A 42,620-nucleotide genomic window follows, 5' to 3' on the forward strand; every position below is an offset into this window, starting at 1 on the left:
CGTGCCGCCCGTCTCGCGATTGCGCGACGTCTCCACGCGCCGGAACGGTTCGAACACCGCATCGAGCTGATCGTCCGGAATGCCCGGCCCGCGGTCGAGCACCGCAATGACCGCGCCGCCGCCCGGCGCCGCCTGCACGTCGATCTCGGCCGCGCCCGCGAACTTCAGCGCGTTGTCGACGAGGTTGCCGACGATCCGGCGCAGCGCCTTCGGCCGCGTGACGAGCGCGAGCGGGCCGCCGCCATGCAGCGCGACGTCCTGCCCCGCATCCGTGTAGTCGCACACGATGCTGTCGAGCAGCGCATCGAGATCGATCCGGCGCGCGGCCTCTTCCGTGCCGTGCAGCGTGCGCGCATACGCGACGCCTTCCTTCACCAGATGCTCCATCTCGAGCAGGTCCTGGCGCAGCTTCGCGCCCTGCGCGTCGTCGTCCATCACGTCGACGCGCAGCCGCATCCGCGTGATCGGCGTCTGCAGGTCGTGCGAGATCGACGCGAGGATCTGCATGCGCTCGGCCATGTATTGCGCGATGCGGTCCTGCATCGCGTTGAACGCCCGCGCGGCACGCGCGACTTCGGACGGCCCGTCCTCGTTCAGGCGTTCGCCTTTCAGGTCGGGGCCGAGCGCGTCGGCCGCCTGCGCGAGCTGCTTCAGCGGCCGCGTCGCGAGCCGCACCGCGAGCCAGCAGCACCCGGCCAGCACCGCGAGCTGCAGCGCGAGCACGACGGGCAGCCAGCCCGACAGCGGCACCGTCGACATCGGGTGGATGTCGATCGTCAGCGGCGAGCCGTCGGTCAGGCGCAGATGCACCTGCAGATGTTCGCGATCGCCGGGGATCGCGTTCGCCGTCAGCGGATAGTCGCCGCCGATGCCGTCCGAGATCGAGCGCTCGACGCGCGCCGAGAGCCGCGCCTCCGGCGGCGTGCCCGTCTCGCCGGGCCCGAGGATGAACGCGTAGCTGCGCCGTGCGAGACGCGGCAGCCACGCGGCACGCTGGTCGGGCGGCAGGTGATCGAGCAGCGCGACCGAACTCGCGACCTCGCGTTCGATGTAGCCCATCATCAGGTTGGTGGTCGCCTGGTCGCGCTCGGTGACGGTGAGCCAGAACGACAGCGTCTGCGCGAGCGCGAGGCCCACGCACAGGATCAGCGCGAGCCGCGCGAACAGCGAGCGCGGCCAGTGCCACGGGGTGCGCGCGCTCATGCGTCGCCTTCGACCGCGGTCACCGCCGACGAGAACACGTAGCCCTCGTTGCGCAGCGTCTTGATGTAGCGCGGCTCGCGCGCGCCGTCGCGCAGGCGCTGGCGCAGCCGGCTCACGAGCAGGTCGATCGACCGGTCGAACGGATCGGACTGCCGGCCCTGCGTGAGGTTGAGCAGCTGGTCGCGCGTCAGCACGCGCTGCGGATTGTCGAGGAACACGTGCAACAGCCGGTATTCGGCGCCGCTCAACGCGACCAGCGTGCCTTCGGCGTCGAGCAGGTGACGCCCCGTCGTGTCGAGCCGCCATTCGCCGAACGCGAGCATCGCGGCCGACTCCGTCACCTGCATGCCGGGCGGCAGCATGCGCGCGCGGCGCAGCACCGAGCGGATCCGCGCGAGTAGCTCGCGCACCGCGAACGGCTTCGCGAGATAGTCGTCGGCGCCCATCTCCAGACCGATGATGCGGTCGGTTTCCTCGCCACGCGCGGTCAGCATCAGCACCGGCACCGTCCGGAACTTGCCCGCGCGCAGATCGCGGCACAGCGTGAGGCCGTCCTCGCCGGGCATCATCAGGTCGAGCACGATCAGGTCGGGCGCGCCGTCGTCGAGCGCGTTGCGCATCTCGCGGCCGTTCGCGGCGAGCGACACGCGCATGCCGTTCTTCTCCAGGTAGTCCGCGATCAGTTCGCGGATCGCGCGATCGTCGTCGACGATCAGTACGTGGTCGATCTTGTCCATGGGCGGTGTCGTTGGCGTGATGTTCCGGCTGGCGATGTCCGCTTTTATACCCCACCGCGGGCACCCGTTTGTATCCCAATGTATCGCGCCGCCGTGACGACACACAACATTGCACACACGCGGCTTGCCGGACACATCGCAGATACGTCGGCGCGGCCCAATGAGGGCTGTCGAAACCTGTCCGGCCGCCGCCCCCGCGCGGCGGCCGGCCGAACCGGAGAACCGCCATGCCGACCAGACTCAAGACCGCCGCCCTCGTGATCGCCCTCGCCGCCACGGCCGGGCTCGCCGCGTTCGCCGGCACCCGCGACGACGCGGGCATGCCCGCCTCGCTGGCCGGCACGCCGGCGCCCGACTTCACCGGCATCGAGCAATGGCACAACAGCGCGCCGCTCAAGCTCGACCAGCTGCGCGGCAAGGTCGTGCTGGTCGATTTCTGGACGTACTCGTGCATCAACTGCATTCATACGATTCCGTACGTGAACGACTGGTACCGGAAGTATCGCGACCAGGGGCTCGTCGTGGTCGGCGTTCATACGCCCGAGTATCCGTTCGAACGCGATGCGAAGAACGTCGCCGATGCGGTCAAGCGCTTCGGCATCCAGTATCCGGTCGCGCAGGACAACCGTTACGACACGTGGCGCGCGTACGGCAACCAGTACTGGCCCGCGCTGTACCTGATCGACGCGAACGGCAAGGTCGTCTATACGCGGTATGGCGAGGGCGGGTATGACAAGACGGAAGCGGCGATTCGGGGGGCGCTGGCGCAGGCGGCAGAAGGGACAATGGGAACGAAGGGCGCGACGCGTACGCAGTAGCGTGCGCCGGCGGGGGTGCCACATGCGCCCCCGTGCGATTCACCGTGACTCACCCGCGCTTCGCGTCGGCTTCCGCCAGCATCGCCTCCCCGATCGCGAGATTCCCGTCCGCGATCAGCGCGTCGCCCGCGCCGCGAATGTCGTCGACCGCCTTGTTCTGCCCGAGCTTGCGCTTGCCGACGAGCCGCGTGATCTCGATCTGCAGCCCGACGATCGACTGCAGCATCGTGTCGAGATAGTCCTTCGGCGCGTCGGCCATCTTCCACGGCGCCGGCTGCGACGCCTCGTGCGTGCGCGTCAGCCGCGCGACCACGCCGCGCACGAACTTCTCGTCGTCGCGCACGGTGATGCGGCCGTGCGCATGCACGACCACGTAGTTCCACGTCGGCACCTGCCGATGCGCGACGTGCTTGCTCGGGTACCAGTTCGGCGAGATGTACGCGTCGCCGGCGCGGAAGATCACGAGCACCTCGTCGCCATCCGCGACGTCCTGCCAGACCGGATTCGCGCGCGCGACGTGCGCATGCAGTTCGCCGAGGCCGCCGTCGCCCGGCAGCAGTTCGAACGGAAGGTGGTTCGCGTCGAGCCCGCTGTTCCCGCGCGTGACCAGGGTGCCGAACGGATGCTGGACGATCAGTTCGCGCAGCACGTCGGGACGGGATTCGGCGAAATCGGCGGGGACATACATGGCGGCTCCACGGTCAGACAGGGTTGGGAGGGAACGGGTCGGAACCGGCCCGTCATGCCCCGATTGTGATCGCTAACTGGTTTATGCTGTAGAGCCGGTTTAGAACATTTTCAGCAGACCAGAATCATGGCCAGGACCGCCCGGATCGTCGAAATCCCGTCGCTCGGCGCGCTCGACCGCGCGGCCGGCGACCTGAGCCGCCAGCTCGCGCAGGCGTTGCGGGACGCAGTGCGCCGCGGCGACGTGCGGCCCGGCGACACGCTGCCGTCCACGCGGCTGCTCGCGGCATCGCTGCAGGTCGCGCGCGGCACCGTCGTCGACGCGTATGCGCAACTCGTCGCCGAAGGCTTCCTGGAGTCGCGCGGCGGCGCCGGCACGCGGGTCGCGAACGCGCTGGCCGAGCCGTCGCCGCCGGCTGGCGCACGGCCCGGCGCCCGCGAGCGTGCCACCCACGCCGGCCTGCCCGAACCGGCCGCGACGTTTGCGCGGATCGCCCGCGAATTCCGCCCGCTGCCGGCCGTGCCGTTCGCGATCTCGGTGCCGGTCGGGCTCACCGCGCCCGACGACATCTGGCGCCGGCTCGGCAACCGCCTGCGCGCCCGCGGCGCCGGCGCGCCGTCCGGTTATGCGGATCCGCAAGGCGCGCTGCCGCTGCGCGAAGCGATCGCCGATTACGTGCGCCGCTCGCGCTCGGTGCGCTGCAGCGCCGAGCAGGTCGTCATCACGAGCGGCACGCAACAGGGGCTGCACCTCGCGAGCCAGATCCTGCTCGGCCCGAACGATCGCGCGTGGGTCGAGAATCCCGCCTATCGCGGCATCACCGCGCTGCTCGAGAGCACCGGGCGGCGCGACGCGATGGTCCGCGTGCCGGTCGACGCGGACGGCATCGAGGTCGAGGCCGGCATCCGTCTCGCGCCGGACGCGCGCGCGGCGTTCGTCACGCCGTCGCACCAGTATCCGCTCGGGATGCCGATGAGCATGGCACGCCGCAACGCGCTACTCGGCTGGGCGCGCGCGCATCGCGCATGGGTGGTCGAGGACGACTACGACAGCGAGCTGCGCTACGAAGGCTATCCGTTCCCGTCGCTGCAAGGCCTGGATCCGGAACACGTGATCTATCTCGGCACGTTCAGCAAGATCCTGTTCCCGTCGCTGCGGCTCGGCTACGTGGTCGCGCCCGCCGAGCTCGTGCCCGCGTTCTGCGGCGCGCGCGTGCTGATGGATCGCCACGCGCCGACCGCCGATCAGCACGTGCTCGCCGCCTTCATCGCGGAAGGCCATCTCGACCGCCACATCCGCCGCGTGCGCGGCGTCTACGCGGAACAGCGCGCGCTGCTGATCGACACGCTCGGCGCGCGGCTGCCGCGCGAGCGCGCCTGGGTGCAGCCGGGCGATCAGGGGATGCACGTCGTGCTGTGGCTCGCGGACGGGATCGACGATCTCGACGTGGTGGCGCGCGCCGCGCAGGCAGGCGTGGCGGTGCGCGCGGTGTCGCCGATGTTCGCGCCGGGCACCGCGCGTCCGGGCCTCGTGCTCGGCTTCGGCGGGTTCGATCGCGCACGGATGGAAGCGGCCGCGCAGCGGCTCGCGGACGTGGTCGGCGAAGCCGCCGGCGTCGATTCGTCGGAGGAATCGCGGCGACGCATGCGACGAAAAGTTGTCCGCGGGCAACAAACGTAATCGTCTGTAACGCCTGCAGGAAAACCGGCGTTTTGGCCACAGGTGACGCTGCGCGGTTTGCTAGGATCGCGCCTTTTCCGCTCGCGCTCCTGCCGCCGTGAATCGCTTCGTGCCGTATCTTCGAGATCTGTGGCTTCGCTGCCGTACCGGCGCCCGCGCGCTCGGCGCCGGCGCGTGGCATCGCCTGCGCCATCCGACGCGCCGCGGCGTCGCGCTGACGCTCGCCGCGATCCCCGTGCTCGGCCTGCTGGTCCTGCTCGCGTTCGTGCCGTTCACGCCGAGCATCGGCGACATCCGTAAGGCGCGCATCGACCGTCCCGCGCGCGTGCTGTCGGCCGACGGCCAGCTGATCGCCGAGTTCCGGCCCGTGAACCGCGAATGGGTGCCGCTCAAGCAGATCTCGCCGCACATGGTCGACGCACTGATCGCGACCGAGGACCATCGTTTCTACGCGCATCACGGCATCGACTGGCGCCGCACGCTCGCGGCGGGGCTGCATACATTCTCGGGCAGCCGCCAGGGCGGCTCGACGATCACGCAGCAGCTCGCCCGCAACCTGTATCCGGACGAAGTCGGCCGCGCGCCGACGCTCACGCGCAAGGTGAAGGAGCTGATCACCGCGTTCAAGATCGAGGCGGTGTACAGCAAGGACGAGATTCTCGAGACTTACCTGAACACCGTGCCGTTCCTGTACAACGCGTACGGCGTCGAAATGGCTGCGCGCACCTATTTCGGCAAATCGGCGGACCAGCTCGACATCGTCGAAAGCGCGACGCTCGTCGGGATGCTGAAGGGCAACAGCTACTACAACCCGGTGCTGAATCCGGAGCGCGCGGTCCAGCGCCGCAACATCGTGCTCGCGCGGATGGCCGCGATGGGCATGCTGTCGCCGCGGCAGCTCGCGCAACTGCAGCGCCGCCCGCTGCGCGTCGACTTCGAGCCGCAAACCGCGCAACCCGGCCCCGCCCCGCACTTCGCGGTGCAGCTGCGCAAGTGGCTGATCGCCTGGGCCGACCGCAACAACTACGACCTCTACTCGGACGGCCTCGTCGTGCGCACGACGCTCGATGCGCAATTGCAGGAGATGGCGACGCGAGCGCTGACGCAGCAAACCGATCGCCTGCAGGCGATCGCCGATGACGCGTGGCACAACCCGTCCGGCTGCGGGCTGCGCAACGACCTGTTCCGCGGCTTCATCCGGCAGACGCCCGACTATCGCGACGCGCGCGCCGCCGGGCTCGCCGACGCGGCGGCGCTGAAGCAGCTCGGCGCGAATCGCGCGTTCGTGCGCGCGTTATGCGAGCGCAAGACGCAGGTACAGGCCGGCTTCGTCGCGCTCGATCCGCGCAACGGCGCGATTCGCGCGTGGGTCGGCAGCCCCGATTTCGGCAGCGAGCCGTTCGATCACGTCGTGCAGGCGCGGCGCCAGCCGGGCTCGACATTCAAGCCGTTCGTCTATGGCGCCGCGTTCGCGGACGGCATGCGGCCGGACGATACGTTCGTCGATCGCCCGGTGGCGATCCCGATCGGCGCGCACGCGGTGTGGCGCCCGACCGATGCCGAACCGCCGACGGACGCGCCGATGACGCTGCGCGACGCGCTCGCCCTGTCGCGCAATCGCATCACCGCGCAGGTGATGCAGCGCGAAGGCGCGGCCAGGGTCGCACAGCTCGCACGTGCGATGGGCGTGCGCGAAAGCCCGCTCGACGCGGTGCCGTCGCTCGCGCTCGGTACGAGCCCCGTCACGCTGAAGGAAATGGTGTCCGCGTACGGGACGATCGCGAACCGCGGCGTGTACGTCGCGCCGCAGATGATCACGCGCATCGAGGATCGCGATGGCAAGGTGCTCGCCGCGTTCGGCAGCGCGCCGCCCGAACGCGCGATGCCGGTGGCCGCGGCACAGACGCTGGTCGACGTGATGCGTGGCGTCGTCGATTACGGAACCGGTGCCGACATCCGCTCGCGCTACGGGATTCGCATCGACGTCGCGGGCAAGACCGGCACGACGCAGGACAACACGGACGGCTGGTTCATCCTGATGCATCCGCAACTGGTGGCCGGCGCGTGGGTCGGCTTCGACGACGGCAACGTGACGCTGCGCAGCGACTACTGGGGCGCGGGCGCGCACAGCGCGCTGCCGATCGTCGGCTCGTTCTACGATGCGGCGCTGCGTGCGCGTGCGATCGACCCGCATGTGCAGTTCTCGCCCGACTTCCGGCCGCGCAGCGCGCCAGCGCCGGCACCGAGGCGGCGTCCGCATCCGGGCCTGTTCGACTGGCTGAAGATTTTCCGCTGAGCGCGGCACGACTAAGACGCTTCGTCCACCCGGACGAAGCGATCCCGGCCCGCACCGCGCATCATCGACGCAACCCGTCCATCGATGCCGGAGGCCGCATGACCCACAGCGCCGTCCAAATCGCGAACCTGCTGTACCGGTACGCGGAGCTGCTCGACGCCGGTGACCTGCCGGGGATGGCGGCGCTGTTCCGGCATGCGCAGATCAAGGTCGAGGAAGCGGCGCCGACGATCGGCGCCGATGAATTGCTCGCGCTGTTCGACGCGCGCGTGAAGCGCTACGCGTGCGGCACGCCGCGCACGAAGCATGTAATCACGAATCCGCTCATCGAGATCGACGAAGCCGCGCATCGCGCGACGGCTCGCTCGTACTACACGGTGCTGCAGGCCGTCGACGGCCTTGCGCTGCAGCCGATCGCGGCGGGCCGCTATCACGACGCGTTCGAGCGCGTCGACGGCGCATGGCGTTTCGCGTTCCGCGACTACACGCTGTTCGATTTCGCGGGCGACCTGCGTCGCCACCTGAACGATGCGCCGGCCGCTTGACGCGCCGGCCGGCGAACACGGCCGGCAACGCGCTCAGGCCGCCGCGAGCGTCGCGGCCAGTGCGTCGAACTGCGGCGCCCACGCCGCGCGGCCTTCGTCGCGCCGGCGGACCGGCTGTCGTCAGTCCGCCGTGTCGCCGCTCTTCGGCAGCTTCGACCATGCGTTGCGTCCCGGCGCCGGCGACCATGCCGGACGTGTCTTGCGCGCGCTGTCGATCACGACCAGGTAGCGCCCGGCGATCGGCGTGACGTCGCGATCGCGGCGCAGCACCCACAACGACTTGCCGTCCTCGACGCGCGCCTCGTAGTCGTCGTCGAGGATGCCGTGCTGGTCGATGAACGCGTTCAGCGAAGCAGGAATCCGCACGCAGCCTTTCGAGTGCCGGATGCCGAGCAGCGGCTCGAGGCGATCGGGATCGGTCGCGTGCATCTGGAAGCGCATCGGCGACTTGCCGCCCTTGCCCCAGCCGCGCTCGCCGTCCACCCAGCCGAAGTCGTAGATGCGCATGTCGCGCTTGCCGTAGCCGCGAATACCGTTGTCGTTCGTCGTGCCTTCCGCGCGGAAGTCCATGTTGTCGGGCGAGTGGTGGAACACGCCGAGCGGCGTCAGGAAGTGATCGTATTTGCCGGGCCAGCCGGTGCCGACCGGCGACGCGCCGATCATCAGCCACGCATTGGTCGGCGTCGCGCGGAAGTAGATGAACAGCGCCTGCACGTTCGGCGCGCGGTCGACGATCGCGACGTATTCGCCGGCCAGGTCGCCGAGGTCTGCATCGGCGAGCGCCTGCTGAAGGCGGACGCCATACGCGCGCTGCTCGCTCGCGGGCACGTTCAGGCGTCGCGTGACTTCCTGCGTGAAGCGCTTGCGCATGTCGATCGCACGCGCGGTTGCGCTCTTCGCTTCGTCGGCCGACAGCGGCGGGTGCCGGCGCGGCGGCGTCGGTGCGGGTGCTTCGGCTTCGCTTGCCGGCGTGCCGGATGCTGCCGATGTAGGCGATGCCTCCGATGCTGCCGATGCGGCGGAAGCCGGGGATGCCCCGCTGGCGGGCGACGCATGATGCGCGGCGGATGCCGCGGATGACGGCGCGACTCCGGACGACACATGCGCCGGCGAAGCCGAATGCGCGGCCGAAGCCGCGGATGACGACGCGACGCCCGACGACACATGCGCCGGCGAAGCCGAATGCGCGGCCGAAGCCGTTGATGAGGATGACGTAGCAGTTGCCGACGGCACGTCGGACGCGGCAAAGGCGGGCCGCGCGACAAGCACGGAGATCGGGAGAACGGCCGCGAGCCACACATGGGTGGCGACCGCGAGAGTACGGCAACGCGGCTTGTACAACCGCCGCGTCAGGTCGGAGAGCATCATGCGATCGAAACCATCGGCCGAACCGGCCGCCGCACGTTGCGAACGGCGCATCTCCCGCGCGAGCCATCGACACGCCGGCCGCACGCATGTGCCCGGCGCCGACGCCTCTTCGCGGTGGAGTCGTTCGCAGTACAACGCGTTCGGTCCAATGGCGGCTAATGAGTCGTCAGGTCTTTCATTCTACCCGCGCGGACACGAATCGGCAGGGCCGCTTCCCCGGTTTCGCCGCGGTTTTGCGCTTCGTCACACTTTGTTTCAACTCATTGCCGCTTGATGCGCCGCTGCACGGCAGGTTGCTTCGCCGGGCGTGTCCGGCAAGACAAAACCGAAACGCCCGGAAATTCACGCGCATGCGGCATACGACACGCGAACGCGCAACCCCCGACTACTTCGAAATGGTTTCGAGCGCGATGCCCCTGGTACGCGGCCCCATGAACCCGATCGCGGCCATCACGATCACCATCGCGCCGGCGATGAACGCGAACACGCCGAACGTGCCGAAACCCTTCAGCACGGCCGCGATCACGAACGACGAGAAGATCGCCGAGAAGCGGCTCCACGAGTAGACGAAGCCCACCGCGCGCGCGCGGATCGACGTCGGGAACAGCTCGGCCTGATACGCGTGGAAGCTGTACGACATGATGTTGCTCGCGAGCGTGAGGCCGATGCCGAGCACGATCAGGAACGCGCCCACCGTCGTCTGGCTGAACAGCAGCCCGCAGACGACGATCGCCGCCGCCATCGCGACGATCACCGACTTGCGCTCGAAGCGGTCGGCGATCACGAGGCCGATCAGTGGGCCGAGTGGCGCCGCGAGCGCGATCACGCTCGAATACATGAGACTCGACGTGATCGTGATGCCCTGCTTGATCAGCAGCGTCGGCACCCAGTTCGCGAAGCCATAGAAGCCGACCGTCTGGAACACGTTGAAGATCGTCATCATGATCGTGCGGCTGCGATACGGCGGCACCCACATGTCGCGGAAGCTGCCGCGCGGCGGCACCGGCTCGGAGGGCGCGGGCGGCGGCAGCGGCCGGCCGTATTCGGCTTCGACCTTCGCCTCGAGCGCGCGCATGATGCGGTCGGCTTCGTCGACGCGGCCCTGCTGCGCGAGCCAGCGCGGGCTCTCCGGCAGCGCGCGGCGAATCCACCACACGAACAGCGCGCCGTGCGCGCCGATCAGCACGACCCAGCGCCAGCCGTCGAGGCCGAACGGTGCGTGCGGCACGAGCAGGTACGCGAGGAACGCGACCACCGGCACCGCGACGAAGCCGACCGCCTGCTCGCACGCGAACGCGCGGCCGCGGATCTGCTTCGGCACGAGTTCGGAGATGTACGTGCCGATCGTCACCATCTCGACGCCGAGCCCTAGGCCGACGACGAAACGCCAGAAGTTCAGCCCGCCTGCCGTGTCCTGGAACGCCATCACGACGTTGGCGGCCGTGTACCACAGCAGCGACCACGTGAAGATCGCGCGGCGGCCGAAGCGGTCCGCGAGGAAGCCGCATGCGATCGTGCCGATGAAGAGGCCGGAGAACAGCGCGGCGATGAAGCTCGCAACGCCCGTGGTGCCGAACAGGCCGTGCGTCGTCGCGGACAGGATCCCGCTTTTCACGAGGCCCGGCGCAACGTAGCCGCTGTACAGCAGATCGTAGAGTTCGAAGAAGAAGCCGAGGCTCAGCAGCACGACGAGCTTCCAGACGCTGCGGGTCGGCGGCAGGCGGTCGAGGCGGGCTGAAATCGAGCCGGCGTCGATGGAAGAGGACGAGGTGGCTGCCTGGGGAAAGCTGTCCGTTGAGACCATCTGGGTCGTGTCTCCTGATCGTGTCGTGTGTTGTTGTCCGGCGGCCGATCGGCCCGGCCGCCGTCGGGCGATTCGTCGCATTGTACCGGCACGCCGCGCGCGCCGCGTCGCGTGGCGAACCGGTTCCGACACCCCACTTTCGCGCCGGACCATGTGTAACTTGCGTAACCGTCTGTCGAATCCGTAAGGTTCGAAGGCATCGCGATCGTCTGCCACTCGCGCGCATCCGAAACCGGCACGGCCCCGTCTGCAAGGGGCTGGCGGGCCGTCGCGCGCCCGCGCCGGCACCGCGAGACACGCCAGGCAACGTGCGCAATCGGCAGCGCCGCCGCCGCCACGCCCCGGTAACATGCTACCGGGCCAACTCCCGGCTTCCGGGCGCCTTTCGGCACCCGGCATTGTCGGCAAAACGTAAGCACTCCATGTTCATACAACGACTCTCCACGTACGCACGCCGGATCGCGCTGTTCGCACTGCTGCAGTTCGCGGCGATCGCGACCGCGTCGGCGTTTCCGACGGCTGCGTCCGCACCGGGCGCGAGCGGCGTCGGCGTCCCCGTGCCGACCATTTCGCTGAACGACGCGGTTGCGCGGCTCAAGCAGATGCAGGTGCAACAGGACCGCATCAAGCAGCAGACATCGAACGCGACCAACAGCAAGGAGCTCGACGAGCTCGGCGACGCGACCCAGGAACTGAGCGCCGACGTCGACAAGCTGCAGAGCCAGCTCGCGCCGCAGCGCACGCAAGTCCAGGCGCAGCTCGACGTCCTCGGCCCGCCACCGGCGCCGGGCGCATCGCCCGAAACGCCTGCCGTCGAACAGCAGCGGGAGACGCTGAACGCGCGCAAGGCGCAGATCGACGCGGCGCTGAAACAGGCCGCCGACCAGAAGACCAACCTCGCGAACCTGAACGACCAGTTCGCGAAGCTGCACCGCAGCCTGCTGAAGAACCAGCTCGCGTTCCGTTCGGGCAGCATCTTCGGCGCGCAGTTCTGGCTGCCGCTGTTCCACCTGTCGCCGGACGACGTCCAGCGGCTCGAGGACTTCAACGACGAACTGCGCGACATGCTGCGCTCGTCCTGGACACCCGGCCAGCGCGCCATCACCACGCTGCTGCTGATCGCCGCGCTCGCTGCCTGGCTCGGCGGCCGCCGCGTCGTCGAACGCGGGCTCGCATGGTTCTGCCTGAACCGCCTGCCGCCCACCCGGCTGCGCCGCAGCGCGCTGGCGCTGGCGACGGCGTTCTCGACGCTGCTCGCGACCGCGGTCGCCGTACAGATCCTCTATCTCGCGCTCGCCCGCCACTCCGAACTCACGTCTTCGATGACCGATCTGTGGGACCAGTTCGCGAAGCTCGCCGTGACCTGCGCGCTGATCGCCGGCCTCGGCCGCGCGCTGCTCTGCACGAAGCATCCGTCATGGCGGCTGCCGGCGCTCGCCGATCCCGTCGCGCTCGCGATGAAGCCGTTCCCCGGCGTGCTGGCCGCGCTGCTGCTGATGTCCGGCACGCTCGAGTCGATCAACCGGATCGTCGATACCAGCCTGTCCGTCACGCTGTTCGGCCGCGGCATCGTCTCGCTCGTCGTCGCGCTGACCGTCGGCGCGTCGATCCTGCGCGCGAATCGCGTCCGCACCGCGCTGGCGGCATCCGGCGAGGCGCCCGAGCAACGCTCGACGCTCGCCGGGCTGATTCACGCCGGCGTCACGCTGGCGATCGTCGTGTCGCTGGTCGCGCTGCTGATTGGCTACATCACGGTCGCGCGCTTCATCACGTACGAGCTCGTCTGGTTCGAGATCGTGGTGTGCAGCGTCTACATCCTGACGCAGCTGACGCGCGACGCGAGCGAAAGCCTGTTCTCCGCGAACCTGTCGACCGGCAAGCAGATCAAGCACCTGTTCGCGCTCGACGACCGGCATCTCGACCAGGCCCACACCGTCGTGTCCGGCCTCGGCACGAGCCTGCTGATGCTGATCGCGGCGATCGCGCTGCTGACCGGCGGCTTCGGCACGACGCCGAGCGACCTGCTCGACAGCGCGGTCGCGATGATCGGCGGCCAGCGGCTGCAGAGCCTGAACATCATGCCCGACCGGATCCTCAACGCGGTGATCGGGTTCGCGATCGGCTTCTACCTGCTGCGCTCGGTGCGCCGCTGGCTCGACGGCGAGTTCATGCCGGCGCTCGGCATGGACGCGGGGATGCGCGTGTCGCTGATCACGCTGTTCACCAACGTCGGCTACGTGCTGCTCGTGCTGATGACGCTAGGGCTGCTCGGCGTCAGGTGGAGCAACCTCGCGTGGATCGTCAGCGCGCTGTCGGTCGGTATCGGTTTCGGCCTGCAGGAGATCGTGAAGAACTTCGTGTCGGGGCTGATCCTGCTGACCGAGCGGCCGGTGAAGGTGGGCGACATGGTCAGCATCGCGGGCGTCGAAGGCGACATCCGCCGCATCAACGTGCGCGCGACCGAGATCCAGCTCAGCGACCGCTCGACCGTCATCGTGCCGAACTCGCAACTGATCTCGCAGAACGTGCGCAACGTGACGATGGGCAACAGCACGCAGGGCGTCGCGACGCTGATGCTCACGTTCCCGCTGAACACCGACCCCGAGCAGGTGCGCGACCTGCTGCTCGACGCGTATCGCGAGCACCCGGCGATTCTCGACAAGCCGGCGCCGTCGGTCACGTTCAGCCAGCTCGCGCCGGACGGGATCACGCTGAGCGTCACGGGCTACGTCGCGAGCCCGCGGATCGCCAGCTCGACGAAGAGCGACCTGCTGTTCGAGATCCTCAAGCAGTTGCGGGCGGCGCAGATCACGCTGTCGACGCCGCAGATGCTGGTCGTGCAGAACATGCCGGCAAGCGACGCTTCCGCCCCGCACGAGTAAGCGATCGAGCGGGCATGCGCCGATCGGGCATCGGCGCGCACGCATCGCCGCAAGCGACAAGGGCCGGTTACCGCTTTCGCGGCAACCGGCCCTTGTCATTCGATCGATTCGACCGTCGCGGCGCCCTCCCGGACGCGCTCCGTCAGACGTCGAACTTCACGCCCTGCGCCAGCGGCAACTGACGGCTGTAGTTGATCGTGTTCGTCGCCCGGCGCATATACGCCTTCCACGCATCCGAACCCGACTCGCGGCCACCGCCCGTTTCCTTCTCGCCGCCGAACGCGCCGCCGATCTCCGCGCCGCTCGTGCCGATGTTCACGTTGACGATCCCGCAGTCGCTGCCCGCTGCCGACATGAACTGCTCGGCCTCGCGCATGTCGTTCGTGAAGATCGCCGACGACAGGCCTTGCGGCACCGCGTTGTGCAGTTCGATCGCATCGTCGAAGTTGTCGTAGACCATCACGTACAGGATCGGCGCGAACGTCTCGCGCTCGACCACGGCCGATTGCTTCGGCATCCGTACGATGGCCGGGCGCACGTAGTACGCATCCGCGTGACCGACGTCGACGCGCTCGCCGCCCTTCACCTCGCCGCCCTGCTCGCGTGCGTCGCCCAGCGCCTTCTGCATCGCATCGAACGACGCGCGATCGACCAGCGGGCCGACCAGCGTGCCTTCTTCAAGCGGGTTGCCGACCTTCACCGACGCGTAGGCCTTCTCGATGCGCGGCAGCAATTGCTCGACCAGGCTGCGATGCACGATCAGGCGGCGCAGCGTCGTGCAGCGCTGGCCGGCCGTGCCGACCGCCGCGAACGTCACTGCACGCACGACGAGATCCAGATCCGCGCTCGGCGCGACGATCATCCCGTTGTTGCCGCCGAGTTCGAGGATGCCGCGCGCGAGACGCTGGCTCAGCACCTTCGCGACTTCCTGGCCCATCCGCACGCTGCCCGTCGCGCTGACGACCGGCACCTTCTTCGACGCCGTCAGCACCTCGCCGACATCGCGCATGCCGAGCACCAGCTGGCTCAGCTCCGCCGGCGCGACACCCGGATGCGTCTTGTCGAATTCGCGGATCGCCTTCTGGAGCAGCACGTGGCACGCGATTGCCGTGAGTGGCGTCTTCTCGGACGGCTTCCACACGACCGAATCGCCGCATACGAATGCGAGCGCCGCATTCCACGCCCACACCGCGACCGGGAAGTTGAACGCCGAGATCACGCCGCACACGCCGATCGGGTGCCACGTTTCCATCATCCGGTGGCCCGGGCGCTCGGACGCGATCGTCAGGCCGTAAAGCTGGCGCGACAGGCCGACCGCGAAATCGCAGATGTCGATCATTTCCTGCACTTCGCCAAGGCCTTCCGACGTGATCTTGCCGGCCTCGAGCGTGACGAGGCGGCCGAGCTCGGCCTTGTGCTCGCGCAGCACGTTGCCGAACACGCGCACGAGCTCGCCGCGCACCGGCGCCGGCACCGTGCGCCACTTGAGGAATGCGTCGTGCGCGGCGTCGATCTTGCGCTCGGCGTCGGCGGGCGAGTCGACCGCCAGCGTCGCGAGCGTCGCGCCGTCGAGCGGCGAACGCGCGGTCAGCGCATTGCCTTTCCACTGGGCGAGATCGATGTCGAGCGCAGCAAGAATGTCGTTGAATTGCATCACTTCCTCTTCAGGGACAGATTGATCGGTGCGGCGGCGACGCCGCCCGCGTGATTCGATTGGAGCGCGTTCGCGCGCCCTGTGCAAGCGGATGCGCAGCTCGGCAGGCCCGGTGCGCCGCACGGCGCATCGCGCGGCGCCGCCGCCGGAAACCCGGCCGGGCGGCGCGCCCCCGCCTCGCGAGGCACGATCCATGAGACACATTGTCGATGGCCACAAGTCCGGCCGCTATTGATATTAACTCACGACTTCATTCCCAAAACGCAACAACCCAGCAGGACGAATCCGCCCGTTTCGGCACCGGCATGGGACGTATCCAAGGCCGATGGCCGGGCCGCCGCGGCGGTCCCGATGCGCGGCAAGTTGATGACAAAGTTGCATCACCCTGTGCGGAAATATCGTTTGCGGCGCTTGCGGCCGGCACCCACAATCGGGGCGGCGTCGAGGTGCACCGCACCCGGCGCGCCGACGGCCGCCCAACGGGCGGCCGACGACAGACGAAGGCAACACGCGTCGCGGCCCGGCGGTCCCGGTCGATCCGGACCAGCCCCGCGAAGCAGTGCCGCCGCCCGGCCGGCGGCCGGCAACGCGCCGCCCTTCGTAACCAAAAAACAATCCCGGAGACAGCGCCCAGCACCCGCCATGCATTCAGATGCCCGCCCCGACTCGCCCCGTCCGTCCGGCTCGCCGCCCGCGCAGCCGTCCCTCCACCGCAGCCTGCAGGCGCGCCATCTGCGGATGATCGCGATCGGCGGCTCGATCGGCACCGGCCTGTTCGTCGCGTCCGGCGCTTCGATCTCGCAGGCCGGCCCCGGCGGCGCGCTGGTCGCGTACATGCTGATCGGCCTGATGGTCTATTTCCTGATGACGAGCCTCGGCGAAATGGCCGCGTTCATGCCGGTGTCGGGCTCGTTCGCGACCTACGGCGCGAAATTCGTCGACGAAGGCTTCGGCTTCGCACTCGGCTGGAACTACTGGTACAGCTGGGCCGTGACGCTCGCGGTGGAACTCGTCGCCGCGCAGCTCGTGATGCACTACTGGTTCCCGCACGTGCCGGGCGTCTGGTGGAGCGCGATCTTCCTCACCTTGATCTTCGCGCTCAACGCGCTGTCGGTGCGCGGCTTCGGCGAAGCCGAATACTGGTTCGCGCTGATCAAGGTGCTGACGGTGCTCGCGTTCGTCGGCGTCGGCCTGCTGATGATCTTCGGGATCATGCAGGGCGGCCCGAGCGCGGGCTGGGGCAACTTCACGATCGGCGACGCGCCGTTCGCGGGCGGCTGGGCCACGATGCTCGGCGTCGCGATGATCGCGGGCTTCTCGTTCCAGGGCACCGAAATGATCGGCGTCGCGGCCGGCGAATCGGAGAACCCGCGCACGACGATCCCGCGCGCGGTCAGCCAGATCTTCTGGCGCATCCTGCTCTTCTACGTGTTCGCGATCTTCGTGATCGGCGTGCTGATTCCGTACACCGACCCGAGCCTGCTGAAGAGCGACGTGACCGACGTCGGCGTGAGCCCGTTTACGCTCGTGTTCCGCCACGCGGGCCTCGCGTTCGCGGCCGGCGTGATGAACGCGGTGATCCTGACGGCCGTGCTGTCGGCCGGCAACTCGGGCATGTACGCGTCGACCCGGATGCTCTACAACCTCGCGGTCGAGGGCCGCGCGCCGAAGCTGTTCGCGAAGCTGTCGCCGGGCGGCGTGCCGCGCAACGCGCTGTACGCGACGACCGCCGTCGGCGCGCTGTGCTTCCTCACGTCGCTGTATGGCGATAAGACCGTCTACCTGTGGCTGCTGAACACGTCGGGCATGGCCGGCTTCATCACCTGGCTCGGCATCGCGGTCAGCCACTACCGGTTCCGCAAGGGCTTCCTGAAGCAGGGCTACCGGCTCGACCAGCTGCCGTACCGGTCGAAGTGGTTCCCGTTCGGGCCGCTGTTCGCGTTCGCGCTGTGCGCGATCGTCGCGCTCGGCCAGGACTACCAGGCGTTCCTCGCCGACAGGATCGACTGGGCCGGCATCGCCGCGACCTACATCGGCCTGCCGTTCTTCCTCGCGATCTGGCTCGGCTACGCGCTGGTGCGCAAATGCCGCCTCGTCCGCTACGAGGACATGGAGATCGCGCCGTGGATCGAGCGCAACGCGGCGCCCGACGCCACGGTCAAGACCGACGCCGGCTATCCGGCCTACATCGCCGCTCCGGTCAACCCGACGCCGGGCGCATGATGCCCGGCCGCGCACCGGCCGCCGCCCGACCGCGGCGGCCGGTGCGCTGAACACCCCATTCGACGCGGCGCGCGCGTTCAGGCAAGATCGACGCGCGCCGTCCGTTTTTCCGTCGTCACGAGTCATCGAAAACGCATGCAGAACTTCTACGAAGCCACCGTTACCCGCCAGCCCTACCCGCAACTGACCGGCACGATCGACACGCAGGTCTGTATCGTCGGCGGCGGCCTCGCCGGCCTGTGCACGGCGCTCGGCCTCGTCGAGCGCGGCGTGCGGGATGTCGTCGTGCTCGACGGCGAACGGGTCGGCTTCGGCGCGTCCGGCCGCAACGGCGGCTTCGTGTTCGGCGGCTACAGCCTCGACAACGCGGACCTGCTGCGCACGCTCGGCCGCGACGAAGGCCGCCGCCTGTACCGGCTCACCGTCGATGCGGTCGACCTGATCCGCGCGCGGATTGCCCGCTACGGCATCGACTGCGACATCGTCGACGAGGGCGTGATGCTCGCCAACTGGTTCGACGATCCGTCGCGGCTCGATGGCGTGCGCACGCTGATGAAGCAGGAATTCGACGTCGACTGGGAACCGGTCGCGACCGACGCGCTGCGCGCGCGGCTGAAGACCCAGCGCTATTACGGCGGCCTGTTCGAGCCGAACGCGTTCCACTTCCATCCGCTCAAGTACGTGCTCGGCGTCGCGGCGGCCGCCTCGCGCGGCGGCGCACGCGTGTACGAACGCTCGGCCGCGCTCGGCATCGCGCGCGAGGGCGCCGGCTACGTCGTGCGCACGGCGCAGGGCACGGTGCGCGCGAAGGACGTCGTGTTCGCCGGCGGCGGCTACGCGCGCGGCGTGTCGCCGCGCATCGAGCGCGCGGTGCTGCCGATCGCGACCTACGTGATCGCGACCGAGCCGCTCGGCACGCGGCTGCCGGACGCGATCGACGCGCCGTACGCGATCTACGACACGCGTTTCGCGTTCGACTACTACCGGCCGCTGAAGGACACGCGGATTCTGTGGGGCGGCCGGATCTCGGTGCTCGACCGCGGCCCCGACGCGATCGCGCGGCTGCTGCGGCGCGACCTGCTGCGCGTGTATCCGCAACTCGACGGCGTGAAGGTCGAGTACGCATGGGGCGGGCTGATGAGCTACGCGCGGCACAAGATGCCGCAGATCGGCCGCGATGCGGACGGCGTGTGGCACGCGATCGCATTCGGCGGTCACGGGATGGCGCCCACCACCGTCGCCGGCGAAGCGCTCGCCGCCGCGCTGGCCGGGGAGCAGCCGGTGCCGGAAGGCTTCGCCGCGTTCGGGCTCACGCGCACGTTCGGTCTCGCCGGCCTCGCGGCCGCGCAGCTCACGTACACCGCGTACCAGGCCCGCGACGCGCTCGCGTCGTGCCGGCGCTGAGCGGCGACGGCCGCCGAAACCGCGCGGCCGATTAGAGCAGAAGGTCGGCCGGGCGGCGATTTCCCGCATGCTAGAATGATTTCTTCATGCCGCCGCGAACCCACAACAAAGTCACATGAAAGCTGGAAGCAAGGCCGCCACGTCCGAAAGCCGCGCGCTTGCGACCGATGCGCGGCGCAAATACGATCCCGAGCAAACCAAGCGCAACATCCTCGACGTCGCCACGCAGGAGTTTTCCGCGATGGGCCTCGCCGGCGCGCGCGTCGACGCGATCGCCGAGCGTACCAACACGACGAAGCGGATGCTCTACTACTACTTCGAAAGCAAGGAAGGCCTGTACGAGGCCGTGCTGGAGAAGGTATACGGCGACATCCGCGCGCTCGAGCAGGAACTGCACGTCGGCGACATGGAGCCGCGCGAAGGCATGCGCCGGCTCGTCGAATTCACGTTCGACTATCACGACAAGCATCGCGACTTCGTCCGCCTCGTGTCGATCGAGAACATCCACGGCGCGAAGTATCTCGAACAGCTGAAGTCGTTCAAGAACCGCAACGTCAGCATCATCAAGACGCTCGAGGAACTGCTCGAGCGCGGCGCGGCGAGCGGCGCGTTCCGCAAGGACATCGACGCGTTCGACCTGCATCTGCTGATCAGCTCGTTCTGCTTCCACCGCGTGTCGAACCGCTATACGTTCGGCGCCGCGTTCGGCCGCGATCCGTCGGCGCCGCGGCTGCGCGCGCGGCATCGCGAGACGATCGCCGATTCCGTGCTGCGCTACGTCGCCGCGTAAGCGCATCGCGCGGTTTCATCCGAAGGCCGGCGACGAGCGCTGAACCCGCCGCCCGGCCCTCTCCCGACCGGCACTACGACGCTTGCAACCGGCATGAGCCGGATTCACGCGGCGGGTCCCTTCAAGCCGCTCGCGCCGCTCAGGCCGCCTCAGGCCGAACTTCCGCCTCACGCCAGTCCGTCGGCGCCGACGCCAATGCGATCCGCGCCTTCTCTTCCGGGCTGCCCGCCACGTAATACTTCTTCGCCCAGCTCGAATCCGGTGCGAGCGCGAGGTGCCGTTGCGCACCGGCGCCCTGCCGTTGCGACTCGATCGACAGCGCCCGCGCGCGGTAGTGCTCGTAGAGCCGCAGGAATTCCGCGAGATAGATCGCCGCGATCCGCGCGTCGCGAATCTCCAGCAGGTTCTCGTCGTTGTACTGCTCGGAATTGCGGCTCATGTTCGCCGAACCCGTGTAGACGATCGGGTTCGCGCCTTCCGCATCGATCACGATGAACTTGTGGTGGATCACGACCGGCGGATAGGCCGGCGCCGGCTCGCCCGGAAAGAGGCGCAGTTCCGGCTCGAAACCCTGCGGCACCGTCGCCGGTGAAAAATACGCGGCGTCGATCACGTCGCGATGATCGCGCCGGCGATGGTAAAGCTCGAGATTCGCGAGCGTCGCCGCATCGAGCGGCCGGCCGTCGTGCTGCGCGGCATCGGCCTGCGTCGCGCTGCCGGCGTTGATGCGGTTCACCAGACCGAACATCATCAGGCCGCGGTCGCCGGCGGCAAAGCATGCGTCGCGCAGCGCCGCGTCGGTCGGCATGAACAGGCAGAACGACACCGAATGCTGCGCGGCCGCGATCGCGGCGACGATCGTATCGATCTCGGTGCGCTGCCCCGCCGGCTCCGGCGAAAACGCGACGCGCACCTGCGCGCTGCCGATCGTCAGCGGCTCGGACCAGCCCGGCGACAACTTCGCCGTCTCCGCGATCGTCGGATTCGCGGCCAGCGCCTGCGCACGCGCGTTGTACAGCGCCGCGAGCGCCGGCGAATCGAATGCGTGCAGCACGTTCGCCTGCTCCGTCAGCCCTTCGGTCGTGAAGTTCGCTGAACCGGTCAGCACGCGCGCCGGCGTCGGCGCAGTCGTCCCGTTCGCCGGTGCGTCGGTCACGATGAATTTGTCGTGCATGATGTGCGTCCTGTCGCGCGGCGCGCGCGTCGCGAGGCCCTGAAGCGCGTCGACGGCCGGCTGGTTCGGCGACGGCAGCGGCGGCTTGCCCTTGCGGGCGGTCAGGTGCGCGTCGTAGACGATCGCGAGCGACGCTTCGCCGTGCTGCCGTCCGAACGCCTCGAATGCGGGCAACGCCCACAGCGTGTCCGTCAGGTGATAGACGGCCGAGACCGCGCGCGACGCGGGGTCGAGCATCTCCGCGAACACCTGTTCCATGTCGTTCGCGAGCCACGTGCGCAGCTTCAACGCCTGGTCCGCGCTCGGCGCCGCATGCGGCGCGAGACCCAGCGCCGCGACCTGCTTCGCGAACGCCTGCGAGCTGACCACCGCGCGATTGAACCACGTGCCGACGCCGTCCACGATGTGCGCGGGCAGCACGACATCGCACACGCCGGCCTGCGCATCGAGCACCTTCAGGTTCTCCGGCGTGCCGACGACCGGATAGACGTCATAGCGGAACGACGCATCGCGATCCTGCGGATCGATGCGCGCGTCCCACCACATGAATTTCTGGATCGGTGCCTGGTCGGTCGGCGCGTCGCCCTGCGTGCCGGCGGCCGGGCCGTCGAACGTGAGCCGGTTCGGCAGCCAGCTGTTCGGCGCGCGCGTCTTGCCGTCGGCCGACCAGAAGCCCGGCGTGCGTCGGATCGCGAAGCCGAGGAAGTCGGTGCGCGAGGCCGCGTCGGGCCAGTCGAAAGCGAGGAGAACCAGGGTCGGGGAAAGATAGCTGCGTACGCTGACGGTCATTCTTTGCTCCTGCCGCGGCGGCCGGTCGAAAGGAATGAGTCAGTGTCGAAGGCGCATCTTCCCGTGCGATGACCGTTCGATGAACCTTGTATGTCGAAGCCGCGTCAGTCGCACACGAGCAGCTCGATGCCGCGCGCGGTCAGCGCGCGACGCACGGCCTTGTCCGGCGCGCGTTCGGTGACGAGATAGCGCGCGGCCGAGGCGCCGTTGATCCGCACCGGCGTCACGCGGCCGAACTTCGAATGGTCGGCGACGATGATCGCGGTGCCGGCCGCCGCGATCATCCGGCTGCGCACTTCGGCGGCGAGCCGCGAGTAGTCGGTGCAGTCGCCATCGGCCGTGATGCCGCCCGCGCCGACGAACGCGAAATCGACGTGGTATTGCGCGAGCTGCTGGATCGTATCGAGCCCGAACGTCGCATCCTCGTCGTCGGACAGTTCGCCGCCGAGCAGCGTCACGCGATTGCCGTTGCGCCGCGCGAGCACGAACGCGGTGCGCCAGTCGTTCGTGTAGATCGACAGCCGGTGCCGGTCGGCCAGCGCGAGCGCGACCGCATGCGGCGTGCTGCCCGAGTCGATCAGCACCGAGGCGTCGTCGGGCACGAATTCGGCCGCGCGTCGCCCGATCGTGCGCTTCGCTTCGGCATTCGCCGCCTCACGCTCGGACAGGCTCGGCTCGCGGCGATCCGCCGCCAGCGCGCCGCCGTGCGTCATCACGAGCAGGCCGCGCGCCGCGAGCGCGTTCAGGTCGCGCCGTACCGTCTCGCGCGACACGTCGAGCGAGCGCACGAGTTCGGCGACCGACAGCGCGCCCGATCGTCCGAGCTCCGACAGAATGTATTGATGACGTTGTTCCGCCAGCATCGCAATGCGCCCGAGGCGACTGGTAATGGGTAGGCCGACCATTGTATTACGGCCGTTTGACCGCCATTTGACGGCGGTGCGTCCGGCCGCGGCCACGTTTCACGAAAGCGAAATTCTGTATTGCCCGATGCGCGCGAATCGGCGTGGCAAGCGGTTGCTACACTCTGCGTTTCGCCGAACGACAGACCATCAAGGGGCTTGCGTCATGTACCGCAAAGGCAGTGTGCTCGAAATCCAGTTTTCGCCGGAACGGCTCAACGACGGGGCCGGCGATCCGTACTGGATCGACCTGACGCTCGACGAGGCCCGCCGGCTGTACGAACAGCTCGCCGCACGCTTCGCGACCGATGCGCGCGCGAACCAGCCGCTCGACACGTTCTCGCTCGACTGATCCCCGCTCCTCTGCGCGCGCCACGGCGCGCTTTCATGCCGCGGCGCCTTCGCCCGGACGGCCGCTAACCGGACGGCCGGCGTGCTGCCGTGCTCGTGGCGGATCACGCCCGCGGCCAACGTGCCGCGCACCGCTGCTGCATGCGTTCCGCACGCGCCACGCGCGAATGCAGAATCCGACAAGACGGCCACGCCGCTTCACCCGATACTGGCCGGCTCACGATTCGTCCGGCCGTATCGCGGCCCGCCACGCATGTTTACCTCGCTCGTCGCCGCGGCTTTCGTCGCGCTGTGGTCCACCGGCTTCATCGTCGCCCGGGCAATCAAGCCCTACGCCGACCCGAACCTGTTCCTGCTCGCGCGTTTCGCGGGCACGGCCGTGCTGTTCGGCGCGGTGGCGCTCGCCGCGCGCGCGCCGTGGCCGGCGCGCCGCGAATGGCCGCGCCACCTGATCGCGGGCGCGCTGCTGCAGGGCGTCTATCTCGGCGCCAGCTACTGGGCCGTCGCGCAAGGGCTGAACGCCGGCGTGATGGCGCTGCTCGGCGCATTGCAGCCGCTTGCCACCGCCGTGCTCGCGGTGCCGCTGTTCAACGAGCGGCTGCCCGCGCGCGGCTGGCTCGGGATGGCGCTCGGGCTCGCCGGCGTCGCGCTCGTCCTCGCACCGAAGGTCGCGGGCGGCGTCGCGCCGCCGGCGGGCGCCGCGCCCGCGTGGTTCGTCGTGACCGTGTCGATCCTGTCGGTCGGCTCGATCACCGCGGGCTCGCTGTACCAGAAGGGCAAGCTCGCGCAGAACGACCTGCGTACGGCCGTCGCCGTGCAGAACCTCGGCGCGGCGATCGTCGCGGCCGTCTTCGTCGTGCTGCTGCACGAAACGCGCTGGATCGGCGCACCGGCGCTGTGGATCTCGCTCGTGTGGGGCGTCGTGTTCCTGTCCGGCGGCGCGGTCACGATGCTGATGTGGATGCTGCGGCGAGGCAACGCCGCGCGCGCGACGTCGTTGCTGTTCCTCGCGCCGCCGCTCGCCGCGCTGCAGGGCTACCTGCTGTTCGGCGAAACGCTCGCGACCGTCCAGCTCGCCGGCTTCGCGCTCGCGCTGGCGGGCGTCGTGCTCGCGCGGCGCTGACGCGGGCGAGCGCGCGGGTTCGTCACCGCGCCCCGCCATGCGCGGCGTCGCCCCGCCGCCGGGCGCCGCGCCTCGTGGTTCGTCGTGGCGCGCCCCGCCATGCCTCGAAACGAAGCATCCGCGCGCACGCCGGGGGACGCCGCCCCGCGCGCCGCACCATGACGATGCATCGCGTCTCGCCGATGCAACGCGCGGCCGCCGGATCGCATGCCCGGCGCGGCGCCGGGCCGCGATTGCGCTTATGATGGGCGCCTTGCATTTCGTTCCGGAACCACCTTCATGACATCCGCCGATTACGCCAGCCGCCAACGCGCGATCATTGCCGAACTGAACGTCACGCCGCACTTCGACGCCGACGCCGAAATCGCCCGCCGCGTCGATTTCCTCGCGCAGTACCTTCGTTCGACCGGCCTGCGGACCTACGTGCTCGGCATCAGCGGCGGCGTCGATTCGTCGACGGCCGGACGGCTCGCGCAGCTGGCGGTCGAACAGCTGCGCGCCGGCGGCTACGACGCCCGCTTCATCGCGATGCGCTTGCCGAACGGCGTGCAGAACGACGAAGCCGACGCGCAACGCGCGCTCGCGTTCGTGCGCGCGGACGAAACGTTCACGGTCGACGTCAAGCCCGCCGCCGACGCGATGCTCGCATCGCTCGTCGCGTCCGGCCACGCATTCGAAAACCCGGCCCAGCAGGACTTCGTGCACGGCAACATCAAGGCGCGCGAGCGCATGATCGCGCAATACGCGGTGGCCGGCGCGCGGCGCGGCATCGTGATCGGCACCGACCACGCGGCCGAATCGCTGATGGGCTTCTTCACGAAATTCGGCGACGGCGGCGCGGACGTGCTGCCGCTCGCCGGCCTGAGCAAGCGCCGCGTGCGTGCGGTCGCCCGCGCGCTCGGCGGCGACGAACTGATCGTGATGAAGGTGCCGACGGCCGACCTCGAGGAACTGCGTCCGCTGCGCCCCGACGAGCACGCCTACGGCGTCACCTACGACGAAATCGACGATTTCCTCGAAGGCAAACCCGTCGCCGACAACGTGTACGAAACGGTGCTGCGCTTCTACGACGGTTCGCGCCACAAGCGCGCGCTGCCGTACACGCCGTTCGACTGGCCGGCCGCGTAAGCCGGCTCGTTCAGCCGCAACACCGCGCCGCGCGAACCCTGGCGGTTACGCGCGGCGCCTGCGCGACGGGCAGCGCTACGCGTGCCCGCCCGCCTTCTTCGCCTGCAGCGCGCGAATCCGCAGCCGCGCGCCCGTATCGCTGACCGTCGCGTCGTACATCGTCGCGAGATCGCGCTTGAGCGCGGTGCGCGAACCGCCGTCGAGATACACCATGTGCCCGGACGGATAGAAACGCGCGGACAGGTTCTGCCGCACCTTCGGATCCTCGAGCGGCATCTGCTGCAGGTCGATCACGGTCTGGTAGAACGGCGTGACGAAGTCGTAGAGGCCGTTCGCCGACAGCACCTTCAGGTCGACGTTCAGCGCCATCACCGCGGCGAGATCGCCCGCCGTGTAGAGGATCAGGTTCCCCTTCGCATCGATGCCCTGCTGCGCGCCGGTCGGGTCGATGTGGCTGAAGTCCCAGTTCCGGAACGCCTGGTCGTTCAGGTCCGTGAACGCGGAATTCGACGTGAACTTCAGCTGCTCGTTCAGGTAGCTGTTCCACATCGCCGTGTAGACGCCCGTCACGGCCGTCATCGTCGGATCGTTGCCGCCCGAGTTCGGGTCGATCTTGCCGGCGATGCCCGACGAGATCCCGGTCACGCGGCCGTCGTACGACCCGAGCGCGAGCCCCTGCGCGTGCAGCAGCGTCGTCAGGAACAGCGAATTGCCGCGCGTGTCGTAGCCCGCGATGTCGAGGCTCCACGACTGCAGCGTCGCCGTATCGATACCCGTGTATCGCGACAGCTTCTGCACGGCGGCCGGGTCCGCATGCGGAACCGTGCGCAGCGCCTTCAGGTAGTCGGTGCGCGCGAATTGCGCGACTTCCTCGACGAACGCGCCGAGATCGGTCGGCGCGGGCGTGACGCCGAGCTTCTTGTGATACCACGCGTCGGCCGCCGCGGTCGGCAGCGCGCCGACCGGGTTGCCGGCCTGCCGGTAGTCGAGGATCGACGACTGCAGCGTGACGCCGTTCAGGTCGACGCCGTCCTCGTGCAGCTTGTACGCGAGCACGCAGCTGCGCGCGGTGCCGTACGACTCGCCGAACAGGTACTTCGGCGAATTCCAGCGGTTGTTCTTCGTCAGGTAGCGCTTGATGAACTGCTTCAGCGAATCCGCATCCTGGTCGACGCCCCAGAAATCGCGGTTCTTGTTCGGCGCGACGGCCGCCGAATAACCGGTGCCGACCGGGTTGATGAACACCAGGTCGCTGTGGTCGATCATGCTGTCCGGATTGTCTTCCATCTGATACGGCGCGGGCGGCGTGAACCCCGGCATCGACGTCCTGATGCGCTTCGGCGCGAACGAGCCGAGCAGCACGAACACCGACGACGACCCGGGTCCGCCGTTGTAGAAGAACGTGACGGGCCGCGTTTCCTCCTTCGCGCCGTCGGCCGTGAACGCGACGTAGAAGAGCTTCGCGGCCGGCAGCGAGCTGCTCGGGTCGACCGTCACGAGGTGGCCGGCCGTCGCCGTGTACGCGATGCGCTTGCCATCGATCAGGATCGTGTGATGCGTGATCGCGGCCGCTTCGGTCGTGTCGGTCACCGAGTCGTCGGGACCGTTGCCGTACGCGACCGGATCGAAGAACGGCTGGTCGCGGCCGTGGCTCAGCGCGACCGGACTGATGGTCGGCGGCACGCCATGCGAATTGTGGTCGCCGTGATGCAGCGGATACACGCCGCCGGAAGATGCGGAATCGATGCCCATCGTGCTGCTCCTCGAGGTGAAAAAAGACGCGGGCAGGAAACCCGCGTCGCTTGGAAAGGCCGGTGCCGGCGCGTCAGCTCGACGGCTTGCGCGCGAGGATCGCCGCGAGTTTCGCGCCGTCGGGGCTGCCGAGGCCCGTGCACGCATCCCAGCCGGACGCGGCGGCATACGTGCCGTTCGAGCCTTTCGTGATGTCACGCAACGCGCCAGGATTCTTGTACAGCGCCGGGTTGATCCAGCCGGCCGATGCACTCGCCGCCGCACCGGCCGCCGCACTCGCCGCCGCATTGATCCGTGCGATCAGCGCGGCCCACAACGGCGCGACCGCGCTCGTGCCGCCCATCACCGCGACCGTGCCGGCGACCGACACCTCGTAGCCCGTCTGCGGCGATGCATCGGCGGCGACGTCCGGCACGCCGCGCTTCGTGAGCGGCGTGGTGCTGCCGTCGGCGAGCGTGACGGTCAATCCCTGCTGCCACGCCGGCAGGTCGAACAGCGTGCTGACACCGCCGCCGCCCGCGCCGCCGCCGGCCGCCTCGTCGTTCCACGCGACTTCGCTGCGAATGCCCTGCCCCGGCAGCGCATCGAGCTGCGTGCCGCCGCAGCCGAGCACGTACGGACTCGACGCCGGGAAGTCGACATGATCCGTGCCGTCCTGCAGCCCGTCGCCCGAGCCGCTGTCGCCCGACGCCGCGCATACCGTGATCCCCTGCGCGGCGGCCGCCTGCAGCACGCGGTTGAACGCATGCGCCGACTGCGCCTGCCAGATCGCTTCCGGGCCGCCCCAGCTGATCGAGATCACCGACGGCCGGTTGGTCTTGTCGGTGACGGCCGCGTTGACGGCCTGGATGAAGCCCGCGTCGCTGTTCGGCGCGAAATAGACGGCGAGCTTCGCGGCGGGCGCGATCGCACCGGCTATCTCGATGTCGAGCGCGACTTCGCCGTCCGGGCCGTTCGCCTCGCCGGTCGGCGCATTGCGGCCGGTGCCGACGTTCACGTCGACGAGCGTCGGCGGCGTCTTGATGCCGAGCCCGCGGAAATACTGCTGGATATCGGCCGCGCGATAGCCGCCGCCGAGTTCGACGATCGCGATGCATTGCCCTGCACCGTCGCCGGCCGGAAAGCCGTACAGCGACGCGAGCTGGATCGGCGTGAACGTGACGGCGGGCGCGCCGCGCGCGGGCTGGAACGGCGGACGCAGCCGGAAATGCGGCCGCGCCTGCGGACGGCTGTCGAGGCCGAGCACGGCCGTGACGGCATCGCCGAGTTCGTCCGGCAGCGCGATCGGGCCCGAGCGGCCGCGGTACTGGCCGATCGAACGATGCTCGAAACGCTCGAGCTTCACGCTGAATGCCGCTTCGAACTGCTGGATCGAGCCGGACAGCACGACGACGCTTTCGACCGGATCGACGCGATCGACCGTGAGCTGGTGACGGCGCGCGAAGTCCTCGGTCTTGCGAATGTCGTCGGGATTGGCGGAGAAACGCTGCGCGAACGCTTCGCGCGACAGCGGTTTCGCCTGTGCGTCGCCGGTGGCGAGCTGCTGGACCAACGTGTCGAGTTGCCCTTCTTCCTGCCGCCGCAACATGATCGTGACGTGGATACGTTCTGCCGGATCGCAGGGGCCGAGACACTTCGACTCGGCGACGATTCGGGGTTCACGGTCGGCGTGAAGATGCCTTGCCATGTTCAGACCCTCCTTGGTACCGCGTTGCACGGAACAGCCAGGAAATCGGACATAGCCGGCGGAAGTCGGTTCCGTTCGGTCAGTCGGTTCGCGAAAGCGCGAAGCTGAAGGGAGTTTAGATCAGTCAGACGATTTACGCGCACGCCCTTCCACCCCAACGCATGCGCGCGAAGCCCGGCATGGCGCGCGGCCCGCGTTCGGCAGCGCATCGCGGCCGCGCGGCAAGTCGAGCCGCGCGGCCGTGATGCAATGCAGCAGCTCAATCCATCGACAGGCGCAACGCGAACCCGATCAGCGCCGCGGAAAACGTCCAGCGCTGGACCGTCTGCGCGAGCGGATGCGCGCGCATCCACGCCGCGATGCGCGACGCGCCGAACACGCATGCGAGGTCGAAACACACGCCGGCGGCGACGAGCAGCGCGCCGAGCTCGAACATCTGCCACACGACGGGCCCTGCCTCGGGGCGCACGAACTGCGGCAGCAGCACCGAGCAGAACAGCAGTGCCTTCGGATTCAGCAGGTTCGTCAGCAGCCCCTTGAAGAACGACTGCCGCAGTTCGCCCGGCGCCGCCGCATCGCCGTCGCCGAGCGCGAACACCGGCGAGCGGAACACCTGGATCGCGACGTAAGCGAGATAAAGCGCGCCGCCGTAGCGGATCACTTCATACAGCCACGGTGCGCTGCGGATCAGCGCCGCGACGCCGCAGGCGGACAGCGTCACGTGCGCGGTGCGCGACAGCGACAGGCCGGCCGCCGCCGCCATGCCCGGGCGCACGCCGCGGCCGATGCTGGTCTGCAGCACGAGCGCCATGTCGGGCCCGGGCACCGCGTAGATGGCCGCCAGCGCGGCGAGATAAATCAACAGCAAATGCGTGGAAATCATGGTCTGCCCCCGTTCTTCAGTGACGATATGTTGCCGCTGAAGGGAGAGCGATTATTGGCCATCTTTGGCTCGAAATTGGCGCTACATAGCGGAATCCGCCACAATCACGGAATTCAGACAAGGATTCCGCCAACATGACCGAACTCGACAAAACCGATCGCGCGATCCTCGCCGCGGTGCAGCGCGACGGCCGCCTGCCGATCGCGCGTCTCGCCGATTCCGTCGGCCTGTCCGAGACGCCCTGCGCACGGCGCCTGAAGCGTCTCGAAAACGACGGCTACATCGAGCGCTACCGCGCGCAGCTGTCGCGCCAGGCGCTCGGCTTCGGCGTCGTCGCATTCGTGCTCGTGCGGTTCGCGACGCACGACCGCAAGGTCGCCGACCGGTTCGAACGGGAAGTGCTCGGCATCGAGCGGATCCTCGCGTGCCACAACGTCGCGGGCACGGCCGACTACCTGCTGCAGGTGGTCGCGCGCGATCTCGACGACTACGGTACGTTCCTGCGCGACTCGCTGCGGATGCTGCCGGGCGTCACGTCGATCGAATCGGCGTTGTCGTTGCGGGAGGTGAAGCACGATGCGGGGTTGCCGGTGCCGTGATGCGGGCAGTGGATCGCTCCGGCGTGACATTCGTTCACGTTGCCGCCCTCAGGCGACCTCACGCGACCTCACACGACATCGGGCTTTTGATGCGCGCGCTCGAGATCCTCGAGAAACGCTTCGACGAGCGGATCGCCGCGCCCGTCGCGCGCCACGACCATGTGGAACGTGACGTCGTAGTGCAGTTGGTCCGGATTGAGCGGCGCAAGCAGCCCCTGCGCGACATACGGCGCCGCAAAGTGCTGCGGCAGGTAGCCGAGGTGATGGCCTGACAGGATCAGCAGCGCGACGGCCTCCATGTTGTCGGCGGTTGCCGTCACGCGATCGGGCGTCGTCGACATCTGCGCCTCCGGCAGCGGATACGAGCGCCACGCCCATTCGAATCCCGCGACGTCGGCCGGCGTCAGCGCGCCGGCGCGTTCGAACAGCGGATGGCCGCGCCCGCAGTACGCCACCTGCCGCTCGATGAACAGCGGCGTGTAGTGCAGCGACGGCACGCGGTGCCAGAAATAGCCGACCGCGATCTGGATCTCGTTGCTCAGCAGCTTTTCCTCGAGATCGCCCGGCGCGCGCACCGAGATCGAGAAGCGCACGGCCTCGTCGCGCGTGCGGAACGCGGCGATCGCCTCGGCGATCCGTGCGTTCTGGCTGACCGGCGTATGGCCGATCAGGCCGATGTGCAACGTGCCGACCAGCTGGCGGTCCATGTGCCGCGCCGCGATCCCGAATTCGTCGAGCGCGGCGAGCAGCTTGCGGCTCATCGCGTGGAACCGCTCGCCTTTCGGCGTGAGCCGGAAGCCGCTGCGGCCGCGCTCGCAGAGCCGGTAGCCGAGCCGTGTCTCGAGCGACGACAGCTGCGCGCTGATCGTCGACTGGCCGACGTTCAGGATCGCTTGCGCGGCCGACACGCCGCCCGCGTCCGTGACCGCGAGAAACACGCGGATCAACCGCAGATCGAGGGTCGACAGATTCCCCAGCACGCTATTCCCCTTTTGTTCCCCTTCCATACATCGATGAAAATCGATGTTTACGTCGATATCTTCGCATTCTTCTTTCCGGCCGGACGCGTAAAACTATGTGCCAGGCCGCGTCGAATGATACGGCAACCCCACATCGGAAGAGACAAGCCCATGAACGACCACACCCATTTCCAGCCGCTCGGCGGCAATGAAATGCCGCGCAGCGGCGGCATCGCGACGATGATGCGCCTGCCGCACGTGGCGAGCGCAGCCGGCCTCGACGCCTGTTTCGTTGGCGTGCCGTTCGACCTCGGCACCTCCAACCGCACCGGCGCGCGCTTCGGCCCGCGCCAGATCCGCACGGAATCCGTGCTGCTGCGCCCGTACAACATGGCCACGCGCGCCGCGCCCTTCGATTCGCTGCAGGTTGCCGATATCGGCGACGTCGCGATCAACCCGTACAACCTGCACGATTCGATCGCGCGCATCGAGGCTGCATACGACGCGATTCTCGAGCACGACTGCAAGCCGGTCACACTCGGCGGCGACCATACGATCGCGCTGCCGATCCTGCGCGCGATCCACCGCAAGCACGGCAAGGTCGCATTGATCCACGTCGATGCACACGCCGACGTGAACGACACGATGATGGGCGAAAAGATCGCGCACGGCACGCCGTTCCGCCGCGCGGTCGAGGAAGGCCTGCTGCACGGCGACAAGGTCACTCAAATCGGCCTGCGCGGCACCGGCTACGCGGCCGAGGATTTCGACTGGTGCCGCGAGCAGGGCTTCCGCGTGGTCCAGGCCGAGGAATGCTGGAACAAGTCGCTCGCGCCGCTGATGGAGGAAGTGCGCGCGCGCATCGGCGACACGCCCGTCTACATCAGCTTCGACATCGACGGCATCGACCCGGCCTACGCACCGGGCACCGGCACGCCGGAAATCGCGGGCCTCACGGTGCCGCAGGCGCTCGAGATCATCCGCGGCGCGAAGGGGCTGAACATCGTCGGCTGCGATCTCGTCGAAGTGGCGCCGCCGTACGACCCGTTCGGCACCACGGCCCTGCTCGGCGCGAACCTCGCGTACGAGCTGCTGTGCGTGCTGCCCGGCGTCGCCTATCGCGACTGATCCCGGCACGCGACCCATTCCAAATCAGAGAATTCCAGAGGAGCACATAACAGATGGGGACCGCCATCAAGCAACCGAAGCGGGCGGCGCTCGCTTCGTTCGTCGGCACCACGATCGAGTGGTACGACTTCTATAGCTACGCGACCGCCGCCGCCATCGTGTTCGGGCCGCTGTTCTTCCCCGGTGAAAGCCGTTTCGTCAGCCTGCTCGCGTCGTTCGGCTCGTTCGCGGTCGGCTTCTTCGCGCGGCCGCTCGGCGGCGTGATGTTCGGCTATCTCGGCGACCGCTTCGGCCGCAAGCGCTCGCTGCTCGCGACGCTGATGCTGATGGCCGTGTCGACGGTCGCGATCGGCCTGCTGCCGACCCATGCGCAGGCCGGTGTGATCGCGCCGATCCTGCTGGTGCTGATGCGCGTGCTGCAAGGCATCGCCGTCGGCGGCGAATGGGGCGGCGCGGTGCTGCTCGCCGGCGAGCATGCGCCCGAAGGCAAGCGCACGTTCTTCGCGTCGTTCGCGCAGCTCGGCAGCGCGAGCGGCCTGATCCTGTCGATGCTCGCGTTCGGCGCGATCAGCACGCTGTCGAAGGACGACATGATGAGCTGGGGTTGGCGCGTGCCGTTCCTTGCGAGCGCCGTGCTGCTGGCGGTCGGCTTCGTGATCCGCGCGAGCGTGTCCGAGTCGCCCGAGTTCGAGGAAGTCAGGAAGAGCGGCAACATCGCGCAAAAGCCGCTGCGTGAAGCGCTCAAGTACTGGCCGCTGCTGCTGCTCGCGATCGGCGCGAACGTGTACGGCATCGCCGGCGTGTATTTCAGCAACATCTTCATGATCAGCTATGCAACGCAATTCCTGTCGCTCGACCGGTCGATGGTGCTGCATTGCATGACGATCGTCGCGGTGCTGCAGTTCGTCGTGCAGCTCGCCGCCGCGTTCCTCGCGCAGCGCTTCGGCACGACGCGCGTGCTGCTGATCACCGGCGCATGGGCCGCAATCGTGCCGTTCGTGATGCTGCCGCTCGTGCACCTGGGCACGCCGCTGTCGATCACGGTCGGCGTCGGCCTCGCGACGCTCGCGGAATCGGGCTACTACTCGGTGGTCGCGGGTTTCGTCAGCGGGATCTTCATCGCGCGCATCCGCTACACGGCGATTTCGATCGCGTACCAGGTGTGCGGCGCGCTCGCCGGCGGTCTCACGCCACTCGTCGCCACGCTGATCGCGCAGAACACCGCGCCGCAATGGTGGCCGCTCGCGATCCAGTACACGAGCGCCGCCGTGCTGTCGTCGGTGTGCGTGTGGCTGATCTCGCGCCGCGTCAGCATCGACGATGCCGGCGCGCCCGGCAGGGCGGACGAAGCGCTGCCGCGCGGTGCGCGTACCGCGTAACCTCACGCAAACGAGGCAGGCAACATCGCCTGCCCGTTTGCATCGGGCGTCGGGCGATACGCCGCTACCCCCGCCTCGCCCCGAACATTCATTGCGACAAACGGCCCGCACATGCGGGCCGCTTGTTTGCTGCCCGATCGTCGATCGGGACGGCCGGCGCGCAGCGTTCGCGCGTCATTGCACCTTGCTGCGCAGCGTCTTCGCCGCGGCGACCATGTTCGTCAGCGCCGGAAGCACTTCCGCCCACTGACGCGTCTTCAGCCCGCAGTCCGGGTTCACCCACAGGCGCTCCGCCGGAATCCGCTCCGCCGCCTTCTTCATCAGGCCGACGATGTGATCCTGCGTCGGGATGTTCGGCGAATGGATGTCGTACACGCCCGGCCCGATCTCGTTCGGATACCTGAAGCTGTCGAACGCGTCGAGCAGCTCCATGTCCGAGCGCGACGTCTCGATCGTGATCACGTCCGCATCCATGTCGGCGATCGACGCGATGATGTCGTTGAACTCCGAATAGCACATGTGCGTATGAATCTGCGTATCGTCCCGCACACCGTTCGCGGCGATGCGGAACGACTCGACCGCCCACTTCAGGTACGCGCCCCATTGCGCGCGACGCAGCGGCAGCCCTTCGCGCAGCGCGGCCTCGTCGATCTGGATCACGCGCACGCCGGCCTGCTCGAGATCCAGCACTTCGTCCCGGATCGCGAGCGCGAGCTGATGGCACGACACCGAACGCGGCTGGTCGTCGCGCACGAACGACCAGTTCAGGATCGTCACCGGGCCGGTCAGCATGCCCTTCATCGGCTTGTTCGTCAGCGACTGCGCGTACGTGATCCATTCGACCGTCATCGCCTTCGGGCGGCTGATGTCGCCGAACAGGATCGGCGGCTTCACGCAGCGCGAACCGTACGACTGCACCCAGCCGAACTGGCTGAATGCGTAGCCGTCGAGCTGCTCGCCGAAGTATTCGACCATGTCGTTGCGTTCGGCTTCGCCGTGCACGAGCACGTCGAGCTCGAGCGATTCCTGTTCGCGTACGCTGCGCGCGATTTCCGCCTGCATCGCCGCGCGGTAGCCGGCTTCATCCAGCGCGCCGGCCTTGAACCGGCTGCGCGCCTGGCGGATCTCGGCAGTCTGCGGGAACGAGCCGATCGTCGTCGTCGGGAAGGCCGGCAGGTTCAGGCGCGCCGACTGCTTCGGCGCACGCTGCGGGTACGGGCTCGCACGGTTGCCGAGCTGCGCGTCGATGCGCGCGATCGCGGCCTTCACCGCCGGGTTGTTCACGCGCGGCGAGCGACGGCGCGAGCCGATCGCGGCCGCGTTCGCGGCGAGCGCGTCGGCCACCTCGTCGCGGCCTTCGTTCAGCGCGGTCGCGAGCAGCTTCAGTTCGTCGAGCTTCTGCAGCGCGAATGCGAGCCACGAGCGGATCTCCTCGTCGAGCGTCTGCTCGCTCGCGAGATCGACCGGCACGTGCAGCAGCGAGCACGATGGTGCGAGCCACAGGCGCTCGCCCAGTTGCTTCGCGAGCGGCTCGAGCCAGTCGAGCGCCGCGTTCAGGTCCGTCTTCCAGATGTTGCGTCCGTTGATCGCGCCGACCGACAGCACGCGCCCGGCCGGCAGTTCGCGCACGAGTGCGTCGATTTCGTCGCGGGCGTGGATCGCGTCGACATGCAGGCCGTCGACCGGCAGCGAGGCCGCGAGCGCCAGGTTGTCCTGCAGCTGGCCGAAATACGTCGCGAGCAGCAGCTTGATGCGGCGCGTCTCGAGCGCGTCGTATGCCGTGCGCAGCGCCTGGCGCCAGGCGGCGTCGAGCTCGGTCACGAGGATCGGCTCGTCGATCTGCACCCATTCGACGCCTTGCGCGGTCAGCGTGTCGAGCAGCGCGCCATATACCGGCAGCAGCTTCGGCAGCAGCGCGAGACGATCGGAATCGTCCTTCGCCTTGCCGAGCCACAGATACGTGACGGGGCCTAGGATCACCGGCTTCGCGGCGACGCCCTGCGCCTGCGCTTCCGCCAGTTGCTGGAGCAGGCGCGACGGATCGAGCGAGAAGTTCGTATCCGCATGGAATTCCGGGACGATGTAGTGATAGTTCGTGTCGAACCACTTCGTCATTTCACCGGCCGCGACTCCGCCGCAGCATGCCGCGTGTTCTTCCGCCGACTGCGCCGAGCGGCCGCGCGCGACGCGGAAATAGTTGTCGAGCGCATCGCCATGGAAGTCCTGCACGCGTTTCGGCAGGTTGCCGAGCGTGAAGCTCATGTCGAGCACCTGGTCGTAGAACGCGAAATCGCCGATCGGCACGAGATCGAGGTCGCGCTGGTCGTTCCAGTGGCGCTGGCGAAGTTCGGCGCCGAGTGCCTTCAGCGCGTCGCGCGACGACTCGCCCTTCCAGTAGCGTTCGAGACCGAATTTGAGTTCGCGCTTCGCGCCGATGCGCGGAAAACCGAGGTTGTGGGTCGTAACCATGAAGCTGCCGTCCTGAAGAAATAGTCGATCCGGCAGCCATCATAGGGATTTCATCCCATGAAATAAAATGGCATTATTTCATTCATCCATTAAATCTGTTCATGTATCTGTCGGGCAAGCGATACCCATGCTGGAACGATTCCATCTCGTCGTGATCCGCGAAGTCGAGCGCCAGGGCTCGTTGACCGCGGCCGCCAACGCGCTGCATCTCACGCAATCGGCGCTCAGCCATACCGTCCGGAAAATCGAGCAGCAACTCGGCACGCCGATCTGGGACCGCGAAGGCCGCGGCCTGCGGCTCACGCAGGGCGGGCAGTATCTGCTGAGGCTGGCGAACCGGCTGCTGCCGCAGTTCGAGCTCGCCGAGGAGCGCATGAAGCAGTACGCGAAGGGCGAGCGCGGCACGCTGCGCATCGGGATGGAGTGCCATCCGTGCTACCAGTGGCTGCTGAAGGTCGTGTCGCCGTACCTGTCGCGCTGGCCGGACGTCGACGTCGACGTGAAGCAGCGCTTCCAGTTCGGCGGCATCGGAGCGCTGTTCGGCCATGACATCGACGTGCTCGTGACGCCCGACCCGCTGAACAAGCCGGGCCTGCGCTTCGATCCCGTGTTCGATTACGAACAGGTGCTGGTGGTCGCGGACGCGCACCGTTTCGCGAACGCCGACTACGTGACGCCCGAGCAGCTGACCGACGAGATCCTGATCACCTACCCGGTCGAGACCGACCGGCTCGACATCTACAACCAGTTCCTGACGCCGGCCGGCATCGTGCCGCGGCGTCACAAGTCGATCGAAACGACCGACATCATGCTGCAGATGGTGGCGAGCGGGCGCGGCGTGGCCGCGCTGCCAAGATGGCTTGCAGATGAATACGCGGACCGGATGCCGGTCGTGCCGGTCAAGCTCGGCAAGAAAGGGATCGCGAAACAGATCTTCCTCGGCATCCGCGAGGCGGATGCGTCGATCGACTATCTGGCCGCATTCGTCGCGCTGGCGCGTGAATCGACATGGAGCGCGCCGCGCATGCTGCGCTAGCGGCGCTCGCGCCGTGCGCGCTTCCCGCGGCCCGCATGCCGGTGCGCGGGCCTGTTCACGATATGGATGACGACGCGAGCCGGCACGACATGTCGCAATTCGACGTCACGGCACCCTCCCCTTACACATCCGTAAGACGATGATTCGACATCCCGACTGTCATCAAACTGACTGGTAGCGAAAGCTAGGATCGGACGCGGTTCCCTTACGAGATACCGTCATGAATCAACCTGCTTCGTCTGCACCGAACAATTCGGGTTCCGTCGAACGCACCAGGCAGGTCGGCTATGCCGTCTTTCTACTGGTGCTCGCGTTCGGCGCCCTCTATATCGCCACGCACCTGATCGCCGACCTGTCGCCGGTCCGCGAAGGCTCGCTGTTTCCGTACCTGATGCTCGGCGCCGCGCTGCTGATCGCGCTCGGCTTCGAATTCGTCAACGGCTTCCACGACACTGCAAACGCGGTCGCCACCGTGATCTATACGCACTCGCTGACGCCGAACGTCGCGGTGATCTGGTCCGGCATGTGGAACTTCCTCGGCGTGATGGTCTCGAGCGGCGCCGTCGCGTTCGGCATCCTGCAGTTGCTGCCGGTCGAGCTGATCCTGCAGGTCGGCAGCGGCGCAGGCTTCGCGATGGTGTTCGCGCTGCTGATCGCCGCGATCGTGTGGAACCTCGCGACCTGGTATTTCGGATTGCCGTCGTCGAGCTCGCATACGCTGATCGGGTCGATCATCGGTGTCGGTCTGATGAACCAGCTGATGCACGGGCCGTCGGGCACGAGCGGCGTCGACTGGGCCCAGGCGCTCGGCGTCGGCAAGTCGCTGCTGTTCTCGCCGATCGTCGGCTTCCTGTGCGCGGCACTGCTGCTGCTCGTGCTGAAGGCGCTCGTGCGGGTTCCGGAGTTGTACAAGGAGCCGCCGAAGGATCAGCCGCCGCCGTTCTGGATTCGCTGCCTGCTGATCCTGACCTGCACGGGCGTGTCGTTCGCGCACGGGTCGAACGACGGGCAGAAAGGGATGGGCCTCATCATGCTGATACTGATCGGCACGGTGCCGACCGCGTATGCGCTGAACAAGGCCGTCACGCCGGCCGAAACGCAGACCTTCGTCGCCGTCGCGAACCAGGCTGCCGCGACGTTCGGGAAGTACACGAACGGCGTCGCGCCGTCCGCGAACCCGCGTGCCGACGTCGAACACTACGTGCAGCATCGTGAACTGACGCCCACGGTGCTGCCGGCCGTGCAGCAGCTGTCCGCGTCGCTCGCGAACGCGGTCGGCGCGTCGGGGTCGATGGCGGCGGTGCCGCAACGCGACGTCGACAACGTGCGCAACACGATGTATCTGGTGTCCGAAGCCATTCGCCTGATCGAGAAGTCGGGGCAGCCCGCGTTCGCCGCCGACGACAAGCTCGCGATCGACAACTATCGCAAGCAGCTCGACCACGCGACCAAGTTCATTCCGACCTGGGTGAAGGTGGCTGTCGCGATCGCACTGGGCCTCGGCACGATGGTCGGCTGGAAACGGATCGTCGTGACCGTCGGCGAGAAAATCGGCAAGCAGCATTTGACGTATGGGCAGGGCGCGTCGGCCGAACTCGTCGCGATGCTGACGATCGGCGCCGCCGACGTGTACGGGCTGCCCGTGTCGACGACGCACGTGCTGTCGTCGGGTGTCGCGGGCACGATGGCGGCGAACGGATCCGGGTTGCAGTGGAGCACGGTGCGCAGCCTCGTGCTCGCGTGGGTGCTGACGCTGCCCGCGTCGATCGTACTGGCTGGCGGGCTCTACTGGTTGTTCCGGTCGGTGGCTTGATCGGGGAAGCGGCGCGTGGCCGGTGAAAACCGGTCGCCTGCCGTGGAAGGTTCCTCAGTCGCTTCTCCGCTTCTGCGCTTCTGCGCTTCTGCGCTTCTGCGCTCCGACACATCGCGGCAACCGATGTGCCCGTGCCGCATTCCCAACCTTTCCCTCCCCCTTCCGAATTGAAGCGCAAGATCTGGAGCGCGCCAGCACGCGGACGCCGCTAGACTGGGTTCATCGACTTTCATCGTGGCTTCAACCGTGCACGCGACGCTGGCGAGTATTTCGCGCGACCGTACGGCGCCACACTGCTGACGAACCGAGGGATGCCCGTGAATATCGCCGATCTGCAACCTGCCGTCGAATCGCCGGACATCGCGCAACGCGTCGACGCAATCGACTGGTCGACCGTCGATGTCGAGCTCGATCGCTACGGATGTGCGCGGGTACCAGGCCTGATCTCCACAAGCGAGTGCGATGCGCTCGCCTCGCTCTATGCGCGGGATGCACTCTACCGTTCACGCGTCGTGATGGCACGGCACGGGTTCGGGCGCGGCGAATACAAATACTTCGCGTACCCGCTGCCCGCGGTCGTCGCCGAGTTGCGTGCGACGCTCTATCCGCATCTCGCGCCGATCGCGAATCGCTGGAACCAGGCACTCGGGAGCGACGTCCGCTATCCGAAAGAGCACCGGACCTTCCTCGATCGCTGCCACGCGGCGGGGCAGACACGCCCGACGCCGCTGATCCTGCAATACGGGCCGGACGACTACAACTGTCTCCATCAAGACCTGTATGGCGAGCATGTCTTTCCGCTCCAGGTCGCGATCCTGTTGTCGGCACCCGGGCGGGATTTCACGGGCGGCGAGTTCGTGCTGACGGAACAGCGGCCACGCATGCAGTCACGCGCGGAAGTGGTGCCGCTCATGCAAGGCGACGCGGTGATCTTCGCCGTGCACGGCAGGCCCGTGCAGGGAACGCGCGGCGTCTACCGCGTCAACTTGCGCCATGGTGTGAGCAGAATTCGAAGCGGCCACCGCCACACGGTCGGCATCATCTTCCATGACGCACAGTGACGGCCCGCGGAACGAACATGACGCTGTCGCGCCATTCGGCACGCGGACAGGGTCGTGCAACCGGCACCGCACGTCGGTGCTCGAGGCTCGTTGCACCCTGCCGTCGCCGTACGGTCCGCTCATCGCTCGTGGTAACGGATAACGGGTTGTGCCGCCCGTCGGACCATCGTCGCCTCGACCGATCGATGTTTCAGGTGAGCAACGAAAAGCCGCCGCCCTCACCTTTCGCGACGCCAAGGCAACGCGAGATCCGGCCTACCCTCGGGCCACATTTGCCCGCAGGCGGTCGCCAGCATCGGAAGCCAGCCGCGCATAGCCCGGCAGCGTCAGCAGCGCGAGCACGCCCGCCGCAACGAACGCCCAGCGAAAATCGTCGAGTACGTAGTGCATGCCGGCCGCGTCGCCACGTACCAACGCCGCGAGCCGCAGCGACAACGCACCGAATGCGATCCCCATCCCGATCGTCATCTGCTGCGCGGCGCTCCACAGCGTGCTGGCCGCGCTCGTCTGCCGGGCCGGGATATCCGCATACGCCAGCGTCGCGAGCGTCGTGAACTGCATCGACCGCGTGAGCCCGTAGACGAATACGACGAACAGCGTGATCGCCAGCGGCGTCGACGCGGTCAGCCAGCCGCACGCGATCGTGAAGATTCCGACGATCGTCACGTCGACGAGCGCAACGCGCCGGAAACCGAAGCGGTCGAGGATCCACGACGTTCCCGCCTTCATCCCGAGATTGCCGAGCGCGCTCGCGAGCAGCAGCAGGCCGGACTGGAACGGCGACAGCCCGAAACCGATCTGGAACAGCAGCGGCAGCAGATAAGGCACGGCGTTGATCGCCATCCGCGTGATCGAGCCGGTGATCACCGTCACCGAGAACGTCGGCACCTTCAGCGTCGTGAAATCGAGCAGCGGGTGCGCGCAGCGTTGCGCGTGCATCCACGCGGCGATGCCGAACAGCACGCTCGCCCCCACCAGAATGCCCGCGCGCGTGAAGTCGACGTCCTGCTGGCCGGCCGCTTCGGTACCGATCAGCAGACAGGTCAACGCTCCGCCGGCCAGCACGAACCCGACCCAGTCAAGCGGCCGTTGCTCATCGGCCCGTGTATTCCGGACGATCAGCCAGGTACAGACGAGCGCAGCGATGCCGAACGGGACATTCAACAGGAAGATCCATCGCCATGACGCGTAGGTCGTGATGAAGCCACCGATCGGCGGCCCGACGACCGGCGCGACGATGCCCGGCCACGTAATCGTCGCGATCGCACGCATCAGCCTGGCCTTCTCGGTGCTGCGCACGACGATCATCCGTCCGACCGGCACCATCATCGCCCCGCCGACACCCTGCAGCAGTCGCGCGGCCGTGAACGTCACCACGCCCTCGGACAGCCCGCACAGCACCGACGCACCGGTAAAGACGAAGATGGCCGTGGCGAACACCGTACGCGAGCCATAGCGATCCGCGATCCAGCCGCTGATCGGGATGAACACCGCGAGCGCCAGCATGTAGGCTGTCATCCCGAGGCTCAACGCGTTCGGCCCGACGCCGAACGAGCGCGCCATCTGCGGCAACGCGGTCGCGATCACGGTCGTGTCGAGATACTCCATGAAGAACGTTGCGGCGACGAGGTACGGCAGGAAGTCGGTCGTCCGACCACCTTGGGCAGGGCTGTCAGTCATGAACGGTACAGGAGACGGAATGCGAGGATGCCGAGTTCCGGCAGGTGCAGACGAGGCCGGTAATCGGGACGAGTGGCGATATTACCCTGAAGGATTGATTGTCCGCTCTGTCGGGCATGTCGCGCGAATGGACTTTATGCGCATAGATTTTTATGACGATATTGCGCCGCGTTGGCCGAATGGTGCACACGAGCAGGTCGACGTGACACTTCGAGGGACGGATGGATCAAGCCGGGGGATTCCGCTGCAAAGTGGCATTTCCAGACAATTGCGGACCAACGTCACGCATCGTCGGCCATTATGACGTCATCGTCATGCGCCGCAACATTGACCGGTGCTGACAGATGGCGGATTGGTGTGATCTGGAGAAGGATGTACCGGGTAGATCTCGGTGGGCAAAGTGGTGGGTTGTTCGAGCACCGTGGGTACATGAATTAACGCCATCGGCACCCCAGTTCCAGCCACGTTGCACTTCGCCATTGCGCGCGTATTTCTTTGCCGCAAATGCAAAAACCCCCGCCTTTCGGGCGGGGGTTTTTGGCTTAGGGAGCCTGACGATTACCTACTTTCACACGGGAATCCGCACTATCATCGGCGTAGAGTCGTTTCACGGTC

31 protein-coding genes (1 of these 31 only partly in view) are annotated in these 42,620 nt (G+C 68.0%); 17 read left to right on the plus strand and 14 right to left on the minus strand.

The window, feature by feature from the left end; genetic code table 11:
* On the minus strand, positions 1-1,203 hold the 5' portion of the coding sequence (locus DIE16_RS23030) for an ATP-binding protein (RefSeq protein WP_124523299.1). It extends 120 nt beyond the left edge of the window; only the first 1,203 of its 1,323 coding nucleotides appear in the window; its start codon is at positions 1,201-1,203; the stop codon falls past the left edge of the window.
* Positions 1,200-1,940, minus strand: coding sequence for a response regulator (locus DIE16_RS23035; RefSeq protein ID WP_124893475.1), 741 nt, complete (start codon positions 1,938-1,940; stop codon positions 1,200-1,202). Before DIE16_RS23035 ends, DIE16_RS23030 begins: the two co-directional genes overlap by 4 nt.
* 227 nt (positions 1,941-2,167) lie before the next feature.
* Here DIE16_RS23035 and DIE16_RS23045 point away from each other — a divergent pair, with 227 nt between their 5' ends.
* The gene (locus DIE16_RS23045) at positions 2,168-2,758 is read left to right on the plus strand and encodes a thioredoxin family protein (protein WP_124523303.1); all 591 of its coding nucleotides are present in this window, start codon (positions 2,168-2,170) and stop codon (positions 2,756-2,758) included.
* A gap of 49 nt (positions 2,759-2,807) precedes the next feature.
* Here the strand turns inward: DIE16_RS23045 and DIE16_RS23050 are convergent, their stop codons facing one another.
* Positions 2,808-3,446 (minus strand): FMN-binding negative transcriptional regulator, encoded by a 639-nt coding sequence (locus tag DIE16_RS23050; RefSeq protein WP_124523305.1) that lies wholly within the window; start codon positions 3,444-3,446, stop codon positions 2,808-2,810.
* Positions 3,447-3,572: 126 nt separating this feature from the next.
* Between DIE16_RS23050 and DIE16_RS23055 the strand changes: the two genes are divergently transcribed.
* The 3 genes from DIE16_RS23055 (at position 3,573) to DIE16_RS23065 (ending at position 7,967) form a co-directional block, all read left to right on the plus strand.
* The gene (locus DIE16_RS23055; RefSeq protein WP_124523307.1) at positions 3,573-5,126 is read left to right on the plus strand and encodes a PLP-dependent aminotransferase family protein; all 1,554 of its coding nucleotides are present in this window, start codon (positions 3,573-3,575) and stop codon (positions 5,124-5,126) included.
* 97 nt (positions 5,127-5,223) lie between these two features.
* Positions 5,224-7,422: a penicillin-binding protein 1A gene (locus tag DIE16_RS23060; protein ID WP_124523309.1), complete on the plus strand. Its 2,199-nt coding sequence runs from the start codon at positions 5,224-5,226 to the stop codon at positions 7,420-7,422.
* Positions 7,423-7,520: 98 nt separating this feature from the next.
* Positions 7,521-7,967: a nuclear transport factor 2 family protein gene (locus DIE16_RS23065; RefSeq protein ID WP_124523311.1), complete on the plus strand. Its 447-nt coding sequence runs from the start codon at positions 7,521-7,523 to the stop codon at positions 7,965-7,967.
* A gap of 120 nt (positions 7,968-8,087) precedes the next feature.
* Here DIE16_RS23065 and DIE16_RS23070 read toward each other — a convergent pair whose 3' ends face one another.
* Positions 8,088-9,386 (minus strand): hypothetical protein, encoded by a 1,299-nt coding sequence (locus tag DIE16_RS23070; RefSeq protein ID WP_185500323.1) that lies wholly within the window; start codon positions 9,384-9,386, stop codon positions 8,088-8,090.
* 334 nt (positions 9,387-9,720) lie between these two features.
* The gene (locus tag DIE16_RS23075; RefSeq protein WP_124523313.1) at positions 9,721-11,139 is read right to left on the minus strand and encodes an MFS transporter; all 1,419 of its coding nucleotides are present in this window, start codon (positions 11,137-11,139) and stop codon (positions 9,721-9,723) included.
* Between the two features lie 422 nt (positions 11,140-11,561).
* Between DIE16_RS23075 and DIE16_RS23080 the strand changes: the two genes are divergently transcribed.
* Positions 11,562-14,021 (plus strand): DUF3772 domain-containing protein, encoded by a 2,460-nt coding sequence (locus tag DIE16_RS23080; protein WP_124488684.1) that lies wholly within the window; start codon positions 11,562-11,564, stop codon positions 14,019-14,021.
* 142 nt (positions 14,022-14,163) lie between these two features.
* Here DIE16_RS23080 and DIE16_RS23085 read toward each other — a convergent pair whose 3' ends face one another.
* The gene (locus tag DIE16_RS23085) at positions 14,164-15,675 is read right to left on the minus strand and encodes an aldehyde dehydrogenase family protein (RefSeq protein ID WP_044848776.1); all 1,512 of its coding nucleotides are present in this window, start codon (positions 15,673-15,675) and stop codon (positions 14,164-14,166) included.
* 642 nt (positions 15,676-16,317) lie between these two features.
* Between DIE16_RS23085 and DIE16_RS23090 the strand changes: the two genes are divergently transcribed.
* The 3 genes from DIE16_RS23090 to DIE16_RS23100 all read left to right on the plus strand — a co-directional run bounded on the left by DIE16_RS23090 (position 16,318) and on the right by DIE16_RS23100 (position 20,092).
* Complete coding sequence (locus tag DIE16_RS23090; protein ID WP_124488685.1) at positions 16,318-17,898, plus strand: amino acid permease; 1,581 nt, start codon at positions 16,318-16,320, stop codon at positions 17,896-17,898.
* A 135-nt stretch (positions 17,899-18,033) separates the two neighbouring features.
* The gene (locus DIE16_RS23095; RefSeq protein WP_124488686.1) at positions 18,034-19,302 is read left to right on the plus strand and encodes an FAD-binding oxidoreductase; all 1,269 of its coding nucleotides are present in this window, start codon (positions 18,034-18,036) and stop codon (positions 19,300-19,302) included.
* A gap of 115 nt (positions 19,303-19,417) precedes the next feature.
* Complete coding sequence (locus DIE16_RS23100; RefSeq protein ID WP_044848780.1) at positions 19,418-20,092, plus strand: TetR family transcriptional regulator; 675 nt, start codon at positions 19,418-19,420, stop codon at positions 20,090-20,092.
* A 139-nt stretch (positions 20,093-20,231) separates the two neighbouring features.
* Here DIE16_RS23100 and DIE16_RS23105 read toward each other — a convergent pair whose 3' ends face one another.
* Both DIE16_RS23105 and DIE16_RS23110 read right to left on the minus strand, forming a co-directional pair.
* Positions 20,232-22,055: a phospholipase D-like domain-containing protein gene (locus DIE16_RS23105; RefSeq protein WP_124523315.1), complete on the minus strand. Its 1,824-nt coding sequence runs from the start codon at positions 22,053-22,055 to the stop codon at positions 20,232-20,234.
* A gap of 104 nt (positions 22,056-22,159) precedes the next feature.
* Positions 22,160-22,918 (minus strand): DeoR/GlpR family DNA-binding transcription regulator, encoded by a 759-nt coding sequence (locus tag DIE16_RS23110; RefSeq protein ID WP_124523317.1) that lies wholly within the window; start codon positions 22,916-22,918, stop codon positions 22,160-22,162.
* Between the two features lie 205 nt (positions 22,919-23,123).
* On the opposite strand from DIE16_RS23110, the gene DIE16_RS23115 reads away from it, so the two are divergent.
* The 3 genes from DIE16_RS23115 (at position 23,124) to nadE (ending at position 25,559) form a co-directional block, all read left to right on the plus strand.
* Positions 23,124-23,309 carry a hypothetical protein gene (locus tag DIE16_RS23115; protein WP_006752380.1) on the plus strand — a complete coding sequence of 62 codons (186 nt, stop codon included), beginning with the start codon at positions 23,124-23,126 and terminating at the stop codon, positions 23,307-23,309.
* Positions 23,310-23,561: 252 nt separating this feature from the next.
* Positions 23,562-24,431 (plus strand): DMT family transporter, encoded by an 870-nt coding sequence (locus DIE16_RS23120; protein WP_124488688.1) that lies wholly within the window; start codon positions 23,562-23,564, stop codon positions 24,429-24,431.
* A gap of 279 nt (positions 24,432-24,710) precedes the next feature.
* Entirely contained in the window at positions 24,711-25,559 is an 849-nt protein-coding gene (nadE, locus tag DIE16_RS23125) for an ammonia-dependent NAD(+) synthetase (RefSeq protein ID WP_124488689.1), read from the plus strand.
* Between the two features lie 75 nt (positions 25,560-25,634).
* On the opposite strand, the gene DIE16_RS23130 is transcribed toward nadE, so the two are convergent.
* The 3 genes from DIE16_RS23130 to DIE16_RS23140 form a co-directional block, all read right to left on the minus strand.
* A complete protein-coding gene (locus DIE16_RS23130; RefSeq protein ID WP_124488690.1) occupies positions 25,635-27,311 on the minus strand; it encodes a S10 family peptidase in 1,677 nt (558 codons plus the stop codon).
* A 73-nt stretch (positions 27,312-27,384) separates the two neighbouring features.
* On the minus strand, positions 27,385-28,998 hold the full coding sequence (locus DIE16_RS23135; protein ID WP_124523319.1) for a protease pro-enzyme activation domain-containing protein: 1,614 nt from the start codon (positions 28,996-28,998) through the stop codon (positions 27,385-27,387).
* A 259-nt stretch (positions 28,999-29,257) separates the two neighbouring features.
* Positions 29,258-29,881 (minus strand): LysE family translocator, encoded by a 624-nt coding sequence (locus tag DIE16_RS23140; RefSeq protein ID WP_044848787.1) that lies wholly within the window; start codon positions 29,879-29,881, stop codon positions 29,258-29,260.
* 134 nt (positions 29,882-30,015) lie between these two features.
* Between DIE16_RS23140 and DIE16_RS23145 the strand changes: the two genes are divergently transcribed.
* Positions 30,016-30,480 (plus strand): Lrp/AsnC family transcriptional regulator, encoded by a 465-nt coding sequence (locus DIE16_RS23145; RefSeq protein WP_044848788.1) that lies wholly within the window; start codon positions 30,016-30,018, stop codon positions 30,478-30,480.
* A gap of 68 nt (positions 30,481-30,548) precedes the next feature.
* On the opposite strand, the gene DIE16_RS23150 is transcribed toward DIE16_RS23145, so the two are convergent.
* Positions 30,549-31,460 (minus strand): LysR family transcriptional regulator, encoded by a 912-nt coding sequence (locus tag DIE16_RS23150; RefSeq protein WP_124523321.1) that lies wholly within the window; start codon positions 31,458-31,460, stop codon positions 30,549-30,551.
* Positions 31,461-31,610: 150 nt separating this feature from the next.
* On the opposite strand from DIE16_RS23150, the gene speB reads away from it, so the two are divergent.
* Together speB and DIE16_RS23160 are read left to right on the plus strand one after the other, a co-directional pair.
* On the plus strand, positions 31,611-32,567 hold the full coding sequence (gene speB / locus DIE16_RS23155) for an agmatinase (RefSeq protein WP_124488694.1): 957 nt from the start codon (positions 31,611-31,613) through the stop codon (positions 32,565-32,567).
* Between the two features lie 53 nt (positions 32,568-32,620).
* The gene (locus DIE16_RS23160; protein WP_124523335.1) at positions 32,621-33,946 is read left to right on the plus strand and encodes an MFS transporter; all 1,326 of its coding nucleotides are present in this window, start codon (positions 32,621-32,623) and stop codon (positions 33,944-33,946) included.
* A gap of 174 nt (positions 33,947-34,120) precedes the next feature.
* On the opposite strand, the gene metE is transcribed toward DIE16_RS23160, so the two are convergent.
* Positions 34,121-36,415: a 5-methyltetrahydropteroyltriglutamate--homocysteine S-methyltransferase gene (gene metE, locus DIE16_RS23165; protein WP_124523337.1), complete on the minus strand. Its 2,295-nt coding sequence runs from the start codon at positions 36,413-36,415 to the stop codon at positions 34,121-34,123.
* Between the two features lie 127 nt (positions 36,416-36,542).
* Here metE and DIE16_RS23170 point away from each other — a divergent pair, with 127 nt between their 5' ends.
* From DIE16_RS23170 to DIE16_RS23180, 3 genes are all read left to right on the plus strand, one after another.
* The gene (locus DIE16_RS23170; RefSeq protein ID WP_124523339.1) at positions 36,543-37,451 is read left to right on the plus strand and encodes a LysR family transcriptional regulator; all 909 of its coding nucleotides are present in this window, start codon (positions 36,543-36,545) and stop codon (positions 37,449-37,451) included.
* A 220-nt stretch (positions 37,452-37,671) separates the two neighbouring features.
* Positions 37,672-39,264, plus strand: coding sequence for an inorganic phosphate transporter (locus DIE16_RS23175; protein WP_124893476.1), 1,593 nt, complete (start codon positions 37,672-37,674; stop codon positions 39,262-39,264).
* Positions 39,265-39,581: 317 nt separating this feature from the next.
* Positions 39,582-40,325 carry a 2OG-Fe(II) oxygenase gene (locus DIE16_RS23180; protein ID WP_185500328.1) on the plus strand — a complete coding sequence of 248 codons (744 nt, stop codon included), beginning with the start codon at positions 39,582-39,584 and terminating at the stop codon, positions 40,323-40,325.
* 255 nt (positions 40,326-40,580) lie between these two features.
* Here DIE16_RS23180 and DIE16_RS23185 read toward each other — a convergent pair whose 3' ends face one another.
* Positions 40,581-42,005, minus strand: a complete 1,425-nt coding sequence (locus tag DIE16_RS23185; protein WP_124488700.1) for a DHA2 family efflux MFS transporter permease subunit — start codon at positions 42,003-42,005, stop codon at positions 40,581-40,583.
* Between the last annotated feature and the right edge of the window lie 615 nt (positions 42,006-42,620).

The organism is Burkholderia sp. Bp9090 (assembly GCF_003857985.1).
In the GTDB taxonomy this organism is placed as follows: Bacteria; Pseudomonadota; Gammaproteobacteria; order Burkholderiales; family Burkholderiaceae; genus Burkholderia.

Bases quoted from the DNA above. Each gene is read 5' to 3' on its own strand.
- DIE16_RS23035 (WP_124893475.1), bottom strand. From the start codon at position 1,940: ATGGACAAGATCGACCACGTACTGATCGTCGACGACGATCGCGCGATC.
- DIE16_RS23045 (WP_124523303.1), top strand. From the start codon at position 2,168: ATGCCGACCAGACTCAAGACCGCCGCCCTCGTGATCGCCCTCGCCGCC.
- DIE16_RS23050 (WP_124523305.1), bottom strand. From the start codon at position 3,446: ATGTATGTCCCCGCCGATTTCGCCGAATCCCGTCCCGACGTGCTGCGC.
- DIE16_RS23055 (WP_124523307.1), top strand. From the start codon at position 3,573: ATGGCCAGGACCGCCCGGATCGTCGAAATCCCGTCGCTCGGCGCGCTC.
- DIE16_RS23065 (WP_124523311.1), top strand. From the start codon at position 7,521: ATGACCCACAGCGCCGTCCAAATCGCGAACCTGCTGTACCGGTACGCG.
- DIE16_RS23070 (WP_185500323.1), bottom strand. From the start codon at position 9,386: ATGCGCCGTTCGCAACGTGCGGCGGCCGGTTCGGCCGATGGTTTCGAT.
- DIE16_RS23075 (WP_124523313.1), bottom strand. From the start codon at position 11,139: ATGGTCTCAACGGACAGCTTTCCCCAGGCAGCCACCTCGTCCTCTTCC.
- DIE16_RS23080 (WP_124488684.1), top strand. From the start codon at position 11,562: ATGTTCATACAACGACTCTCCACGTACGCACGCCGGATCGCGCTGTTC.
- DIE16_RS23085 (WP_044848776.1), bottom strand. From the start codon at position 15,675: ATGCAATTCAACGACATTCTTGCTGCGCTCGACATCGATCTCGCCCAG.
- DIE16_RS23090 (WP_124488685.1), top strand. From the start codon at position 16,318: ATGCATTCAGATGCCCGCCCCGACTCGCCCCGTCCGTCCGGCTCGCCG.
- DIE16_RS23095 (WP_124488686.1), top strand. From the start codon at position 18,034: ATGCAGAACTTCTACGAAGCCACCGTTACCCGCCAGCCCTACCCGCAA.
- DIE16_RS23100 (WP_044848780.1), top strand. From the start codon at position 19,418: ATGAAAGCTGGAAGCAAGGCCGCCACGTCCGAAAGCCGCGCGCTTGCG.
- DIE16_RS23105 (WP_124523315.1), bottom strand. From the start codon at position 22,055: ATGACCGTCAGCGTACGCAGCTATCTTTCCCCGACCCTGGTTCTCCTC.
- DIE16_RS23110 (WP_124523317.1), bottom strand. From the start codon at position 22,918: ATGCTGGCGGAACAACGTCATCAATACATTCTGTCGGAGCTCGGACGA.
- DIE16_RS23115 (WP_006752380.1), top strand. From the start codon at position 23,124: ATGTACCGCAAAGGCAGTGTGCTCGAAATCCAGTTTTCGCCGGAACGG.
- DIE16_RS23120 (WP_124488688.1), top strand. From the start codon at position 23,562: ATGTTTACCTCGCTCGTCGCCGCGGCTTTCGTCGCGCTGTGGTCCACC.
- nadE (WP_124488689.1), top strand. From the start codon at position 24,711: ATGACATCCGCCGATTACGCCAGCCGCCAACGCGCGATCATTGCCGAA.
- DIE16_RS23130 (WP_124488690.1), bottom strand. From the start codon at position 27,311: ATGGGCATCGATTCCGCATCTTCCGGCGGCGTGTATCCGCTGCATCAC.
- DIE16_RS23135 (WP_124523319.1), bottom strand. From the start codon at position 28,998: ATGGCAAGGCATCTTCACGCCGACCGTGAACCCCGAATCGTCGCCGAG.
- DIE16_RS23140 (WP_044848787.1), bottom strand. From the start codon at position 29,881: ATGATTTCCACGCATTTGCTGTTGATTTATCTCGCCGCGCTGGCGGCC.
- DIE16_RS23145 (WP_044848788.1), top strand. From the start codon at position 30,016: ATGACCGAACTCGACAAAACCGATCGCGCGATCCTCGCCGCGGTGCAG.
- speB (WP_124488694.1), top strand. From the start codon at position 31,611: ATGAACGACCACACCCATTTCCAGCCGCTCGGCGGCAATGAAATGCCG.
- DIE16_RS23160 (WP_124523335.1), top strand. From the start codon at position 32,621: ATGGGGACCGCCATCAAGCAACCGAAGCGGGCGGCGCTCGCTTCGTTC.
- metE (WP_124523337.1), bottom strand. From the start codon at position 36,415: ATGGTTACGACCCACAACCTCGGTTTTCCGCGCATCGGCGCGAAGCGC.
- DIE16_RS23170 (WP_124523339.1), top strand. From the start codon at position 36,543: ATGCTGGAACGATTCCATCTCGTCGTGATCCGCGAAGTCGAGCGCCAG.
- DIE16_RS23175 (WP_124893476.1), top strand. From the start codon at position 37,672: ATGAATCAACCTGCTTCGTCTGCACCGAACAATTCGGGTTCCGTCGAA.
- DIE16_RS23185 (WP_124488700.1), bottom strand. From the start codon at position 42,005: ATGACTGACAGCCCTGCCCAAGGTGGTCGGACGACCGACTTCCTGCCG.